The sequence below is a fragment of the Streptomyces sp. YIM S03343 genome (genome assembly GCF_054729195.1).
The window spans coordinates 963494-1019564 of the sequence record NZ_JBPUKX010000002.1 but is presented as its reverse complement, the minus strand read 5'-3'; the positions used below and the strand labels follow the sequence as shown (position 1 = coordinate 1019564).

Sequence of the window (56071 nt, the reverse complement as noted above, 5' to 3'; positions counted from 1 at the left end):
CGGCCATCCTGCGAACCCGTCCGGATTTGGTTACGCTGCGTTGCACAGGTCACAGTTCAAAGCGCTTGCTTAGCGGGCAGGAACTGGGTGTACTGGTGAGTAATATTTCGTTCGGAGCGTGGGGTGCCCCGACCGGGCCGAGCCGCTCGTGGCGCCCAGGCTGTCTGCCGCAAGGCAGCCCGGAAATGACGATGCAGTAGGAGAGCCGGCGTGAGCTTGAGGATCGTTGTCACTGTGAAGTACGTGCCCGACGCCACTGGCGACCGGCACTTCGCCGATGACCTGACCGTCGACCGCGACGATGTGGACGGTCTGCTCTCCGAATTGGACGAGTACGCGGTCGAACAGGCCCTGCAGATCGCCGAAAACGCCGAAGACGGGGTCGACGCCGAGGTCACCGTCCTCACCGTCGGCCCCGAGGACGCCAAGGACGCGCTGCGCAAGGCACTGTCCATGGGCGCCGACAAGGCGATCCACGTCGAGGACGACGACCTGCACGGCACCGACGTCATCGGCACCTCCCTGGTGCTGGCCAAGGCCATCGAGAAGGCCGGCTTCGACCTGGTCGTCTCCGGTATGGCCTCCACCGACGGCACCGCCGGTGTGGTCCCCGCCCTGCTCGCCGAGCGGCTGGGCGTACCGCAGGTGACGCTGCTGTCCGAGGTGTCCGTCGAGGACGGCACGGTCACCGGCCGCCGCGACGGCGACACCGCGTCCGAGCAGCTCCAGGCGGCGCTTCCGGCGGTCGTGTCCGTCACCGACCAGTCGGGTGAGGCCCGTTACCCCTCCTTCAAGGGGATCATGGCCGCCAAGAAGAAGCCGGTCACCTCGTGGGACCTGTCCGACCTGGACATCGAGGCCGAGGAGGTCGGCCTGGAGGGCGCGTGGACCGCGGTCGAGTCGGCGGCGGAGCGCCCGGCGCGCACCGCGGGCACGATCGTCAAGGACGAGGGCGAGGGCGGCAAGCAGCTCGCCGAGTTCCTTGCGAGCCAGAAGTTCATCTGACCGCTCGCATCCGCCGACCGCCCCTCAACTTCGTCTCGCAGGAGAACAACCCATGGCTGAAGTCCTCGTCTACGTCGACCACGTGGACGGTGCCGTCCGCAAGCCCACCCTCGAACTGCTGACCCTGGCCCGCCGTATCGGCGAGCCCGTCGCCGTCGCGCTCGGCGCCGGCGCCGCCGACACCGCCGCCACGCTCGCCGAGCACGGCGCGGTGAAGGTCCTCACCCACGACGTCGCCGAGTACGCCGACTACCTCGTCGTGCCCAAGGTCGACGCCCTCCAGGCCGCCGTCGCCGCCGTCTCCCCGGCCGCCGTCCTGGTGCCGTCCTCCGCCGAGGGCAAGGAGATCGCCGCCCGCCTCGCGCTGCGCATCGGCTCCGGCATCATCACCGACGCGGTCGACCTGGAGGCCGGTGACGACGGCCCGGTGGCCACCCAGTCGGCGTTCGCCGCGTCCTTCACCACCAGGTCCCGTGTAGGCAAGGGCACTCCGGTCATCACGGTCAAGCCCAACAGCGCCGCCGTGGAGGCCGCCCCGGCCGCCGGTGCCGTCGAGGCGCTGGAGGTGTCCTTCTCGGACGGGGCGACCGGCACCAAGGTCACCGGCCGCACCGCCCGCGAGGCGACCGGGCGTCCGGAGCTGACCGAGGCCGCGATCGTGGTCTCCGGCGGCCGCGGAGTCAACGGCGCCGAGAACTTCGCGGTCATCGAGGCCCTCGCCGACTCCCTCGGCGCGGCCGTCGGCGCCTCGCGCGCTGCGGTGGACGCCGGCTGGTACCCGCACTCCAACCAGGTCGGCCAGACCGGCAAGTCCGTCTCCCCGCAGCTCTACATCGCCAACGGCATCTCCGGCGCCATCCAGCACCGGGCCGGCATGCAGACCTCGAAGACGATCGTCGCCGTCAACAAGGACCCCGAGGCCCCGATCTTCGACCTCGTCGACTACGGCGTCGTCGGCGACCTCTTCGACGTCGTCCCGCAGCTCACCGAGGAGATCAAGGCCCGCAAGGGCTGAGTCCGCTGGGGCTGAGACCGTAAGGGCTGAGTCCCTAAGGGCTGAACCCTCCCTGCACGCACGAGGCCCCCGCGACACGCACGAGGCCCCTGCGACCGCTCCGGTCACGGGGGCCTTCGTGCATGCGGAGGATGCGGGCGGGCGGCGTGGCGGGCGCGGTGTTGACCGCCGGGAGGGGCACGGTTAGCTTCGCCGTACGGATCACGGATTCCGTGATGCGGAAGTCGGTGGGGCGCTGCCGAGAGCCGCGGAGAACGAGGGGACGGGACACGGATGGGGAAGCGGGAAGAGGTGGCGACCAGCATCGCCGATGCTGTCAGGGCCGAGATCGATGCCTCCCTCGCGCCCGTCGACGCCGAACTCGCCCGCCGCTACCCCGGAGACCCCGGCACCCGCCAGCCCGTCCACACCGTCTACGTGCCCGGCGACGCCTTCACCGCCGAAACCGTCCGCTCCTGGGGCGACCAGGCCCTCGCCGCACTCGACGAACACGCCCCGGACGCCGCCTCCTTCGCCGCCGTCCTCGGCCTGCCCGACGACCTCGCCGAGGAGATCCACACCCGCGTCCGCGCCAAACTCCGCCGCGAACCGGTGGAGGACCTGCGCGTCGACTTCGAGGACGGCTACGGCACGCGCCCCGACGCCGAGGAGGACGAGACGGCCGCCCGCGCCGCCCGGCTGATCGCGCGGGCGTACGCCGACGGCACCGCTCCGCCGTACATGGGCATCCGTATGAAAAGCATGGAGGCCGCCGTCCGCGACCGGGGCATCCGTACCCTCGACATCTTCCTCACGGGCCTCATGGCCACCGGCGGACTGCCCGGCGGGCTGGTCCTGACCCTGCCCAAGGTGACCTCTCCGCAGCAGATCACCGCCATGGTCCGGCTGCTCACCGCCTTCGAGCGGACGCACCGGCTCCCGCCCGGCCGGATCGGCTTCGAGATCCAGATCGAGACCAGCCAGGCCGTCCTCGCCGCCGACGGCACCGCCACCGTCGCCCGCCTCATCCGGGCCGCCGAGGGCCGCGCCACCGGCCTGCACTACGGCACCTACGACTACAGCGCCGCCCTCGGAGTCTCCGCCGCCCACCAGGCGAGCGACCACCCCGTCGCCGACCACGCCAAGGCGGTCATGCAGGTCGCGGCGGCCGGCACCGGTGTCCGTGTCTCGGACGGTTCCACCAATGTGCTGCCCGTCGGCCAGACCGCACAGGTCCACGCCGCCTGGCGGCTGCACCACCGCCTCGCCCGCCGCGCCCTGGCCCGCGCGTATTACCAGGGCTGGGACATGCACCCCGGCCACCTCCCCACCCGCTACGCCGCCGTGTTCGCCTTCCACCGCGAGGGCTACCGCCAGTCCGCCGCCCGCCTCTCCCACTACGCCCACCGCACCACCGGCGCCATCCTCGACGAGCCGGCCACGGCCAGGGCCCTCGCCGGCCAGCTTCTGCGCGGGCTGGACTGCGGCGCCCTCGACGACGCGGAGGTCACCGGGGCGAGCGGCCTGACCAGGGCCGAGCTGGAGAGCTTCGCCGCGCGGGGCGGGGGCGACCGGGGCGCGCCGGGCGCTTGACGTCAGGGGCGGGGGGCTTCCGGGAGCGTGAGCGAATGAGCGCGGGCGGGTGCGGGCGGGTCCGAACGAACAGTCCACCGGGACGGGTCCGAACGAAAAGTCCGTCGGGACGGGTCCGAACGGTCAGTCCGCCGGGACGGGTCCGAACGGTCAGTCCGCCGGGGGGAGTTCACCCGAGCCGCGGGTGATCAGACGGGTCGGCAGTTCGATGCGCTCCGGGGCGAGGAGGGTGCCGTCCAGCTGACGGAAGAGGCGCTCTGCCGCGGTGCGGCCGAGGGCGGCGGAGTCCTGGGCGACGACCGTGATGCCCGGATCGAGCAGATCGGCGAGCTCGAAGTCGTCGAAGCCGACCAGGGCCACCGGGCGGGGGTGCTCGGCGAGGACACGGATGACGGTGACCGCCACCCGGTTGTTGCCCGCGAAGATCGCGGTGACGGGAGAGGGGCCGGAGAGCATCTCCGCGGCCGCCCGTCGCACCCGCCCGGGGTCGGTGATACCCGGGGACATCCACGCGGGCTCGACGGATATGCCCGCGTCCTCCATGGCGGCCCGGTAGCCCCTGAGCCGCTCGGCGGCCGTGTGGATCCGGGGCATGTCGCCGATGAAGCCGATCCTGCGGTGGCCGTGCGCGATCAGATGGGCCACCCCGTCCCGGGCACCGCCGAAGCTGTCCGACAGGACCACATCGGCGTCGATCCGCCCGGCCGGACGGTCCACGAACACCGTCGCCACGCCCGCCTTGATCTCGGGCTCCAGATACCGGTGGTCATCGCCCGCCGGGATCACCACAAGCCCGTCCACGCGCCGGGCGCACAACGCCAGCGCCAGTTCCTGCTCGCGCTCCGGGTCCTCTGCGCTCGACCCGTTGAACAGCAGGGTGCCGTGGGCCCGCGCCACCTCCTCGACCGCGCGGCTCAGCGGGCCGTAGAACGGGTCGGCGAGATCCTCCAGGACCAGGCCGATGCTGGCGGTGCGGCCCTTGCGCAGCACCCGGGCGCTGTCGTTGCGCCGGAAGCCGAGCGCCTCGATGGCCTCCTGGACACGCCGCTCGGTGTCGGGAGTGACCCCGGGCTCGCCATTGACGACGCGGGAGACGGTCTTCAGGCCCACGCCGGCCCGGGCGGCGACGTCCTTCATCGTCGGGCGATTGCCGTAACGCGATCCGTTGCGGTGGGCTGCGGGTCGGGCGGTGCGTCGGATGGCCTCGGGCACGATGCGCTGTCCTGTCCTTTGTGGTCCACGGGGTGGTGCGGCGGCCCATGGGTTTGTATGAGGATGTGGCGTCGAGCATACGGCCTGGACAACGTTGTCAGAGGCGAGAGAGACTGTCCATCGCAAACTCCGGACCGCGTCCCCCAGCACGGGCCGGGCCACCCCCATATCCCATGGTTGAACGGGGAGACCTGACTTTCTATGACTACCAACCTCGTGGCCGCGCTCGACATCGGCGGCACCAAGATCGCCGGTGCGCTGGTCGACGGCGACGGCCGCATCCTGGTGCGTGCCCAGCGGGCGACCCCCGCGCAGGAGAACGGTGAGACCATCATGGGCGCCGTCGCCGATGTGATCGGTGAGCTCACCGTGTCGCCGCTGTGGGGGCGCGCGACCTCGATAGGCATCGGCAGTGCGGGCCCCGTGAACCGCTCCGTGGGCACGGTCAGCCCGGTGAACGTGCCGGGCTGGCGCGGCTTCCCGCTGGTCGAGCGGGTCCGGGCCGTTGCCGGGGGACTGCCGGTCGAGCTGATCGGCGACGGCGTCGCGATCACCGCCGCCGAGCACTGGCAGGGTGCCGCCCGGGGCCACGAGAACGCGCTGTGCATGGTCGTCTCCACCGGCGTGGGCGGCGGCCTCGTCCTCAACGGACAGCTCCATCCCGGCCCCACGGGCAACGCCGGTCACATCGGCCACATCAGTGTCGATCTCGACGGCGACCCGTGCCCGTGCGGTGCGCGCGGCTGCGTGGAGCGGATCGCCAGCGGTCCCAACATCGCGCGCCGCGCCGTGGAGAACGGCTGGCTGCCCGGCCCCGACGGCGACACCTCGGCGGCAGCCGTGGCCGCCGCGGCGCGTGACGGCGACCCGATCGCCGTGGCCTCCTTCGAGCGCGCCGCGCAGGCCCTCGCCGCCGGTATCGCGGCCACCGCGACCCTGGTCGAGATCGACATCGCCGTCATCGGCGGCGGCGTCGGCAAGGCGGGCGAGGTGCTGTTCGCCCCGCTGCGGCGTGCACTCGGCGATTACGCCACGTTGTCCTTTGCGGAGCATGTGAAGGTCGTACCGGCGCAGATGGGGACAGACGCGGGGCTGGTCGGGGCGGCGGCCGCGGCGTTGGCGCGCCGCTCGGTTGCGGGTGTTGCGGGGGTCTGACCTCGGCGCCCTTGGCGCGGTCGGTGGTGGGTGTTCGGTCGCCGTTGGTGGGTGCGGGTGGGTTGTTGGCTGGTCGCGCAGTTCCCCGCGCCCCTGGTGGGGGTAGCGGTCGTGGGTTGGCTGCGGGGCGTCGTGCCCGCGCCCGGTGGTGGGTGCTTGGTCGCCGTTGGTGGGTGCGGGTGGGTTGTTGGCTGGTCGCACAGTTCCCCGCGCCCCTGGTGGGGGTGGCCGTCGTGGGCTGGCTGGGGGTCGTCGCGCCCCTGGTGGGGGTGGCGGTCGTGGGTTGGCTGCGGGGTGTCGCGCTCATGTGGGGGTGGGGGTCTGGGAGGGGCGTGACCCCTGGACGCTTCCGGCAGTTGAGGCGGGTATGAAGAAGCGCAGCATGCTTGCCATCGCCTCCCTCGCCACCGGGTTCGTCGTCGCGGCGATCAGCCCATCGCACTCCGACCACCACGCCGTGCTCGGTGATGTCGACGTCAAGGACACCGTCGGGGCCCCGGACCAGCCCTTCGTCCAGGAGGCCCCCGCCGTGGTCGATGACGGCTCGGCCGGACGGACCGCCTGACGGGGGGAGCCCCCGGCAGGACGTCCGGCGGCGCCGAGCCGCGGAAGAACGCCTGACGGTGATGGACGTACGGCGCCGGTGCCCCTGGGACGACACGGGGACACCGGCGCCTTGGCCACCCCTCAACTGGGCCTGGTTTTCGTGGCAGGGTGGAGCGGGCAAGCCACAGGGGTCCAATACACGAGGGGGAACCGTGATCGTCTGGATCAACGGTGCGTTCGGCGCGGGGAAGTCCACCACCGCACGGGAACTGATCGACCTGATCCCGAACAGCGCGCTCTTCGACCCCGAGGTGATCGGTGGAGCACTGACACACCTGCTGCCGGCCAAACGCCTCGCGGAGGCCGGCGACTACCGGGACCTCCCGATCTGGCGGCGGCTCGTCATCGACACCGCGGCCGCGATGCTCACCGAACTCGGCGGGACCCTCGTGGTTCCCATGACCCTGCTCCGCCAGGACTACCGCGACGAAATCTTCGGCGGTCTCGCAGCCCGCAGGATTCCGGTCCGGCACATCCTGCTGGCCCCGGCCGAAACGATCCTGCGTGAGCGAATATCCAACCGCGCGATACCCCCGGACCTCCCCGACGGCGAGATACGCGTGCGTCAGTGGTCCTACGACCAGATCGAGCCGTACCGCCACGCTCTCGCCGCCTGGCTCACCGCCGACTCCCATCCCGTCGACACCGGTGCCCTCACCCCGTACGAGACCGCCGTACGCATCGCCGAGGCCGTCCGCGACGGCGAGGTCCCCCCGTGCGACATCGTGCAGACCCCGGAACCCAGCGCCGAGACCCTCGCCGCCGGGGTGCTGCTCTTCGACGAGCAGGACCGTGTGCTGCTCGTCGACCCCACCTACAAGGCGGGCTGGGAGTTCCCCGGCGGCGTCGTCGAGCCCGGCGAGGCGCCCGCGCGCGCGGGCATGCGCGAGGTCGCCGAGGAGACCGGGATACGGCTCGACGAGGTGCCCAGGCTGCTGGTCGTGGACTGGGAACGGCCCGCGCCCCCCGGCTACGGCGGCCTGCGCCTGCTGTTCGACGGCGGCCGCCTCGGCACCGCCGACGCCGGACGGCTGACGCTGCCGGGTCCGGAACTGCGTGCCTGGCGCTTCGTCAGCGAGGCCGAGGCCGCCGAACTGCTGCCCCCGGTCCGCTACGAGCGGCTGCGCTGGGCGCTGCGCGCCCGGGAGCGCGGGAAGGCGCTGTACCTGGAGGCCGGGGTTCCGGTCGGCTGACGGCGGGAGCGCGGTGGCGGGGTCTCCGGGCCGCCCCGGGTGAGGGCGGGCGGAGGCCCCGGTTGCCGGTGCCGGGAAGTCGAGGGTGTGGTCACCCGGCACCGGGCCGTTGTCCTGCCGTAGCCGTAGCCGTAGCCGTAGCCGTAGCCGTAGCCGTAGCCGTAGCCGTAGCCGTAGCCGTAGCCGTAGCCGTAGCTGCGGCCGCAACGGCAGCCGCAGCCGTGATCAGCCGGCCGCGTAGTTGCTCAGGAACAGCGCCTCCGCCACCGACAGACGCTCCAGCTCGTCCGGGGACACGCTCTCGTTGACGGCGTGGATCTTCGCCTCCGGCTCGCTCAGGCCGATGAGCAGGATCTCCGCCTCCGGGTAGAGGGTGGCCAGCGTGTTGCAGAGCGGGATGGAACCGCCCTCACCGGCGTACTGCATCTCCTGGCCGGGGTACGCGACCGCCATCGCGTCGGCCATCGCCTGGTACGCCGGGCTGGTGGTGTCCGCGCGGAACGCCTGGCCCTGCCCGATCTGCTCGGTGGTGACCTGAGCGCCCCACGGGGTGTGCGCCACCAGATGGGCCTCCAGCAGCTTGCTGGCCTCGCCCGCGTCGACGCCCGGCGGCACCCGCAGGCTGACCAGGGCGCGGGCGCTCGCCTGCACCGACGGCGTGGCACCGACGACCGGCGGGCAGTCGATGCCGAGGACCGTCACCGCGGGCCGCGCCCAGACACGGTCGGCGACTGTGCCGGAGCCGATCAGCTCCACGCCGTCGAGCACCTTGGCGTCCGCACGGAACTGCTCGTCGGCGTAGGCCAGTCCGTCCCACGCGGTGTCGCCGGGCAGCCCGTCGACGGCCGTGGAGCCGTCCTCGGTGCGCAGCGAGTCCAGCACGCGGATCAGCGCGGCCAGCGCGTCGGGCGCGGCACCGCCGAACTGGCCCGAGTGCAGATTGCCCTCGAGGGTGTCGATCCGCACCCGCACCAGGGTCATGCCGCGCAGCGTCGAGGTGACCGTCGGCAGGCCGCAACTGAAGTTGCCGGTGTCGCCGATGACGATCGTGTCGGCGGTGAGCAGTTCGGGGTGTGCCTCGGCGTACTGCTCGAGACCGCCGGTGCCCTGCTCCTCCGAGCCCTCCGCGATCACCTTGACGTTCACCGGGACGCCGCCGTTGGCCTTCAGGGCACGCAGTGCGAGCAGGTGCATGATCACACCGCCTTTGCAGTCGGCGGTGCCGCGGCCGTACCAGCGTCCGTCCCGCTCGGTCAGCTCGAAGGGCGGGGTCGTCCAGCCGGCCTCGTCCAGCGGAGGCTGCACGTCGTAGTGGGCGTAGAGCAGGACGGTCCTGGCGCCCTCGGGGCCGGGCAGAAAGCCGTAGACCGACTGTGTGCCGTCGGGGGTGTCGAGCAGGGCCACGTCCTGGAAACCCTCGGCGCGCAGCGCGTCGGCGACCCAGTTCGCGGCGCCCTCGCTCTCGCTCCGGGGGAACTGGTCGAAGTCTGCCACCGACTTGAAGGCCACCAGTTCGGTGAGCTCCGCCTTCGCCCGGGGCATCAGTGAGGCGACGGTCTGTGCGACCGGATGCGGCGACATGGGCACGCTCCTTGTGGGTGCGACGTTGTACCGGTGTACCGGAGGAGCACGCCGGGCCCCCTCGGGCGGAGAGCGCCGTCGTACGTACGGCGACGTGTCGCGCGGTGCGGTGTCGCACTGCGTTGTACGTCCCCGTACGTCGTCCTGCGTCCTCGTGCGTCCTCGTGCGTCCTCGTACGGCGAGGGCTTCGCGTGCTTCCGGATACTTCCGTACTACGTGTGGTGTTCGTGGTGTCCGTGTGAGTCTGCGAGCACATGTGCGTAGCTGTCGTACGTGTGCGCGGGGCTCATACGGTGCCGATCCTGCCACAGCGGCTTGATCGCCAGCCGCCGTAGGATGCGGGAGACAGGAGCGGCAGGCACCTTGATCGGGAGCAGCGGACCTTGGTGAGCAGCGAGAACTCTTCGGCGGACGACGTGCGGCGGGTGTGGGACGTCGTCGTGGTGGGCGCGGGACCGGCGGGGGCATCGGCCGCCTACGCGGCGGCGGTCGCGGGGCGCAGCGTGCTCCTGCTGGAGAAGGCGGAACTGCCCCGCTACAAGACATGCGGCGGCGGCATCATCGGACCGTCGAGGGACTCCCTGCCACCCGGCTTCGAACTGCCGCTGCGGGACCGGGTGCACGCGGTCACCTTCTCCCACAACGGCCGTTTCACCCGTACGCGCCGCTCCAAGCAGATGCTGTTCGGCCTGATCAACCGGCCCGAGTTCGACCAGCAACTGGTGGAGCACGCGCAGAAGGCGGGCGCGGAGCTGCGGACCGGTGCGGCCGTGCAGCGGGTCGAGCAGCACGGCTCGGCGGTGCCCGACCGGCGCACGGTGGCCGTGGTGCTCCAGGGCGGGGAGACGATTCTTGCCCACGCGGTCGTGGGCGCCGACGGCAGTGCCAGCCGCATAGGGGCGCATGTCGGGGTGAAGCTCGACCAGGTCGACCTCGGCCTGGAGGTGGAGATCCCGGTTCCGGAGCCCGTCGCTGAGGACTGGAAGGGACGTGTGCTCATCGACTGGGGGCCGATGCCGGGCAGCTACGGCTGGGTGTTCCCCAAGGGCGGCACCCTGACGGTCGGTGTCATCTCGGCCCGTGGCGAGGGCGCGGCGACCAAGCATTATCTGGAGGATTTCGTCGCCCGGCTGGGCCTCGCCGGGTTCGAGCCGAGCATCTCCTCCGGTCATCTGACGCGCTGTCGCGCCGACGACTCGCCGCTGTCGAGGGGGCGGGTGCTGGTGTGCGGGGACGCGGCCGGGCTGCTCGAACCGTGGACCCGGGAGGGCATCTCGTTCGCGCTGCGGTCGGGGCGGCTCGCGGGGGAGTGGGCCGTGCGGATCTCCGAGGCCCACGACGCGGTGGACACCCGGCGGCAGGCGCTGAACTACGCCTTCGCCGTCAAGGCGGGCCTGGGTGTCGAGATGAGCGTCGGCAAGCGGATGCTGGCGGTGTTCGAACGCCGCCCGGGGCTCTTCCACGCCGCCCTGACCGGTTTCCGTCCGGCCTGGCGGGCGTTCAAGGAGATCACCCAGGGCGTGACGACCCTGGGTGAACTCGTCCGCACCCATCCGCTGGCCCAGCGTGCCCTGACCCGGCTGGACCGCCGTGCGGAGCCGGGCGTGACGTCCGACGCGCGTGCCGGGGGTGCGGCGGGCGCCGGTGACGGGGGAGAGACGGCGGAGGGCGCGGTGGCCGGCGCGGGCGACTCGTGAGAGTGGGCTCGTCGCTCGTGACGGGCCGTGCGTGACGGTGGGTCTGTGAGGTCGGTCCGTGAGCGTCCGTTCTTGATCGTCAGTCCGTGAAACTCAGTTCGTGCCCGTGATGCGGAAGACCGGGTGGTCGGGGGCGATACGGCGCAGCTCGGCGTCGGACGAGTCCGGGCCGACGCCGTCGAAGAACGCGCCGACCTCGGCCTTCCAGCGCTTGAGGTAGGCGCGCAGGATCGGTGTCTTGTCGTCGTCAGCGACCTCGGTGGCCGTGAACGCGTCCACCCGCTTGCCGAGGCGCAGTTCCCCGCCGCCCGCCGCGCGCATGTTGCGGGTCCACTGGACGTGGCCGCGCGGCGCGACGAGGTATTGGCGGCCGCCCACGTTCAGGAGGTTGACAGGTGTCGTCCGCCATTCGCCGCTCTTGCGCCCGCGGACCGCCAGGACACGGGAGCCCCACACGCTGACGCCGCGGCGGGTGAGCCAGGCGACGGCGCGATTGACGACGTTGACGGTGAACCAGCCGGGCTTCTGGATGTGCTGGGGGCGGGGGCCGGGAGTGGGGATCGGGGCGGATGCGGGTGTGGGCATGGCTGGGCCTCCGGAGGTGGTCCAGGGGTGGAATGTGCCTGGGGTCACTCTTGGGTGAGCAGTGCTCTCGTTCAAGAGCAGTTTGCACCGGGATGTGTCGGTATCGCGCGCGACGCGAGGCGGTCCTGGTCCACCCGGAGCGGGGCTGGTCGGCGCGGGGCGGGGAGAGACCGTACGGCGGGGACCTGCCCAGGGCCGTCAGGCGGCCGTACTTCTCGGGGAGTACGGATGATCACCCCGCTCGGCGGACGCCACCCGTGGCGGCCCGCGTCTAGCGTGGCCGTCATGGAGGAGCAGCACATGGCCGGGGACGGCGGCCCGCCATGGCGGAGGCGGCACGGCGGCCCGCCCTGGCGGTGGCGGTACGGCGGCCCGCCGTGGCGGGACCGCGCCGAGTACACGGGCGCGGAAACGGGCGTGGAGACGGGTGCGGAGACGGACACAGCCGCCGCGCGGTGGCCGTGGCGTTCCACCGTGCTGATCACCGCGTTCGTGCTGATCGGTTCGAACTTCGCGGCGCACGCCCAGCAGGGCCAGCGGGCCCCGCTCGACGTCTCCGCACGGCTGCTGATCCTCGCGGCCTCGGGGCTGCTGCTGTGGCGGCACCGCCACCCGGTGGCCGTGGTGTTCGGGTCGGCGGGGGTGGCTGCGGTCTATGTGGGCGCCGGGTACCCGTACGGGCCGGTGTTCCTCGCGGTCGCCGTGGCCTGTTTCGCCGCCGTGGCCGCCGGGCACCGCCGGGCCGCCTGGGCGGCGGTCGGCATGCTGTGGGCGGTGTATCTGCTGGTCTCGCAGTGGCTGTACCGCTGGCTGCCGCCGAGCGGGGACGGACGGGTGCCGCTCGCTCAGGAGATCGTCGTCGCCACCTGGGTGGTGGCGGCCGTGACGTTCGCCGAGCTGATCAGGTTCCGGCGCGAGCAGTGGGCGCGGGAGCGTGCCGAACGGGCCCGGGCCGCACGTCGCCGGGCCGACGAGGAGCGGCTGCGGATCGCCCGCGAGCTGCATGACGTCCTGGCGCACAGCATTTCGGTGATCAATGTGCAGGCGGGTGTCGGACTCGCCCTCCTCGACTCCGACCCGGAGCAGGCGCGTACGGCGCTCACCACCATCAAGGCCGCCAGCAAGGAGGCGCTAGGAGAGGTGCGGCAGGTGCTGAACACCCTGCGTACGCCGGGGGACGTGCCGCGCACTCCGGCGCCCGGGCTGGACCGGCTGCCCGAGCTGGTCGAGCAGGCGGCTAGCGCCGGACTCACGGTCGAGGTGGAGGGCGAGCCACCGCCTCTGCCACCGGGCACGGACCTCGCGGCCTTCCGGATCGTCCAGGAGGCGCTCACCAACGTCGTACGGCACTCGGGCTCGCGGCACGCTCGGGTGCGGATCGGCCACGACGACGGGGCGGTGCTGCTGCGCCTGAGAATCGACGACGACGGCCCCGCGACCGGCGCCGACGCGGGTGGCAGCGGCAACGGCCTGGCCGGGATGCGCGAGCGGGCGGCCGCCCTCGGTGGCACGATCGAGGCGGGACCGCGTGCGGACGGCGGCTGGCGGGTGCTGGCCGTGCTGCCGGTGCGGCCCCGGAACGGCACTCGGCACTCCGCGCGCGCCGACGGCGCGCGAGAGGGCGGGGACGAGGGCGAGGTCAGGGGTAAGGAGGGCGGCCGGTGATCCGTGTACTGCTCGCCGACGACCAGTCGCTGGTCCGGGCAGGCTTCCGGGCGCTGCTGGACGCGCAGCTGGACATCGAGGTCGTGGGAGAGGCCGCCGACGGTGAGGAGGCTTTGCGCAGGGTTCGCGAACTGGGCCCCGACGTCGTCCTGATGGACATCCGGATGCCTGTGGTGGACGGTCTGGCCGCGACCCGGCACATAGACGAGGACGCCGAGCTCCAGGACGTGAAGGTGATCATCCTCACCACGTTCGAGCTCGACGAGTACGTCTTCGAGGCGATCCGCTCCGGTGCCTCCGGATTTCTGGTGAAGGACACCGAGCCTGACGAACTCCTGCGCGCGGTGCGGGCGGTGGTCGAGGGCGATGCGCTGCTGTCGCCGGGGGTGACCCGGCGGCTGATCGCCGAGTTCGCGGCCCGTTCCAAGGAACCGGCGGCCGTGGGCGCCCTCGCCAGGCTGACCGAGCGGGAACGGGAGGTGATGGCGCTCGTCGGCATCGGTCTGTCCAACGAGGAGATCGCCCGCCGTCTGGTGGTCAGCCCGCTCACCGCGAAGACCCATGTGAGCCGCACGATGGTCAAGCTCGGCGCCCGCGACCGCGCCCAACTCGTCGTGCTGGCCTATGAGTCGGGGCTGGTACGACCAGGCTGGCTGGGCTGAGCGGGCCAGCTGGACCGAGCTGGCGGCGGGGCCATCGGCACTGACAGAACGTCAGCTCGGCCGCCCCGCGCCCGACTTGGTCTCGGCTGCTCGGAAGGCTGGCGCCCGTCAGCCGATCGCCGACTTCTCCCGCCACAGTTCGGCCAGGGAGGGGTCACCGGACACCTTGGGCAGCGGCAGCCGGTTCCACAGCGCCAGATACAACTCGTCGGCGGGGCCGCTGATCTCCGTGTAGGCCTCCTCCACCTCGCCCCGCTCGGTGACCGGCGGCTCCGTGGACAGCCGTACGGTCCACACCGCGGCGCCTCCCGCCTCGTCGTCCGCATCGGTGGCCCGTATCCGCAGTACCCGGGGGCGGTCGCTGCGGACCCGGCTCCTGGTGCGGGTGTGGAAGCCGCACAGGAGCTCGTCGATGCCGTCGAGGGCGAACCCGACCGGGATGACGCTCCGTTCACCTCCGCGTGCGGCCTCCGCGTCGACACGGTGCACGGCCGTCTCGTGCGCCTGCCGCCGTGCCCAGAACGCCAGCGGCGAGGGTGCGGGCATGAACTGCCAGCAGGCCACGTCCGGGGCGGCGGAGGAGAGGGTGTCGACGAGACGCCGGTGGCCTTCCTGGAACCAGGACGCCAGTGCGGCCCTGTCGAGGCCGGGGGGCGCCTCCTCTTCCGGCCGGTACGAGGTGAGGCCCTCGGCGACGAACGCCGCGGCCCAGCGGTGCACCGACCCGATGTGCCGCAGCAGATCGCGCACCTGCCAGCCGGGGCAGGGCGGCACCCGGGCGTCCATGCCCGCTTCCTCGGCGGCAGCGGCCAGGGACCGGCCCTCCTGGTCCAGGATCCGTACGAACTCGGCAGTCTTCATGCGAGGAGTCTGCCGGACGGAGCGCGTCGCAGGGCCGGCAAGCGCGGATCACGCGCCCCTCACCGGGACGCCGGAACGGCTATCGTCGGGCGCATGCGGATCTCTGTCTCCTCGGACATGGACGAGCCTGTTGCCCGCGCGCTCGTCGCCCGGCTGCGCGAACGCGGTCACGAGGTGGTGACGCACGGGGCGCTGCGCCCCGGGGACGACCCCCAGTGGGCGGTGTGCTCCGAGGCGGCGGCCCGTGATGTCGCCGAGGGACGGTCGGACCAGGCCGTGGTGTGCTGCTGGACCGGCACCGGCGCCTCGATCGCCGCCAACAAGGTACCCGGTGTCCGGGCGGCCCTGTGCACGGACGCCTACACCGCCGCCGGCGCCCGCCGCTGGAACGACGCCAATGTCCTCGCCCTCGGTCTGCGGCTGACGTCCGTGCCGCTGCTGACGGAGATCCTCGACGCCTGGTTCACCGCCGAGGCCGGTCAGGACGCCGAGGACCGCGAAAATGTGGCACACGTGAACCGGCTGGACCGGCTGGACACGGGCCGGACGGTCTCACAGGGCACGTGATGGCTGACGGAACCGGTCGCGTTGCGGTGGTCACCGGCGCCAACCGCGGCATCGGCCTGGAGGTCGTGCGCCAGCTGGCCGAGCGCGGGTTCACGGTCGTGCTCACCGCACGGAACGTCCGGGGCGGCCGTGCGGCGGCGGAGCGTCTGGTGGCGAGCGGGCTCGACGTCGTCCCGGCGGAACTGGACGTGGACGACGACGAGTCGGTGGCCGCCTTCGCCCGCCGCCTGGCGACGGCGACGGCGACGGCGACGGAGTCTCAGCCGGGCAGGTGCGACGTCCTCGTCAACAACGCCGCGATCCACTACGACACCTGGCAGCGCCCGGCGAGCGCGGACCTGGCCGTCGTGCACGAGGCCCTTGAGACGAATCTCTTCGGCGCCTGGCGCACCACGCAAGCGCTGCTGCCCCTGCTGAGACGCGCCGCGCACCCGCGCGTCGTCAACGTCTCCAGCGGCGCCGGGGCGCTCACCGGCATGGGCGCCGGCACACCGGCGTACGCCGTGTCGAAGGCCGCCCTCAACGCGCTGACGCTGATGCTGGCGGCCGATCTGCGCGGTCACGGGATCCTCGTCAACTCCGTGTGCCCCGGCTGGGTCGCCACCGACATGGGCGGCCCGGGCGGCCGCCCGGTGGCGGACGGCGCGCGAGGCGTCGTATGGGCGGCGACGCTGCCCGACGACGGCCCCAGCGGCGGCTTCTTCCGGGACGGCGCCCCCATCCCCTGGTAGCGCCGGTCCCGCCGCGGTGCCACGGCGCGACGGGACGCGCCAGACTCTGCCGGACCGTGCCGACCGTCACCCGGCGGCGGCGTTCCGGGCCCGGAAGCCGATCACCGCGGCCACGGCGGCGAGCACGGCGACGCTGGTCAGCGCGGTCGGCAGGGAAAACCACTCGGCCATGAAGCCGATCGCGGGCGGCCCGAGGAGCATGCCGCCGTACCCGAGGGTGGACGCGACGGCGACGCCGCTCGGCCCGGCCAGGGCACCGGCACGTTCAACGGCGACGGGGAAGATGTTGGCGAGCCCGAGCCCGGTGACCGCGAAGCCGATCAGCACGGCCCACCCGGACGGGGCGAGCGCGCCGAGCAGCATGCCGGCGGCAGCCGTGGCGCCGCCAGCCACCACGGTGCGGGACCGGCCGAGCCGTTCGAGGAGCGTGGTGCCGCTGAGCCGTCCGACGGTCATGGCGAGCGCGAAACAGGAGTAGCCCGCCGCCGCAAGCCCGGGGGAGGTGTGCAGGTCCTGGGTGAGGTGCAGGGCGCCCCAGTCGGCCAGGGCGCCCTCGCCGTAGGCGGTGCAGAGCGCGATCAGACCGAACACGATCACGAGCCCGCGGTTGTCGGCGTTGAGTGTGCGCGAAGCCGTGGTGGTGTCCGGCGCCGCCGCCGTCGCCGGGGCCGGGGCGGGGGAGTCGTACCGCAGGAGGAAGCGCCCGGCGACGGCGGTGACGACCAGCCCGATGACGGTCAGCCCGGTCAGATGCCAGGTGGGTGACAGCGACCCCGCCACCAGCCCGCCGGCCCCGGCGCCCACCATGCCGCCGAGGCTGAACGCCGCGTGGAAACTGGGCATGACCGGCCGCCCCATCGCGGCCACGAGATCGACGGCGGCACTGTTGAAGGCGACGTTCAGCGAGCCGTAGGCGGCGCCGAAGAGCACCAGCACGGCGCCGAGGGTGAGTGCCGAATGGGTGAGTGGGGGCAGGGCGACGGTGACGGAGAGCAGCGCCGCGCACCAGACGGTCACGACGTGGCTGCCGAAGCGGCGGCAGAGCCGCCCGGTGAGCGTCATGGTGACGACGGCCCCCGCGGAGACACCGAGCAGCGCGAGCCCGAGCGACCCGGGGGAGGCATGGGTCTGGTGCTTGATCGCGGGGATGCGCACGACCCATCCGGCGAACACGAAACCGTCGAGGGCGAAGAAGACGGTGAGGGCGATACGGAGCGGGGTGAGGCGGCGGTCCTTGCCCGGCGAGGCGCTGCGCGATCGGGCTTTGTTTATTTGCGGCACAAAGTCAGGCTAAGCGGGCGCCGGAGCAGCGGCAAGCGAGGTCGCGGAGGTCTTGTCTCCGGTGTCCGGCGGGACTCGTCCCGGAATGACGGACTCGGCACCCCGCCCCGGCGAACTGCTCGCGGAATCCGTGTCGTTGGCATGGACCTGACTCGGAGGTGACCGCTAGGCTCTGGCCCGCTTCTGAAAGCGCTCTCAGACGGCCTGAAAGCGCTCTTGGACGCCGACTGTTCCACCCCCACCTTTGCTGGAACGACGAAGGGTAACTCCCTTGAGACGCAAGCGACTCATACATGCCGGCCTGGCCGCACTGCTCATGCTCGGCGGCTGGACCGCGGGCACCCTCCCCGCCGCGGCGAGCGGCAGCGCCGCCGGTGCCGGCACCGCGGAGCCCACCGCCTCCGCCGGTCTCGTGTCCGCCATGCAGCATGACTTCGGACTGACCAAGACCGCCGCCGAGGCCCGTCTGAAGGCCGAGCACAAGGCCACCGCGCTCGCGCCCAAGGCGCAGAAGGCGGCCGGAGCGGCGTACGGCGGCTCCTGGTTCGATGCGAAGACCGGACACCTGACCGTGGCAGTCACCCCGGACGCCTCCGCCGCCGTCCGTACGGCGGTCCGCGCCACTGGCGCCACACTGAGCACCGTCCCGCACAGCGCGCGGCAGCTCGACGCGGCCAAGGCGCGCATCGACCGGCTGTCCGCACCCAAGAGCGTACGCAGCTGGTACGTCGACCCGAAGGCGGGCACCGTCGTCGTCGACGTCGTCCGCGCTCAGCGATCCGACAACGATGTCCAGCAGTTCCTGAAGCAGGCCCGTGCGACAGGTCCCGTCACCGTGAAGTATGTGGCCGAGGCGTCGGGCACCCTCGCCGCGGGTACGGTCGGCGGCGACCCGTACTACACGGGCAACGTCCGCTGCTCCATCGGGTTCTCGGTGTACGGCGGCTTCGTCACCGCCGGGCACTGCGGCTCGCCCTACGCCGCCGTCTACGGCTGGGACGGCTCCTACGTCGGCAACTTCCAGGGCTCCTCGTTCCCCGACAACGACTACGCCTGGGTGAACGTCGGCAGCGGCTGGTGGACGGTACCCGTGGTGCTCGGCTGGGGCACGGTCTCCGACCAGTTGGTGCGCGGCTCGGCCGTGGCGCCGGTCGGCTCGTCCATCTGCCGCTCCGGTTCCACCACCCACTGGCACTGCGGCACGGTCCTCGCCCTCAACGAGACCGTCAACTACAGCCAGGGCGCGGTGCACGAGCTGACCAAGACCAACGTCTGCGCCGAACCCGGCGACTCCGGCGGCTCGTTCATCAGCGGCGATCAGGCCCAGGGCGTCACCTCCGGCGGCTGGGGCAACTGCACCAGCGGCGGCGAGACCTGGTTCCAGCCGATCAACGAGATCCTCAACCGCTACGGCCTGACCCTGCACACGTACTGACCGGGCAGCACGGGCCATGGGGCCCCGCCGTCACCGCCCCTGAGGCGGCGACTGCGGGGCCCTCGGCCGTCCCCGTTCTCCGTCGGCCATTCCGGTTCTGCCCCGGCCGGTCCGGTTCTGCCTCGGCCATTCCGGTTCTGCCCCGGCCGGTCCGGTTCTGCCCGGCCGTCCCGTCCTGCCCCGGTCGGCGGCCCAGTCGTTGCGGCCCCGCCGTCCCCGTCGCAGGCTGGAGGGAGGGCTGCCGAGCGGTGCGGAGGAGACGGGTGTGACGGTGATCCATGAAATCAACACGCTCGTCTGGGTTGGTGAGTTGAGCGCGCGACTCGGGCGGCGGGTCGGGCTCGCGGAGGTGCCCGAGGAGGCATGGGACGAGGTCGTCCTGCCCGGTGTCGACGCCGTCTGGCTCATGGGGGTCTGGCGGCGCAGCCCCGCCGGACTCGGCATCGCCCTGCGCGATGCGTCGCTGCGGGAGTCCTTCCGTGCCGCGCTGCCCGATGTGACCGACGGTGATGTCGTCGGATCGCCGTACTGTGTGCGCGAGTACGTCGTCGACGACCGCCTCGGCGGGCCCGCCGGGCTGGCTGCCGCGCGGGCCCGGCTCACCGCACGGGGAGCGAAGCTCGTGGTCGACCATGTCCCGAACCATGTGGCCCCCGATCACCCCTGGACCGGCGCGCATCCCGACCGCTTCCTCCGGGGCACCCCTGGTGAACTCGTCGGCGCGCCCGGCGACTTCCTCGCCGTGGGGGAGCGGGTGTTCGCGCGGGGACGGGACCCGTACTTCCCGCCCTGGCCCGATGTGGTCCAGCTCGACGCCTTCAGCCCGGAACTGCGTGACGCGACCGTCGACACGCTCGCCTCGATCGGCGACCAGGCCGACGGCGTGCGCTGCGACATGGCGATGCTGCTGATGAACGACGTGTTCGCGAAGACCTGGGGCGAGCGTGCCGGGCGGGCGCCCGCGGAGGACTTCTGGGCGTACGTCGTCCCGCGCGTCAGGGCCCGGCATCCCGGGATGCTGTTCGTCGCCGAGGCCTACTGGGACCTCGAACACGCCCTCCAGCAGCAGGGATTCGACCACTGCTACGACAAACGCCTCTACGACCGGCTCCGCGACGAAGACGCCGCCTCCGTCCGCGCCCACCTCCAGGCCGGGCCCGGCCACCAGCGCGGCCTCGTCCGGTTCCTGGAGAACCATGACGAACTCCGGGCCGCCGCAGCTTTTCCCGGCGACAAGGGGCGTGCCGCCGCCGTCGCCGTGGCCACCCTGCCCGGCGCCACCCTCTGGCACGAGGGGCAGTTCGACGGCCGCCGGGTGCGGCTGCCGGTGTTCCTCTCCCGGCGTCCGCCGGAGCCGGTCGACACCGGGCTGCGCGACTTCTACGGACGACTGCTCGCCGTGGCGGCCGGTGTGCGGACGGGCGAGTGGCACCTGCGGTCCGCCGAGCCGGTGTCCGGTGACGACAGCCATCGTGAGCTGCTCGCCTGGAGTTGGGAGCAGCGGCCCGGCCACCCGCGTCATCTCGTCGTCGTCAACTACTCGGAGCGGCCCGCCCAGGGGTTCGTTCCGCTTCCCTGGGGCGACCTGCGCGGCCGTACCCACCGGCTCACCGACCTTCTGACAGGGCGGACGTACGACCGTGACGGCGATCAACTTGCCGGGCCGGGGCTGCATGTGGTGCTCGCGCCCTGGGGGTGTCATGTCCTCGCACTGCCCGGGTGAGGGGGAGTGCCGTAGACAGGGGCAGGGGCAATCGGTGGATCGGTGGACCGTGTCTCCGCCGTCAACGCTGGTGCCGTCGTCGCCCCCTCGTTTTCGGACAACACGCCCTGCCCGCCCGTCTCATGGGCCTCGCGGTCAACTTCCTTGCGGTCAGGGCGAGATCAGGTGTGAGGGGCGTGTCTGCCATGGGCGTCCGACACTGGTGCGATTCATATGAAAGCGGACGGATCGGTGGCTACGAAGTGGTTAATGCTCGCTCACGTTCTGGTTGCCGGGCGGTGAGCGGTCCATGATGGTGGCATGACGTTGGCCCTGCACGCCTATGCGCGACTGTCGACCTGGCCCGACCTCAGACAGATCGAGCCGAGCTGCGGTCTGGGCCAGGCACTCGGTTCGGCACAGGGCGAGATCGCCCACTTCCACTCGGACCGCGACGTCGATCTCAACCTCACGGAGCGCGCGATCCGGCGCCTGGCGCGCGACCTGCGCGCCTCCGACGCAGTGCGGATCGTGCCGGGTTCGCAGTGGGTGACCATACGGCTGGATGCCGGCTCGGACGTCGACTTGGTGCTGACCCTGGTGAGCGTCGCGCTCCAGGCCCACCAGGACATGGTCCCCCGGCCTTCCGGCACCGCCCCCGTCGGCTGCAACGACCAGCGTGGAGCGGGCTTCGTGAAGGTCGACCTCGGCAGCGGCTGACGCGTCGTACGCCCTGAGCAGTGACCGTCGGCGGCGCTGCCTCCCTCACACCGTGAGCACCCGCAGCCCCGCCTCCTCGAACTCCCGTACCGCGTCCGGTGTCGCGGCCGTGTCTGTCACCAGGACGTCGACCGCGCCGGGCGCGCAGATCCTGGCGAACGCCCGCCGTCCGAGCTTGCTGGAGTCTGCGGCGACCACCACGCGCTGAGCCCGCTCGCACAGCATCCGGTTCACCGCGGCCTCCGCCTCGTCCTGCGCCGCCGCGCCGTGTTCGGCGTCGAAGGCCACCACACCGAGCACCGCCACATCGAGCGTGATCTGGCCGAGCACCCCGTCCGCGAGCGGGCCGATCAGCTCGTACGACTGCGGGCGCGCCACTCCTCCCGTCACCACGATCTTGAACTGCGGCCGCACGGCCAGCTCGCCTGCGATGTTGAGCGCGTTGGTGACGATCGTGAGCGCCGGTGACCCGGAGGCCAGATCGCCCCGCACGGCCAGAGCGCGGGCCACCTCGGTGGTGGTCGTGCCGCCGGTCAGGCCTACCGTCTCCCCGGGCGTGACCAGCGAGGCGACCGCCTGGGCGATGCGCTGCTTCTCGGGGGCGCGGCGGGCCGTCTTGTAGCGCAGCGGCAGCTCGTAGGAGACCCCGTGCACCACCGCGCCGCCCCGGGTGCGCACCAGCATCTGCTGCGCGGTGAGCTGGTCGAAGTCGCGGCGGATCGTCGCCGCCGAAACCTCCAGTTCGGCTGCCGCCTCCTCCACGTCCAGCCGGCCGCGGGCCACGAGCAGTTCCAGCAGCGTCTTCCAGCGGGCGTCCCGTGACATCCCGGCCTCCGTCCCTTTCGCGGTCGAGTCCTGTGATGGTGCTTGATTATGCTCGAAAGACGGCTCTATCTTGCAAGAAACGTCATCCTTCGGAGGGGTGGGGCATGACCCACGTCGAGGACGAACTGCGCGGCCAGCCCGAGTGCTGGAGCCGCGCGGCCGAGGAGGCACCGGGACACGCCGGGGTGCTGCCCGCGCGGGGGGAGCGGGTCGCGATCACCGGCTGCGGCACCTCGTACTTCATGGCGCAGTCCGCCGCAGCGCTGCGGGAGAGCGCGGGACAGGGCGAGACCGACGCCTTCCCCGCCTCCGAATTCCCTTACGGCCGCGGCTACGACCGTGTCGTCGCCCTCACCCGTTCGGGCACCACCACCGAAGTGGTCGACCTTCTCCGGCAGTTGCGCGGACGGACCCCTACGACGGCGATCACCGCGGACCCGTCGACCCCTGTGACCAAGGCCGCCGACGACGTCGTCGTGCTGGACTACGCGGACGAACGCTCCGTCGTACAGACCCGGTTCGCCACCACTGCGCTCACCCTGCTGCGCGCCCATCTCGGCCTGCACACCGAGGCCGTCGTCGCCGACGCCCGCACCGCGCTCGCCATGCCGCTGCCCGAAGAACTCGTCTCCAGCGGCCAGTTCACCTTCCTCGGCCACGGCTGGTCCGCCGGCCTCGCGAACGAGGCCGGGCTGAAGCTGCGCGAGGCGGCACTCGCCTGGGCCGAGGCGTACCCGGCGATGGAGTACCGCCACGGTCCGATCGCCGTCACCACCACCGGAACCGCCACCTGGATGCTGGGCGAGGCCCCCGACGGACTCGCCGAACAGGTGCGCGCCACCGGCGGGTTGTGGGTCGCGTCCGCACTCGACCCGCTGGCCGAACTGGTCCGTGCGCAGCGCCTCGCGGTGGCCGTCGCCGCCGCCCGCGGCCTCGACCCCGACCGGCCCCGCCACCTCACCCGCTCGGTGATCCTCACGCCCTGAACCGATAACCGACACCGCTTCTGCGGCGCCCCCCCGCGCCACCGCTCCCGCAAGGCCACCGCCCTCCGGAAGGAGCGCCCGTGCCCCTCGTACCGACCGGTGATCTGGTCGCCCGCGCCGACGCCGTGCGCTCGGCGGTCGCCGCGTTCAACATCGTCACCCTGGAACACATCGAGGCCGTCGTCGAGGGTGCCGAGTCGTGCGGCAGCCCCGTGGTCCTCCAAGTCAGCGAGAACACCGTCAGGTTCCGTCTCGGCCGTGTCCTGCCGCTGGCCCGCGCGGCCGTGGCCGCGGCCGAACACGCCTCCGTCCCTGTGGCGTTGCATCTCGACCACGTGAGCGATGACAACCTCGTGCGGCAGGCGCCCGATGCCGGTTTCAGCTCGGTCATGTACGACGCCTCCCGCCTGCCCTATGCGCGGAACCTGGCCGCGACCCGCACCGCCGCCGACTGGGCACATGCCCAAGGGCTGTGGATCGAGGCCGAGTTGGGTGAGATCGGCGGCAAGGACGGCCGTCCCGAGCTGGACGCGCACGCCCCTGGCGCCCGTACCGACCCCGCCGAGGCGCACGCCTTCGTCACGGCCTCCGGGGTGGACGCCCTTGCCGTGGCCGTCGGCAGCGCCCACGCCATGACCACCCGCACCGCCGTCCTCGACCACGACCGCCTCGCCCGCCTCACCGCCGCGGTGGACGTCCCGCTCGTCCTGCACGGCTCCTCCGGCGTGCCCGACCACGAACTCACCGCGGCCATCGCCGGCGGTATCGCCAAGGTCAACGTCGGGACCGCCCTGAGCATCGCCATGACCGGTGCCGTAAGGGAGCAACTCGCCGCCCGCCCCGAGGCGGTGAACGCACGCGCGTATCTCGCCGCGGGCCGCGAGGCGATGGCCCGGGAGGTGGCCCGGATCATCGGCGTGCTGCGCGGACCGCGCGCCGAAGGCACCGGCGGTCCTACGCCCCGTCCCGTTTCACGGACTTGAGCAGCACGAACTTCGGATCGGCGGCCACCGTACGGCAGTTGCCGAACAGCCGCTTCAACTTCACGTGATAGCCCAGATGCCGGTTGCCGATCACCCACAGCTCGCCGCCCGGCCGCAGCACCCGCCGCGCACCGGTGAACATCCGCCAGGCGGTCGCGTCGGTGGTCGCCTGGTGCGAGTGGAACGGCGGGTTGTTCAGCACGAGATCGGCGCTGCCGTCCGGCACCCCCGACAGCCCGTCGCCGACCCGGAACTCGGCGTGCCCCGGCACCCCGTTGGCCTTGTACGTCGCCTCCGCAGAGGCCACCGCCTGGAACGACTCGTCCACGAACAGCACCTCCGCCCCCGGCTCGGCCAGCGACATTGCCGTACCGACCACCCCGTTGCCGCACCCCAGGTCCACCACCCGCTGCCCGGCCCGCGCCGCCGGCAGATGCCCGAGGAGAAACCGGGTGCCGATGTCGAGCCGGTCGGCGCAGAACACGCCCGCGTGATTGACCACCGGCCGCCCGGAGACGGTACCGATCCCGTCCGGCAGCGTGTAGGTGTACGGCCAGGGGTTCGCGTCCCGCGCCGGTGACGGATCCGGGGTGCAGTGGATCAGGCGTGCCTTCCGCACCGCGAGGGAGGTGCGGGTCGGGCCGAGGAGCCGCTCGAACAGCCGCAGCGTCGAGGTGTGGATCTCCTTCACCATGCCGGTGCCCACGACGACCGTGCCCTCGTGCACCGCGGGCGCCAGCCGCTGCAACTGGTCCTCCAGCAGCGCGAGGCTCTTCGGCACCCGTACCAGCAGGACGTCCACCCTGGCGGGCGGCGGGTCCTGCGTGGTCAGAAGAGTCACCGTGCCGGTCTCGGCACCGGCCCGCGCCAGGTTCGCGCGCGTCGCCTGCTGCGCGAGGCAGGAGTCGGTGATCTGCGTCGGCCGGTGCGCCGCGAGCGCCGTGACCAGCGCGCCCCAGCGGTCCCCGAGCACCACCACCTCGCCGGACAGCGGGACCTCCCGCTCCGCGAGATGCGCCAGCAGATACTCGTCGGAGGCGTCCCAGGCGCGCAGCCTCTCGTGCGGGTCCTCGGGGAAGCGGGTCAGGTCCAGCTCGCCCCACGGGGTCGTCATACGGTCGTTCATCGCCGTTCAGGCTAGCCGAGTCGCGCTTCTTCCCCCGCCCACCGGTCGCGGCCGGGCCGAGCCTGGTGCGACAGCACGGGGGACCATGGACTCGGAGCTGTGCCCCTGGCCCCGTACCGAGACCGCCCCGGGAGCCGTCTCCGCGTGCCGGACCGCTCGGCGGGCGCCCGCGATACCCGGTATCCCGGCAGCGCCTCTCGACCGCCAGGCTCAGGGACACCACAGGCGCGCCGGACTTCTCGTCGCCGTCGCGGTGCATGTCCGCACCTCGCCGCCCCGCCGGGGCCGGGCGGGTGCGTCATCACCCCGCGCGCGAGCGGACTCCGGGCACATGACGACCGGATGGCCGGGCATACCCCGGATGCGGTGCTGGGCGTCACGGCCGTCACCGTGGTATGGATCATGGGAGACTCGGCGTCATGAGCGGCATGGCGGACCCCCGGTCGGCGGGGGAGAGAAGCACCCCCAGAACACGGCTGGACCGGGGCCGAGGTGCGCTCGGCCCCGCGCTGGAGCTCGTGCACACCGGGCGCGCGCCCACCCGGGCCGTGCTCACCGCGGAACTCGGGGTCACCCGGGCCACGGCGGGCGTGGTCGCCGCCGAACTCGAGGCGCTCGGGCTGATCAGGGTGGACGCCAGGCCCGGCGCGGCGGCCGGAGCCCAGGGCCGCCCCTCGCACCGCCTGGCGGTCGCCGAGGACGGCCCTGTGGTGCTCGCCGCGCAGATTCACGCCGACGGGTTCCGCGCCGCGCTGGTCGGCCTCGGCGGCCGGATCGTCGCCACCGCGCCCGGCTGCGAGACCGTCGACGCCGACCCGGCGAAGGTGCTCGGCTCCGTCGTCGAGACCGGCGCCGACCTGCTGCACCACACCGGACGGCGCTGTGTGGGCGCCGGGCTCGCTGTGCCGTCGGCGGTCGCCGAGCCTGACGGCCTCGCCCTGAACCCGCTGCATCTGGCCTGGCCCGCGGGCGCGCCGGTACGGCGGATCTTCGCCGAGCGGGTGCATGACGCCGGGATCCCGGGACCCGCCTTCACAGGCAACGACGTCAACCTCGCCGCACTCGCCGAGCACCGGCACGGCGCGGGGCGCGGTGCGCGCGATCTGCTGTGCGTGGCCACCGGACATCGCGGTGTGGGCGGGGCGCTGGTGCTGGACGGGCGGCTGCACACGGGCAGTGCGGGCCTGGCCCTGGAGGTCGGCCACCTCACCGTCAATCCCGAGGGGCGACCCTGCCACTGCGGCAGCCGGGGCTGCCTGGACGTGGAGGCCGACCCGCTGGCCCTGCTCACCGCGGCGGGGCGGCAGCCCGGGCCGGAGCTGTCGCTGCTGCAGCAGGCCCACGACCTGGTGCGCCACCACTACGACGACCCGGTCGTCCGCAGTGCCGCCGAGACCCTCATCGACCGCCTCGGCCTGGGCCTGGCAGGGCTCGTCAACATCCTCAACCCCGACCGCATCATCCTCGGCGGGCTGCACCGCACCCTCTTCGACGCCGACCCCGACCGGCTGCGCGCGGTCGTCGCCGCCCGCAGCCTGTGGGGCCAGAGCGGCGGGGTCCCCATCCTCGCCTGCGCCCTGGACCACAACAGCCTCGTCGGCGCGGCCGAACTGGCCTGGCAGCCGGTCCTGGACGACCCGCTGACCGCCCTCGCCTGACCGGCGCCCCGCCCATCCCCTGTACTCCCCAGGAGGTAGACACAAAGCCGCTGGCCGTACGACGACCAGGACCCCCTCCCGGCGCGACGCTCTGGACAGCACCGGAAGAGCCGCCGAAGAACCGCCGAAAAGACGCCGAAGAGGCGCCGAAGAGGCGGCACTCCGGAGGTGCTCCGAAGGCATTCGCGACATTCACCGAGGAGTTGAACCGAGATGGAGACCCTGGCGTCCTGGAACGGCGGTCCCGGCCCGTGGATCCTGTTCCTTCCCCTGATCTGGGCGGCCGTCGTGATCGGCATCGTGACCGTCCTGCGCCGTACGGCCGGCTTCGGCCGGGGCGGACCCTGGCGCGCCGCCGCCTGGCGTGATGCGCACACCCCGCGGGTGACGGGCGACTCGCCGCTCGCCGTCCTCGGCCGCCGCTTCGCCTCCGGCGAGATCGACGAGGACGAGTACTGGCGCCGGCTGTCCGTGCTCGACGAGGAGTTCGGACGCGCGGGCCGCGCCGGCACGCTCTGAGCACGGGAGTTGCCCCGCCGCGCGCAGGCGCCGCACCCGCACCGGCAGGTTGCCCGCCCGCACCGCCCGCCCGCTCACCGACCGGTCAGCCGGGAACGGCCGACCCGGCGGGAGCATGGGCGGGCCTGCGGTTTTCGGCCGACGGCTCGACCGCGTTCCCGGCCTCGGCCAGGTGCCGTACCGGCAGCTCCCGTTCCGCCGCTCGCCGCGGCGGACGTGCCGCGACCGGGCGGGGCTGAGCGGCCGTCGGGAGGGTGAACCAGACGACCTTGCCCTGGTCACCGTCGGGCTGCGCGCCCCAGCTCTCGCTCATCGCCGCGACCATGGCGAGCCCGCGGCCCGTGGTGGCGTCATGCCCGACCTCCGCGACCACCGGGAGCCGCGGATCGCGGTCGCGCACCGACACGGTGAGCCGGTCGGGCCGCAGCTCGATCTCGACGGTGCACGTCTTGTCCGGGCTGGCGTGCCGGTGGACGTTGGACAGCAACTCGGTGACACCGAGTGCGGCCCGGTCTATCAACGGGTCCAGATGCCAGTAGCGCAACTGCGCCGATACGATTCTGCGGACCTGGCCGATCCGCGACGGCAGGGCTTGGAGCTCCACCGTGCAGTGCCTGCTTGGGTGACTGATCACGGCTGCGACTCCCCGACGTGAGGTCCGGAAGAACACGGAGTTCGGATCGATCCAGCAGGCCGCCGACGGAGTTCCGCCGCCTGCTGTCGTGACCGGCGGGCTGGTTCGCAGCGTAATCGCCGGTAAACCCAGAGTGACGTGAGACAAGCGTGGACCAGCCCGCCAGGTCCCGCAACTCGCAGGGTCCCGCACGTCGCAGGTCCCGCAACTCGTCACGGCCCGGGCGCTGCCGCGCCCCCGCTCAGCCCCGTCGGCCCGCGGCGGCCCTGCGCACGGCCTCGATGAACCGGCGTGCCGTGGGCGGCCCCGCTTCGCCCGGCGCCGGGTCGTGGTCGCCCAGAGTCAGCTGATACCGCGTGCCGTTGACATCGGCCAGCGCCCGGTCCTCCGGCGCGAACCAGGGCCGTGACGCGCGCACCGCCTGCACCGGCGCGGAGTCGATCTCGCTGCCGTAGCTGTTGAGCAACTCCAGCCTGCCGTCGTTGATACGGATCTGTCCGGCCCGGGTGAGCGACCGCAGCCGCTTTCCGATCCGCACGCCCGTCGCCGTGAACTCCGGGTCCGCCATGGTGCTCCGCCCCCTTGGTGCGTGTCGGTCTGCCAGGCCTGTCCCGCTCTGTCGCACGGGCCGCGGCCCGGCGTCCTGAGACTCCGTGGTCCAGTGTCTCAAGACCCAGTGTGCGCCCCCGTTAGGGACGTTGGTCCCGCCCGGTGCAGTCTGCCCGCGACCGGCGTCGAGCACCAGTACGCACGGCAGGCTCTCCCCGAGCGACCGGAGCATTCGCTGCGACTGCGCCCCCCGGCTCGGGCAACGGCTGGCCCCAAGGGCTGCCTTGGGGCCCGTCAAAGCGGTGTTTATGCAGGTGGGAAGCGTAGGCGAAGGTGCCTATCATCGGGACGTCGGCCGCGTCACGAGCCGTCGCCCGTGAAGCGTAAGGAGCCCAGCCGTGAGCACCACCCCACAGACCCGGACCCCCGACACCACCGTCGACGTCGACCACAGCGACCCCGTCCATCGTGACTGGCTGAAGGATGCCGTCCGCAAGGTGCAGGCCGACGCCAACCGCTCGGCCGACACCCATCTGCTGCGCTTCCCGCTGCCCGAGGAGTGGGGCATCGACCTGTACCTCAAGGACGAGTCCACCCATCCGACCGGCAGCCTCAAACACCGTCTCGCCCGCTCGCTGTTCCTCTACTCCCTGTGCAACGGCTGGATCCGGCCGGACCGCCCGGTGATCGAGGCGTCCAGCGGCTCGACGGCCGTCTCCGAGGCGTACTTCGCCAAGCTGATCGGTGTGCCCTTCGTCGCGGTGATGCCGCGCACGACCAGTGCCGAGAAGTGCCGCCTCATCGAATACCACGGCGGCCGCTGCCACTTCGTCGACGACCCGCGCCGCATGTACGAGGAGTCGGCACGCCTCGCGGCGGAGACCGGCGGCCACTACCTGGACCAGTTCACCTACGCGGAACGGGCCACGGACTGGCGCGGCAACAACAACATCGCCGAGTCCGTCTTCCGCCAGCTGCGCCTGGAGCGGTTCCCCGAACCCGCCTGGATCGTGGCCACGGCAGGCACCGGCGGCACCTCGGCGACCCTCGGGCGCTATGTGCACTACATGCAGTACGACACCCGGATCTGTGTGGCCGACCCCGAGAACTCCTGTTTCTTCGACGGCTGGACCAGCGGCGACCCGGACGTCACCTGCGACTGCGGCTCCCGTATCGAGGGCATCGGCAGGCCCCGGATGGAGCCGAGCTTCATCCCGGGTGCCATCGACCGCATGATGAAGGTCCCCGACGCCGCGAGCGTCGCCGCCGTACGGGCCCTGGAGAGCGCCATCGGCCGCAAGGCGGGCGGTTCGACCGGCACCGGACTGTGGAGCGCCCTGAAGATCGTCGCCGAGATGGTGGCCGAGGGACAGGAGGGCAGTGTGGTCACGCTGCTGTGCGACCCCGGCGACCGCTACCTCGACAAGTACTACTCCGACGCCTGGCTGGCGGAGCAGGGTCTGGACATCGCCCCCTACACCGGGGTGATCGACACGCTGCTCGCGACGGGGGTGTGGTCCGGGTAGGGCCGGTCCGGCGATCACCCGGAGCGGCCCCAGGGCGTGTCTGACAATTCCCGCCGGCGCGCGACGCCTGGCACGGCACCTCGCCGCGTTGTCGGATCACCCGAGTACGTCCAGTACGCGGGCGATCCTCCGCCTTGCGATGCACCGCACCAGACGCCGCGCGCTGATCCGACGCGAATTGTCAGACACGCCCTGGCTCATACGCCGACGAGCCTGCGGTCCAGGGAGGTCACGGCGCCCCGGAAGGCGCGCCCGAGACCGGGACGCGCCAGGGCCAGCACCGACCGGAAGACGGCGGTCCCGTCGGCGGCGAACGTCCACCGCACCCGCGTACCGGTACCGGCCGGCACGAGGCGCCACTCCTCGGCCATCGCGCGGGCGCCCGGCGCGTTGGTCGAGTCGATCCGGTAGGCGTACACCTCCGACGGCTTCGCCGCCAGGATCGTCTCGTCGAACCGGGTGCCGCCCCTGAGCCGGATCTCACGGCCGGCGCCGTCGTCCACCGGCCGGGCGGAGGTCACCGCCGAGAACCACTCGGCCCAGCCCGGCACATCCTCGGCGAGCGCCCGGAAGACCGCCTCCGGGGCCGCCGTGATCTCCCGGGCGAAGACCAGCCGTACGGGTGCGGTCTCGACGAAGTCGATGCCCACCTGGCGCAGACGGTGGACCATGCGCACAACCCCCTGACGGAAGCCGGAACCCGAAAGCCCGAACCCGATGCCGGACACCCGAACCGGACGCCGGACACCCGGACCGCGGAGCCGACGGTGCCGCACGGCGAACGAGCGACGTCGTACGGGCGACGATCACGTTAGGTGACGCCCCGTCAAATGTCTGCCCCCTCGGGCGCCCTCTCAACCCGGGACGCCCGCCCCTCAGACGTCCTCGTCCTCGGCCTCGGGTTCGACCTCGGGTTCGACGTTGGGTTCTCCCGCCACCACCAGCCGCCGCAGATGCTCCGCGATCTCCGAGCGTGCCTCGCCCGGCAGCCCCGCGTCCGTCACCAGGGTGTCGACCTGTTCGAGCGCCGCGAACGAACTCAGCCCCACCACACCCCACTTGGTGTGGTCGGCGACCACCACCACCCGGCGCGCCGACTGCACCAGCCGCCGGTTGGTCTCCGCCTCCGCCAGATTCGGCGTGGACAGCCCCGCCTCGATCGATATCCCGTGCACACCGAGGAACAGCAGGTCGAAGTGGAGCGCCGCGATCGCCTGGTCGGCGACCGGACCCACCAGCGAGTCGGACGGGGTACGCACCCCGCCGGTCAGCACGACGGTCGGTGCACCCTGCCGCGGGCCCGAGGAGCGCTGCGCCGAGTGGAAGACGTCCGCGACCCGCACCGAGTTGGTGACCACCGTCAGATCCGCGACGTCCAGCAACTGGTGCGCCAGCGCGAACGTCGTCGTACCACCCGACAGAGCGATCGCCGAGCCCGGCTTGACAAACTCGGCCGCCGCGCGCGCGATGTCCTCCTTGGCGGTCAGCTCCAGCCCGGACTTCGCCTCGAACCCGGGCTCGTGCGTGCTCGCCTCCACCACCGGCACCGCGCCGCCGTGCACCTTCTCCACGACCCCCTGGCGGGCCAGCGCGTCCAGATCGCGGCGCACCGTCATGTCCGAGACGCCGAGCTTGCGGGTCAGTTCATTGACCCGGACGCCACCGCGGCGCCGGACCTCGTCCAGGATCAGGGAGCGCCGCTGCTCCGCGAGGAGGTTCTGATTCTCGCTCACGTACGCTCCGGTCCTTTCGCCTCGACCCGCCCGACGCGCCTGCGCACCGTCTCCCGCGAGCGCGTTCACCCGGGTCGATACGCGGACGTCCCATCCTTGCACGTCGCGGGGGCCCCTGCGCACCCCCCTGCCAGCTAGCCGTCACTCTCCGTATCCAATCTTCACACATTTCGGGGAGATTTCATGACCCAATGTGTACGGCACCGTCGGAGCGGAGAACCTGAAGCCCGCACGGGCAAAGCCGACGGCATGTCATGGGGGAAGTGCGAGAGCAGTGGACACGACACAGGAACGGGCCGCGAGACACGCGGCGGACGGCACGGCGGAGCGGGACACGCGGACCGAACGGGCCGGCGCCACCCTGGAACTCCTGGTGCACGGCGTGGGCGGCACCACACCGGAGAAGATGCTCGACGACCCGCGCACCGTCCGGATCACCGGCGACGACACCGCGGCCGTCTTCCGGCGCGCCGACGACGTGAACGCGGAATCCGCACCCGCCGGACACCGTGACGGACCGGTGCCGGAGGCGTACGTCTGGTGCAATCTCACCTCCGGCAACGGAGCACGCGCCCTGTGGCTCCTGCTGCTGCCGTTCATGGTCGTCAACCTCGCCCACTGGATGCGCCCGGCCGCCCGGGGCCGGGCCCGCACGGTCCGGCTGTACGGCCTGCTGGTCCGGCTCGCCGGACTGACCCTGACGGTGCTGCTGATCGCCGCGGCCTGCGAGGTCGCCCTCGACCTCGTGGCCTGGCAGTGCGCGGGCACCCGCACCTGCGCCGAACGCCACTCCTGGCTCGGCTTCCTGTCCCCGGACCTCTCGGCGGGCGGCTGGTGGAGCACCCCCGGCCGCAGGCTCGCCACGGCCGCCCTGGCGCCCGCCGGACTCACTGCCCTGCTCTGGTACCTCTCCCACCGCACCTGGAGCGCCTACGAGTCCGAGCAGCCGCTCGCCCGCACCCCCGAACCCGACGAGGAGACCGACCGCACCGCGCTCGGACGGCCCGGCTTCTGGTACGGGCGCCGGCTGGTGGCCCGGCTGCGCGCCGCCCACACCGCCGCCGGACTCCTCACCGTCGCCGCCACGGTCGCGGTGCCCACCGCCCGCTTCGACCGCGGACCGCACGGCGACGCCTCCCTCGCCGCACTCGGCGCCCTGCTGGAGGCGGCGCTCGCCGGGTGGGCCGCCGCCGTGCTGTGGGTGGTGTGCCGCCGGGGCCGCACCGAGAACCGCCTCGACCGCGAGATCGACGTCCATCTCGTACGGCGCCTGCCGCTCGGCGCGCTCGCCCTGCTGCTCCTCGTGCTGCTCCACGCGGGCTGGTCACGCCCCGGGTGGCACTCCGCGGGACGCCTGCCCGGTGATCCGGCCTTCGCCGGACTCACCCTGGCCCAGGTTCTGCTCGTCGTCGCGCTCGCCGTGGCCGCCCACCGGCTGCACCGCACCTCTCCCGACCCGCGGGCCGCCATGCGCGGCCTCGGCGGACCGGCCGTCGCCCTGCTGGCGTGCGCGCTGGGCGGTCTGTTCACCGGCGGTGTGGCGCAGCGCGTGTCCGACTGGCTGGACGGCACCGGCGGCCATCTCGCCGGACCACCGGTGCTGCTGACCTGGCAGGCGTCCGTCATCCCGGTGCTGCTGCTCGTCCTGCTCGTGTGCGGCGCCCGCCTGGCACGGTGCACCTGGCGGCTCGCACGCGCCGAACGCGCCGTCGTGGACGCCGATCATCAGGGTGAACCCCGTGACCCGGCCCGCACCCGCCACATCGCCACCACGCGCGCAATGGCCACGCTCACCGACCGCGCGCCCGCGCTCGTCGGCGTCACCTCCGTCACCCTGCTGCTGCTCGGCGCCGGGTCGCTCCTCGGCGCACGGACCACCGACGAGACGCCCGCCGAGGCCGCACGGCGGACCTACGCCGCCGTCCACGGCGCCGCCCAGGCCGCGCAGGGCGTCGGCTCCTGGCTGATAAGTCTCGGCTTCCTGCTGTTCGTCACCTGGGGCAGACGCGCCTACAAGGACGCCTCCGCACGGCGCACCATCGGCATCCTGTGGGACGTCGGCACCTTCTGGCCGCGCGCTGCCCACCCCTTCGCGCCGCCCTGCTACGCCGAGCGCGCCGTACCCGACCTGACCTGGCGGATGGCCACCTGGACCCGTGCCACGGGCGGCCGACTGGTGCTGTCCGGGCACTCCCAGGGCAGCGTCCTCGCCGCCGCGGCGGCCTGGCAGCTCACCCCGGCCGTCCGCAAGCGGGTCGCCCTGCTGACGTACGGCTCGCCGCTCGAACGGCTCTACGGCCGCTGGTTCCCCGCCCAGTTCGGACCGGCCGCGCTCGCCGCCCTGCACCACGACGTCGCCTGCTGGCGCAATCTCTACCGGCTCACCGACCCGATCGGCGGCCCGGTCCGGCTGCCCGGCGACTGCGGCCCGGAGGTGGACCACCCGCCGCTCAAGGACCCCCTCGACTACGGCCGCACCGCACTGCACCCGCTGCCCGAGCCGGTCCTCGGGCACTCCGACTACCAGGCGGACCCGGTGTTCGCCGAGGAACGCGCACTGCTGCTGGCCCGGTTGAGCACGGGCCTGCCCGGCCCGCGCCTCGGCAGGACGGCGCCCGAGGAGCCGCCGCCCGGGGGCGGACGGGCTCAGGACAGCTCGGGCAGGTCCTCCGAGTAGAGCAGTGTCAGATCGTCGGTGCTCGGCTCCGCGAACTGGGCGACCCGGCCCGCATGCCGCTCCACCATCGCCTCGAAGGTCTGCCGCGCCGTACGCCCGTTGCCGAACGCGGCACCCTTGGGGATCGCCGTGAAGTAGGTCAGCAGCGCCTCGGACGCCCCCGGCGCCAGCCGGTACTCGTGCTCGTCGGCCTGCTGCTCCACGATCCGCAGCAGTTCCTCGGGCCGGTAGTCGCTGAAGGTGATGGTGCGGGAGAAACGGGACGCCACACCCGGGTTGATGGACAGGAACCGCTCCATCTCGGCGGTGTAGCCCGCGACGATCACCACGACCGCGTCACGGTGGTCCTCCATCAGCTTCACCAGGGTGTCGATGGCCTCCTTGCCGAAGTCCCGCCCGGCGTCCTCCGGGGAGAGCGCGTACGCCTCGTCGATGAACAGCACTCCGCCGCGCGCCCGGTCGAACGCCTCCTGGGTGCGGATCGCCGTGGAGCCGATGTGCTCGCCGACCAGGTCGACCCGGGACACCTCGACGAGATGGCCCTTCTCCAGCACCCCGAGCGAGGCGAGGATCTCGCCGTACAGCCGTGCCACGGTCGTCTTGCCGGTGCCGGGGGAGCCCGTGAACACCAGGTGCCGCTTGACCGAGGCCGCCTTCAGACCCGCCTGCTGACGGCGGCGGCCCACCTCGATCATGTCGGTGAGGGCGCGCACCTCGCGCTTGACGCTGTCCAGGCCCACCAGCGCGTCCAGTTCGCCCAGCACGGCCTTCGAGGTCCGTGAGGGCTCAGGAGCCGGGGCGACGGCCGGCGGCTGCGCCTCGGTGCTGCGCTGGCCGGGGATCGCGCCCAGCAGGCCGGGGGAGGGGGTGCTCGTCTGCACGGCCGTCTCCCGCGGCCCCGGCGGGCGCACTCCGCCGCTCTCGTCGCTGGTGCAGTCCTCCACCACCGGACCCGAGCCGGACCCGTCGTCGGGGCCGCCCTCCGCGAACTCGAAGCCACCGCGCGCACAGCGCTCCGTACGGCACTTCTTCAGCGTCGTGCGGCAGCCGTCGATCACATGGAAGCCGTAGCCGCCGCTGCCGGTCACCCGGCAGCCCAGGAAGCTGCCCCGGCCGCCCGCCGACACATAGAACCCCGCCTCCGCGGGTGACTCGACGGTGCACCGCTCGATGGTCGGGTCGGCGCCCTTGGTGACGATCACACCGGTCTGATTGCCGTCCAGGACACAGTTGTTGAGGGTGCCGCCGCTGCCGTGGTCACGGAACCAGGCGCCCGTGGCCGCGTCCTTGATGCGGCAGTCGTCGAGCTGCGCGGTGGCGCCGTCGCTCACCGAGACCGCCGTGTTGCGCACCTGGGACAGATCGCTGTCCACGACGTCCGCGCGCGAGCCGCGGTCCAGCACGAACAGTGCGTCCGGCACGTCGTGCACCCGGCAGGAGTCCAGGACGGCGGTGGCGCCGTCGCTGACCCACACCGCCGGGTAGTCGCCGGTGCTGTCGGAGATCTCGCACTGGTTGGCGTCGACCCGGGTGCCCGGGTCCCACACCGACAGGCCGTTGCGCCCGAACTGACGCACCGTCGTGCGCGTCAGCGTCAGCACCGAGCGGGAACGCAGGTCGACCGCGTTCTCCGGGATGTCGTGGATACGGCAGTCGGCGAGCGTCAGCACCGCGTCCGTGTCGAGGGTGACACCGTCTCCGGTGGTGCGGTGCACCTCGCAGTCGGTGAGGTGCGCGGTGGCCCGCGAGGTCACCTGCACCCCGCTGCTGCGGACCTCGTACACCTCGCAACCGACGGCTTCCAGCGCGGAGTTCTCGCCCGTCACGGTCAGCCCGGCGCCCGAGGCGTGCCGTACCTTGCACCGCTCCAGCCGCGGATGGGCCCCGCCCCGCACCGCCACGCCGGACTGCCCGGCCGCGACGACCTCGCACTCCTCGAAGACCCCGCCCCCGCCGTCCAGCACGGCGATGCCGATGCCTGCCGGGTTGTCCACGGTGCACCGCCGCACCGTCGGCCGCGCGCCGCCGCGCACCTCGATACCGCTCGCGGAGCGGGTGACGACGCGGACGCCGAGCAGCTCCGGGGTGCCCTCCTCGACGAGCAGCGCGGGTGCCGCCGTGTCCTGGCCCTCCACATGCAGGTCCTGCACCACCGCCGAGGCCCGCACGGTCAGCGGCACCCCGTCCACCGGTGCGATGCGCACGGAGCCCGGCGAACCCTCGGGACCGCGCAGCGTCACCGCCCGCTGGACCACGAGGTTCTCCCGATAGGTACCCGGGGCGACGGTGAGGACGTCGCCCTCCGCGGCGGCCTCCAGGGCCGCGGCGAGCGAAGCGTACTCACCTGTGCGGCGCCGCCACCGCGATGCGCCGGTGTGCGTCACCTGGACCGTGCCCTGTGCCATGGCGTTGCTGTGCCCCCACCTCGTCGTACTGATGGCCGGCGCAGACCTCTTCGGCCGCAGCGCCGGCCCGTGGGCCGATACCGGATGCCCCGGCCGGTCAACCGTAGCGTGCGCGCAGGCCGTGGGTTGACCAGAGCGGGAAGGCCGTCAGCAGCCGGTGCCGGTCCTGCCCCAGTCGGGACCGGCCTTGTCCCACGCCCGGTCCCAACGGGCGTATCTGCGCCGGACCATACGCCAGACGATCACCCGTCTGGATGCCTCCACCAGCACCGCCCACAGCATCGCCGTGCCGAACCCGGCCAGTGAGGCGTGTGCCGTCGCCGTCGCCGGGTCGAGCGGGCGGGGCACCGGGCGGCCGTGCCGGTCGGCCCAGAAGGTGAACCGGTCGCCCGGTGCCGGGGACTTGAGGGCCGTCGTCACCGTGCCGTGGTGCCTGGTGCCGTCCGGTGCGGTCCAGTCGGCCGGCACCCGGTGGGCCGTGCCCTGGGCGAAGCCGACGTCGGGTTCGGCCTCCACCGTCGCCTTGCCGAGTGTGCGCCGGACGGTCGCGGTCACCAGGTGCCGGGCCTCGCGCTGGTCGCGCACGGACGGCTGGAAGGAGTCCTGCGCCACGGCGCCGACCACCGCGCCGACGACGGGCGCGCCCACCAGGACCAGCAGCAGGGCGGTGAACGCCAGCCATGCCTCGACGAGATCGGTCGTCCTGCGCAGCGGATTGCGCCGCCAGCGCCAGAGTCCGAGGATGGCTCGCACCGTCCCCCACCCCCCTTCCCCCGTTCCGTGGCAACCCCACGATCGGACGACGGAGCCCTGTGTGCCCGCCCGCCCACGGATCCAACGCCCGGCACCCGGCCCCCGGTTCCCGCACCGTCCCGACCGGACGTCAGCCCAGGATGTCGACCGGGTCCCCGACCCGAATCGTGCCGCGGCCCTCCGGCACCAGGTTCTGGCCGAAGACGAGCCGGTTGCCGAAGCGGCGGTGGCGCGCCAGGGTGCGCAAGGGCTCCTTGCCGCGTCTGCCGGTGTCCTGGTCGGTGGTGGTCACGACGCACCGTCCGCAGGACTTCGGCGCCCGGAAGGCGACCTCGCCTATCGCGATGCGCGTCCAGTCGTCCTCCGCCCAGGCGTCGGTCCCGGAGACGACGACGCTGGGCCGGAAGCGGTTCATGGGCAGCGGGCCCTCGTCGGCGTGGTCGCCGCGGGCGATCAGGGAGTTGAGGGCGTCGAGGGACGCCTGCGTGGTGACCAGCAGCGGATAGCCGTCGGCGAAGCTCACCGTCTCGCCCGGCAGCGCGTGGTCCGGCTCGATCGGGCGGCGGGTGGCCGGGTCGTCCATATGGACCAGACGGACGTCCGCCCCCAGATAGCCGCCGCACCAGGCATGCGCCTCGGCGGCGGCCGGCACCACCTCCACTTTGGTGCCGAAGATGTCCGCCGTCACCGTGCCCACCGGGTCCGGCACCGGCACGGTCAGCGGTTCACGCCCCGGCGCGGACAGCCGGACGCCGCCGCCGGGCAGCAGCTCGGCGGCGGCCAGTGCGAGACGCGGCTTCTCCCGCTGTGTGACGACCCTTCCCCCGTCGTCGATGACCATCCAGCGCCGGTCCCCGGCCAGCCCCCAGGGCTCCACAGCGGCTTCCCGGAGCGCCAGGCCCCGGAACGCCTTCACCGGATGGACATGGATCGACTGCAGCCGCGATTTCTCCATGAGGCCATCGTGCCAGTCGGCACCGACAGCCGGGCGGGATCAGTATCCGCGGTACTGCTGGGGGCTGTTGTACGGGTCCTGGTAAGGAGCCGGAGCGGGCCGCGGGGCCGCGGGGCGCATCGCCTCGTAGCCCGTGCCGGCCGCCATCGGGCGCGGCGGCAGCGGCTGCTGCTGCTGCGGCCCGGGGTAGCCGCGCGGTGCCGACGCCTGCTGCGGGATGTACGCCGCGGGCGCCTGCTGCAGCGGGGACGGCTGCGGCATCTGCATCTGCGGGTACCCGTAGGACGGCGTCTGGTGGTGCGAGGGGCCCGCGGGGAGAGCGGGCAGTGCCGACGGGAGCGCGGGCAGATGGCTGCTCGACTCGTACGCGGCGGGCACCCGGATCGGGGCGATCTGCGGGGTACCGCGCTCGGCCACGAGCGAGTCGTAGATCGGGGTGTCCGGGAAGGAGGCGGAGTAGTAGCCGCCACCATAAGTGGAGCGGGGGGAGGTCATGACACATAAGGTAAGCCCACGATGTGCTGGTTGGGGAGACCGATAAGAGGGTTGTTTTCCGTGTCGGCGGTGACGTGGGATCCCTAATCCGAGCGAACTTCCCGAAAAGGGGCGCCGAGCGCGGTTCTGATCAGGTAAAGGCCGAGTTCCCGCTGGGTTACCGGGGGTTGGCGATCGATCATTTCTGGCGTTCCGGGAACCTTCCCCGAACGGCCCTGGGCGTTCGTTGTCCACCGGGAATAGGTTGAGTGAGCAGAAATGTCAATGGACCGCCCGGCACCGACCGGTGCGGCGACCTGTGATGGGGGCGGACATGTCAATGTCGAAAGGGTCGAACACACCCGTGCCGACGACGGCACTCCGTGTGGAATTGGGCTGGCGGTCCGGCCCGGGCGTCCCGGACGCCGATGCGTCCGCGCTCTTGCTCGCGGGCGGAAAAGTGCGCTCCGACGGCGACTTCGTCTTCTACAACCAGCCCCTGCACCCCTCCGGAGCGGTCCGCCACGACGGCAAACGGAATGCCGGCGGACAGGTGACCGACACGCTTTTGGTCGATCTCGCGCGCGTGGAGGGCGCGATCGAGACCGTCGTCCTGGCCGCCTCCTCCGACGGCGGATCCTTCGGCCAGGTGCCGGACCTCTACATCGAGGTGCGGGACGACGCGGGCGGCGCTGTGCTCGCGCGCTTCGACAGCACGGGCGCGAGCGTCGAGACCGCCTTCGTGCTCGGCGAGTTCTACCGCCGCCAGGGCAGCTGGAAGTTCCGCGCCGTCGGACAGGGCTACAGCAGCGGACTGGCGGGCCTCGCAACGGACTTCGGCATCACGGTGGACGAGCCGCAGCAGACGGCGCCCGCGCCCGCCGCGCCTCCCGCGCCCGCCGCGCCGCCGGTGCCGCTGCCGGTGACCGTCCCGCCGCCGGTCACCTTGCAGCCGCCGCCCGCCCCGCCCGCCCCGCCGGTGCCGCCCGCCGCGCCCCCGCAGCCCGTCCGGCTGTCCAAGGTGACCCTCACCAAGGCGGCCCCCTCCGTGTCGCTCACCAAACAGGGCGGCACATCCGGCTCCCTGCGCGTCAACCTCAACTGGGAGGTGCGCAAGCAGTTCTCCGGCTGGGGCAGCAAGCGCGGCCGGGCGACGGCCATGCACCGAGATCTCGACCTCGACCTGTGCGCCCTGTTCGAACTCGCCGACGGCCGCAAGGGCGTCGTCCAGGCGCTCGGCAACGCCTTCGGCTCGCTGCAGCACCCGCCGTACATCCACCTCGACGGCGACGACCGCACCGGTGCCGTGACGAGCGGCGAGAACCTCACCGTCAACCTCGACCACACGCAGGACTTCCGGCGCATCCTGGTCTTCGTCACCATCTACGAGGGCGCCCGCTCCTTCGCCGACCTGCACGCCACGGTCACCCTCCAGCCGCAGCACGGCGCGCCGATCGACTTCTCCCTCGACGAGTGCACGGTCCCGTCCACCGTGTGCGCGCTCGCCCTCATCACCAACACCGGCAGCGACCTCGTCGTCCAGCGCGAGGCCCGCTATCTGGTGCCCGACCGCGGGGTGAGCCCGCAGCGCACCGTCGACCGGGCCTACGGCTGGAACATGAACTGGACGCCGGGACGTAAGTAGCCCCGCCGTTCAGCCCTCCCGTCGTTCAGCCCTCCGGTCGTTCAGCCCTCGTCGCCGACGGTGTCCGGGCGCGCGTAGGTGCGGCCCTTCCAGGCCGCGCCGCGCCCCCGGTAGTGCTGCATCGCCGAGTCGATCGTCATCAGCAGATACAGCAGCGCCGTGAACGGCAGCAGCGGGGCGAGCCACATCGGCTGCCGGTAGTGGCGCAGCATCGGGACGTACGTCGCCGTCATCACGGCCCACGCCAGACCGCCGAGCACCGTGGTCGCCGGGCTCCCCGCGACCGCGCCGGCGACCACCGCCACGGGCGGCACGAGATACACCAGCGCCAGCCCGGCGACCGTACCGGCGAGCAGCAGCGGGTTGTGCCGCAGCTGCGCGTAGGCGCTGCGGGACACCATCCGCCACAGGTCGCCCAGCCGCGGATACGGCCGTACGCTCTCCACCCGCTCGGCCAGCCCCAGCCAGATGCGGCCCCCGCCGCCCTTCACCGCCCGGGCCAGCGCCACGTCGTCGATGACGGCCTGCCGGATCGCGTCCGGAATCTTCGCCCGCACGGCGGTCTCGGTGCGCAGCAGCACACAGCCGCCCGCCGCGGCGGCCGTCCGCGCCCGCCGCCTGCCGACCCGGCGGAACGGGTACAGCTGGGCGAAGAAGTACACGAACGCGGGTACCACGAGCCGTTCCCAGCCGCTCGCCACCCGCAGTCGCGCCATCTGGGACACCATGTCGTACCCGCCGGTGCGCGCCGCCGCGACGAGCAGCCGCAGACTGTCCGGGGCGTGGACGATGTCCGCGTCCGTCAGGAGCAGATATTCGGGTTCACGCGCGCGTGCCAGCGCGATGCCGTGCCGCACCGCCCAGAGCTTGCCCGTCCAGCCCGCGGGCGGCTCGCCGGGGCAGGCCACGGTCAGCGGCAGCCCGCCCGCGCGCCGCGCCAGCTCGCGCGCGAGGTCCCCGGTGCCGTCCGAACTGCCGTCGTCGACCAGGAAGACCTCCGCCCGCCCCGGATAGTCCTGCGCCAGCAGCGACGGCAGACTCGCGGGCAGTACGGCGGCCTCGTCGCGCGCGGGGACGACGACGCAGACATCCGGCCAGTCCTCCGGGTCCCGGTGCGGCGGCAGCCGCACGTCCGTGCGCCAGAAGAAGCCCTGGCACAGCAGCAGCCACAGCCATGCGGCGAGGGATACGGCGGCGGTCCACTCCATGGCGCTCACCCGCCGCAGTCTGCCGCACGCCGCCGGGCCGCGCGGGCCCATCGTCTATCGTGGCCGCGTGAAGATCGCGCTCATGGACTCCGGAATCGGCCTGCTGGCGGCGACCGCCGCGGTACGGCACCTGCGACCCGACGCGGATCTCGTGCTCTCCCTCGACCCCGACGGGATGCCCTGGGGGCCGCGTACGCCCGAGGACCTCACCGGGCGCGCCGTGGCCGTCGCCCGGGCCGCCGCGGCGTATCAGCCGGACGCGTTGATCGTGGGGTGCAACACGGCGACGGTGCATGCCCTGCCCACCCTGCGGTCTCTTCTCGAGCCCGGGCTGCCGGTCATCGGGACCGTTCCCGCGATCAAGCCGGCCGCGGCGGGGGGCGGGCCTGTGGCCATCTGGGCCACCCCTGCCACCACGGGCAGTCCCTATCAGCGTGGGCTCATCGATGCCTTTGCCGACGGTGTGCGGGTGAGCGAGGTGCCGTGCTGGGAGCTTGCCGAGGCGGTGGAGCATGCGGATGACGCCGCGATCGATGCGGCTGTTGCTGCGGCGGCGCTGCTGACGCCGGACGATGTGACGACCGTTGTGCTCGGGTGCACGCACTATGAGCTGGTTGCCGAGCGGATTCGTTCGGCGCTTCAGCGTCCCGGGCGGGGGGCGGTTGTGCTGCATGGGTCTGCGGGGGCGGTGGCTGCGCAGGCGTTGCGGCGGCTGGGGGTGGCTGCGGTGCCCGACGGGGCGGGGGCCGGTGGGGTGACGGTGCTGCTGAGTGGGCGGGAGGGGGAGCTTCCGGCTGCCGCCCTGGCGTACGCGGAGGGGCGGGCTCTGACGGCGGTCAGTCCGGTGCGGTGAGTTCTCGGCGGGAGCTTTTTTCGCCCCCGCGGCCCCTTCCCGTCCCGTCACGGGGCTCCGCCCCCGTACCCCCGCTCCTCAAACGCCGGAGGGGCTGATCTTCAGCCCGGCCGGCGTTTGATGACGAGGCCCGAGGGCCGACAAGGGCCCCAGGGGGCGGGTCCGGCTTGTTCACTGTGTGCTACTCGGTGCCCGCGGAGGGGAATCTGAGTAGGCTCGTAGGCATGAGCGAGCATCCCGACGTCTGGCGGGCCACCAACCGGTTCCAGTGGGTGTCCGCGCTGGCCGGGATGGCCTGTACCGCGCTCGGGATCGAGCTCGCCGTCGACTCCACGTGGGCGTCCGGGACCGCCGCGCTCGTCATGTCCGTCGTGGGCTGCATCGCCGCCGGGCTGCTGATCACGTTCGGCACGCTCGCCTTCGTGCATGTCGCGCTGAAGGTCGACAGGGAGTCCCTCGAGGTGCGCTGCGGCCACATCGGTGTGCCGCGCCGTCGTATCCCGCTCCACGACGTGATAGGCGCCGAGTTCGCCCCGCACGTCACCCCCCGCCACTGGGGCGGCTGGGGCTACCGCTGGCGGCCCGAGAAGGGCACGGCCGTCGTCGTACGGCGGGGCGAGGGCGTCGTGCTCCAGCTCTGGGACGGGCATACGTTCACCGTCACGGTGGACAACGCGGAGACGGCCGTACGGGTGATCCGCGACCGGCTGCGGCCACCGGCCGCACCCGGTGCGGTGCACTGATCTCCGTTCCGGTCACGGTGCGGTCGTGGGGTGGGTTCCGTCGGTGATCGGTCTCGCTGTCGCCAGACCTGCAAGCACGCCTACGCCCACCGACACCGTCGTGAAGCTCAATGCGTCGCCCACCGCCGCGATCGCGCCCACCGCCGTCAGCGCGGCGCCCGCGGTCAGCACGAACGGGGTGGGGCGCGGGCTGCGCCACAGGACGTGCAGCAGCCAGCAGAACGCCGCCGCCAGCAGCACCACCCCGACGACGCCCTGCTCGGCCGCCAGCTGCAGGGGTGCGGAGTGCGGTTTGCCGTCGGGCAGCAGCGACTGCCCGGCCGTCGGGCTCAGCTCGCCGAACCGCGCCGGGCCCACACCCAGCGCAGGGTGCCCGCCCGCCAGATGCAGCGCGTCGTGCCACAGCCGGATGCGGCGCTCGGACAGCCGGCCCTCGAGGATCGCCGTGAGTCCGTCGGGGAGGGCGGTGGCGGCGAGCGCCCAGGCTGCCGCCGCCACCGTGCCCGCCGTGAGCAGCAGGCCCGCGATGCCCAGGCCCCGGCGGCGGACCCGGCCGGCCGCGAGGGAGCACAGCAGCACACCGCAGCCCAGCAGCGCCCCCGTGACCGATCCCAGGGCGGCGGAGGTCAGCACCGTCCCGGCGGCCAGCAGCCGCAGAGCGAGCCGCAGCGCGGGCGCCCGCGTGGCCCAGGCGGCACAGCACGCGGCGCCGGTGGCCAGTGTCAGCAGGGCCGCGGTCGCCCCGGCGTGCCCGAGCGGGGTGGCGAACTGCGGTCCCGGTGCGAGATGCGGCATCCCCGCCGCGAGCCCCAACCCGGCGACCGCCGCCGTGGCGGGCGCCGCGACCGGGGACAGCGCCCCGAAGATGCGTCCCGAGGCGTAGCCCGCCCCGGCGGCCAGCAGCGCCAGCAGCACACCCTCCGGACGGCCGCCGTGCGCTGCCGCGGTGACCAGCGACCAGACGGCACCGGCGCCGAGCAGCATGATGCCCACCACGTCCGAAACGTTTCGCCCGTCCCGGACGTCCGTTCTGTCGCCGCCGCAGTCGGCATCGCCGCTGCCGCTGATACCGCCGCCGCTGTCGCCTCTGTCGCCGTCCCTTGCCGGACCGGCCGTGGCCGTCATGTGCGTGGTCCCCACCCCGTCGCTCCCCGAACCCCGGCCGCCCCCGACCCGTGATGTTGACGGACCCCGCCGCCCGGCCGGTCACAGCCGTTCGGCAGAGGCTCAGCACACCGTAACGGCTGATCACCGTTTTGTGGACGGCTTGCGCACGAACATCACACTTCGCTGCCCGCCCCGTGGCCCCTCGGGGACCGCCCCGACTGTCCTGCGGACCGCTGCGAAAGCACCCGTAGACTCCCTGGGGTGACCGTCACCGCAACCTCCGTGGACCAGCCGGACCGGCTGGAGCCGCAGACAGCGCCCGCGAGGCGCCGTTTCCGGCCCGCCTCCCTGAAGCCGGCCGCCGCCGCGGCATCCGCCGGAGTGCTTCTCTACGTCAGCTTCCCGCCGCGCGATCTGTGGTGGCTGGCCCTGCCCGCCTTCGCGGTGTTCGGCTGGGTGCTGCGCGGCCGGAGCCTGAAGGCGGCCCTCGGCCTCGGCTATCTCTTCGGCCTCGGCTTCCTGCTGCCGCTGCTGGTGTGGACCAGCGTGGAGGTCGGCGCGCTCCCCTGGCTGGCCCTGGTCGCCGTCGAGGCCGTCTTCGTCGCCCTGGTCGGCATGGGCGTCGCCGCGGTGTCGAAACTGCCCCTGTGGCCGCTGTGGGCGGCGGCCGTGTGGATCGCGGGCGAGGCGGTCCGCGCACGCGTGCCGTTCCGCGGCTTCCCCTGGGGCAAGATCGCCTTCGGTCAGGCCGACGGCGTGTTCCTGCCGCTGGCCGCGGTCGGCGGCACCCCGGTGCTCGGCTTCGCGGTCGCTCTGTGCGGCTTCGGTCTCTACGAGGCCGTCCGCGTCGCGGTGGAGGGCAGGCGGGCCCGTGCGGTACCGAAGGCCGCGGCGACGGCGGCGCTGCTCAGCGTGGCCGTACCGGTGGCGGGCGCCCTGGCGGCACGGCCTCTCGTGAGCGACGCCGCCGAGGACGGCACCGCGACCGTCGCCCTGATCCAGGGCAACGTGCCGCGCTCCGGGCTGGAGTTCAACGCCCAGCGGCGCGCCGTGCTGGACTACCACGCGCGTGAGACGAGGAAACTGGCCGCCGAGGTCAAGGCCGGCAAGACCGCCAAGCCGGACTTCGTGCTCTGGCCGGAGAACTCCTCCGACATCAGCCCCTTCGCCTACCCCGACGCCGCCGCCGTCATCTCCGGCGCGGCCAAGGCGATCGGCGCGCCCATATCGGTCGGCGCGGTCGTCGAGAAGGACGGCAAGCTCTACAACGAGCAGATCCTGTGGGACCCGCAGAAGGGACCCGTCCAGACCTACGACAAGCGGCAGGTACAGCCGTTCGGCGAGTACCTCCCGCTGCGCTCGCTGGTCGGCGCCATCAACAAGAACTGGACCGAGATGGCTCGCCAGGACTTCAGCCGGGGCATCAAGCCGGGCGTGTTCGACATCGGCGGCACCAAGGTCGGCCTCGCGACCTGCTACGAGGCCGCGTTCGACTGGGCGGTGCGCGACACTGTCACCCACGGCGCCGAGATGATCTCCGTGCCGAGCAACAACGCGACCTTCGACCGCAGCGAGATGACCTACCAGCAGCTCGCCATGTCCCGCATCCGCGCCGTCGAGCACAGCCGCACCGTCACCGTCCCGGTGACCAGCGGGGTCAGCGCGATCATCATGCCGGACGGGCGGATCACCCAGAAGACCGGCATGTTCGTCGCCGGTCACCTGGTCCAGAAGGTGCCTCTGCGCACCTCCCGGACACCGGCCACCCAGCTCGGCATCCTGCCGGAGATCGCCCTGGTACTGGTCGCCGCGGGCGGCCTGGGCTGGGCCATCGGCTCCGGGCTGCGCACCCGCCGGACGGTCGGCTGAAGCACCTGCCGGACGCCCGCCGGACGTGTGCCGGACGGCGGGCGGGCACCGGCGCCCGGTCAGGGCCTGTCCGGCGGATCAAGTCGGAGGAAATCGACGGCACCCGTCGACCCGGGTGAGCGGGGGCTGGTGCGTGCAGCTGCAAGGCGGAGGAGGGAGTCGACGCGATGGGGGTCCCCCCTGTTCGAGCGCAGCCGAGAACTCGGGGGAGTCGGCGAGTGACGACAACGCGGCAGATGCGCGTGCCGGCCCCCGCGTCTCCGGCATGATCCGCCGGACAGGCCCTAGGGTCGGAGCATGCCTACTCCCGACTTCATCCGTGAGATCAGGGCCTCGGCGGGCCACCAACTGCTGTGGATGCCCGGCGTCAGCGCCGTCGTTCTTGACGACGCCGGCCGGGTGCTGCTCGGCCAGCGCGCCGACAACCACAAGTGGACCGTGATCTCCGGCATCCCCGACCCCGGCGAGCAGCCCGCGGACTGCGCGGTACGGGAGGTGTACGAGGAGGCCGGTGTGCACTGCGTGCCGGAACGCGTCGTCCTGGTCAGATCAGGGCGGGAGGTGGCCTACCCCAACGGCGACCGCTGCCAGTTCATGGACATCACCTTCCGCTGCCGTGCCGTGGGCGGCGAGGCGCACGTCAACGACGACGAGTCCCTGGAGGTCGGCTGGTTCCGGCTGGACGCGCTGCCCGCCCTGGACGAGCGCCAGCAGTTCCGTATCAAGCAGGCACTCTCCGACGAACCGACCTGGTTCATCACTTCCGACACTTCCGACACCTCCGACGCCTCCGACACCTCCGACGCCTCCGACGCCTCTGACACCTGCGACTGAAGCGGGCCACGGCCACCAGTTCCCGTCTCCGCCCCGGCGTCTCTCACAAAAGGGCAGCTCAGTCCTGCTGCGGTCGGTCTCAAGTGGCCAAAGGTCCCATAGCGGGAACCGTTCGTCCCTCTCGCCGGGGGCGGTGTCGGCCGATCCTTGAACCAGCGCGAGCTCCGGCTTCGGCCATCGTGGTTCCCCCGTCCCACCGGATCGGCGCCCGCGCTGCCTCGACCCCCGGGGCGAACACAACGGCCGCGTCGTGTGACGGATGGAGGTGTGCTCCATGAATGCCGAACCGCCCCGGGGAGATGTGTCTCACACCTAGCCGCACGAACGGACACGACCCCGCTGGGGTCCCGCACACACCGTACGAGCCGGCTCCCCGGCCGGGCCACATCCACCCACGACACCCGAATCGGCCATCCGGTCGCCGACGGCCGGGCCACGGCGACCCCGTCATCTGCCACGACACGACACGACACACCGTCATCAGTCATATCGACCGGCACATCATGTGCCACGGATCTGTCAGCACCTGTCAGCACCTGTCAGCAACTGTCATCACGACACGACTCAGGCCGCATATTTCCCCGCCCCCGACTCCTACGGCATCCGGGACCCGTAGGTGTGGGGGCGGGGTCGTATCCGTGAGTGTCAACACTGTCGTCAGCATGCTCACGCGCCGCACCCGAGTCCGGGGCGGCCGGATGTGCATGGTCCGCGGACGGCCGGGTACGCGAACGTGGCCCCGCCCGGGACCGCCGTGGGTACCGGGTGAGCCCTACGACCGCTGCGATCAGGGGATCTGCCATGGACACACCCGCGAACAACTCCGCCCCCACTCCGGCCCAGCGGGCGCTGGACGTGCTGGCCGAGAACACCGAGGACACGGCGGCGCTGGACGCCCTCGCCGGCAGCGAGGTCCTCGTGCCCGTGCCGGACGACGTCGCCGAGGAGGACGCGCACAACCCGGCCGCGGTCGCGCTGCCCGTGCTGGAGCAGCCGGGCGGTGAGCAGGTGGTGCCGGTGTTCACCACCGAGGCCGAGATGGTCGAGCTGCTGCCGTTCGTCTCCCGCTACCGGCTGGTGCCGCTCGGCGCGCTCGCGTCCCAGTGGCCCGCCGGAGACCTGGCGCTCACCATCGACGGCAGCTCACAGCACGGCCTCACCCTCACCGCGGACGGCGTCCGCACCCTGCTCGCCCGGCCGTGACACGGCGCGTGTCCCGAGCCCACCGCTTCCCGCCGCCTCACCCCGCAGCCCGGCGGAGATCGGCCGGAACTGTGCCCTGCCACGGGTCGGTCCGGACGGCTCCAGAGGGGTAGACCCCTGCCGGGGGCGGGGACCTGGACCGGAAAGAGGCGGGGGCACACGTGAGGGTCGTCCTTCTGGGCACGGCCGCCGAGGGCGGATTCCCGCGCTGGAACTGCGTCTGCGCGCTGTGCGCCGCCGCCCGGGACGGCAAACTGCCCTCCCGGACCCAGGAGTCCGTCGCCCTCACCGGCAACGGCCGTGACTGGTGGCTGCTCAACGCCTCGCCCGACATCCGCTCCCAGCTCACCGCCACCTCGGCCCTGTGGCCGGTCCCCGGGCCCCGGACCCCGCTGCGCGGCGTGCTGCTCACCGACGCCGGGCCGGGCCACATCGGAGGGCTCGGCGAGCTGCGCGGCGGAGCGGGCCTGAAGATCTACGCCGCCCCACCGGTTCTCGCCACCCTCGCCCCGGCCCGCGCGCCGCTCGACCGCTACGCCCCCTGGGACTGGTACGACGCCTTCGCCGAGGGCGGCTTCGTGCTGGCCGGGGGACTGGTCGCCACCGCGCACCCGGTCGGCTCCGCCGCGCCCCGCTACGTACCGGCGCGCATCGCGGACGACCGCTGGCTGACGGCGTACCGCGTCGAGGACCTGGTCACCGGCGGGGTGCTCGTCTACGCGCCCTGTGTGGCCGTCTGGAACGAGGAACTCGACGACCTGTGCGCCGACGCCGACTGCATCCTGCTCGACGGCACCCGCTTCACGGCCGGCGAGACGGACGAGATGATGGGCGGGATGGGCGAGACGGGTGGGACGGGCGGTCCCGCACGCGGCCCCTCCGGACGGCGGCGGGAGCCGGGCCCGCTGCCCGTCACCGGACCTGACGGCACCCTCGCCGCACTCGCCCGCCATCCCGCACCCCGGCGGATCTACACCCACCTCGGCGGCGCGAACCCGCTGCTCGACCCCGCCTCCGCGGCCCGCGAACAGGTGGCCGCGGCCGGGGTCGAAGTCCTCCTGGACGGCGACGAGTTCATGATCTAAGGCGTGTCTGACACGTACCGCGCGTACCCGGGTGATCCGACAACGCGGGGGAAGCGGGGGTGGGGCCGGTCAGGACACCTCGGACGGCGCCAGCGTCCGCACCAGCGCCGCCCGTTGCACCGGGAGGACCTCGGCGTGCAGGGCGCGGCCCTTGCCGGTCAGGGCGACCCACACCCCGCGGCGGTCCTCGGCGCAGACGGAGCGCGCCACCAGACCGTCCTTCTCCAGCCGCCCTATCAGCCGGGACAGCGCGCTCTGGCTGAGGTGGATCCGTCCGGCCAGGTTCTGCACCCGGCACTGGTCGCCCTCGTGGGGCGACTGGGCGGCCAGGATGTCGAGGACCTCGAAGTCGCTGGCGCCCAGGCCGTGGGGATGAAGGGCCCGGTCGATCTCGCACATGGTGCGGGCATGCACGGACAGGATGTCCCGCCACCGTTCCTCTAGCCGGGTGCCGCTGCCGGCGGTGTCCACGTCCATACCCGCACGGTAACACCGCCCCGGTCGGCCGTTGAGTGTGCAACGAACAGCTGTGCGGGCAGCGGGACCCGGACCTGCGGCACGGTTCAGGCGGGCGGGTCCTGGAGGAGACCGATCAGATTGCCGTCGGGGTCCTTCACCGAGGCGATCAGCCTGCCGTTGCCGACGTCCCGGGCGTCCTCCAGCAGTTCGGCACCCGCGTCGAGCAGGGCCGCGAGCCGCTCCCGCAGATCGGTGACGTGCCAGAAAGGGACCGGTCCGGTCATGCCCCTGGCGTGCCCGTTCGGGTCGAGGCCGACGTCCTGCCCGGCGGCCTTGTAGCCGACGTAGTACGGCTCGTCCGCATAGGGCTCGACACCGAGCAGGGCACCGAACAGGGCCTTAGCCCGGGTGATGTCCTTGACGGGGTAGATGATCGTCTGGAGACCGGTGGTCATGGCGTGCTCCTCGCAGAGGCTTTGAGGCTGGGACCGGCAACACTCGCTGCCGGTCCTCTCACGCTAGGCCGGGACGACGCCGCACGGCTTCTCGAATCCTGACCGTCCTGACTGCCTTGCTGACCCCGGTCCCCACCACCACCGACGGCTCCGGCCGCGCCCTGAAGGGGCGCGGGGCTGTGCCGATCTGCGGCTCCGCCGCGATGGGGGTACCTCCCTGCTCGAACGAAGTTGAGAGCTTGGGGGAGCGACCAGCCACGACGGCGCCGCAGACGGCAGACGGCAGCCGCCAGCCGACACATCGCGGCACCCCCAGCAGAGCGCCTACGTAGACTCCCGCCGCACCAGCTCCGTCGGCAGGATGACCGCCGCAGGGTCCTCACCGCCGATCTGCGCGAGCAGCACCCGCACCATCTCCGTGCTGATCCGGTCCCACGGCTGGCGGATGGTCGTGAGGGTCGGGCTGGCCGAGACGGCCGCGGGGGAGTCGTCGAAGCCGCCGACGGCGACGTCCTGGGGCACCCGGCGCCCGGCCCGCCGGAGCGCGGTCAGCACACCCTGTGCCATCAGGTCGGACGCGACGAACACGGCATCGATGTCAGGCGCCCGCTGCAGCAGCAGCTCGGCACCCGCCTCACCGCTGGCCCGGCTGTAGTCCCCGGAGACGACCAGCTTCTCGTCGACCCCGATACCGGCCTCGGTGAGCACCTCCTTGTACCCGGCGAGCCGCTCCACACCGCCCGGGGTGTCCAGCGGACCGGTGACCACACCGATCCGGCTGCGCCCCCGCGCCACCAGATGGCGCACCATCTCGCGCGCGCCGTCCCGGTCGTCCGCGGCCACATAGCTGACCTTGGACCCCAGCCCGATCGGCTTGCCGCACGCCACCAGCGGCACCCCGGCCTCGCGCAGCTCCTGCGCCACCGGGTCGCCGGAGTGGCTGGAGACCAGCAGCACCCCGTCGACGTGCCCGGCGGTGATGTACCGCATGATGCGCCGCCGTTCGTCCTCGGTGCCGGCCAGCATCATCAGCAGCGGCACGTCGTGCGCGGCCAGCGCCTGGGTGCAGCCGCGCAGCAGGACATTGAAGTTGGGATCCTCGAAGAACCGCTCCTGCGGCTCGGTCAGCAGGAAGCCCACGGAGTCGGAGCGGCCGGTGATCAGCGAGCGGGCGTGCCGGTTGACGACGTAACCCGTCCTGCGGATGGCCGCGTTGACGGCCTCCTGGGCGGCCGGACTGACGTAGTGCCCACCGTTGAGAACGCGGGAGACGGTGCCCCGGGAGACACCCGCCTCACGCGCCACGTCATGGATCGTCGGCGGCTTCCGCCGGCCCCCCGGTTGGTTCATGCTCACGACTTTACGGCCCCGGACAGCAGGTCCAGGCTCCAGAACCGCTGGATGAACAGGAACAGGGCGACCAGCGGGAGCACCGCGAGGAACGCGCCGGTGATGACCAGCGTGTAGAGCGCGGGGGTGTTGGACCCCTGTTCCAGCAGGGTGTAGAGACCGAGCGTGAGCGGGAACTTCTCGTCGTCGCTGAGCATGATGAACGGCAGCAGGAAGTTGTTCCACACCGCCACGAACTGGAACAGGAACACCGTCACCAGCCCGGGGATCATCATGGGCAGCGCGATCCTGGAGAAGATCCGCCACTCTCCGGCGCCGTCCATCCGCCCGGCCTCCACCACGTCGGCGGGGACCGCGGCGCTCGCGTAGATCCGCGCGAGATAGACGCCGTAGGGGGAGAGGATCTGAGGCAGCAGCACCGACAGATAGGAGTCGGTCATGTTCGCCTTGGCCAGCAGCAGATACTGCGGGATCGCCAGGATCACCGGCGGCATCAGCACCCCGGTGAGCAGGACGTTGAACATCGTCTCGCGGCCCCGGAAGCGGTAGGTGGCGAGCGCGTAGCCGCTGAACGCCGACACGCACGTCGACAGCAGGGCGCCGAGGCCGGCGTAGAGGGCGGAGTTGCCCATCCACTTCCAGTAGACGCCGCCGCGGTAGCCGTTGAGATCCTTGATGTTGCCGACGAAGCCCGAGCCGGGCAGGAAGGTGAACGTGGAGAACAGTTCGCGGCCGGACTTGGTGGACGCGATCACGACCCACGCCACCGGCAGCAGACAGTAGATGGCACCGAGCAGCAGCGTGACGGTGGGCACGATGGCGATCCGGGCGCGCAGCGGCGGGCGGCTCGCGGTGCCGGGTGCGGTGTCCGCGGCGGACCCGGCGTTCGTGACGGCGAGGGAGCTCATCGCGCCTCCTGCTTGTTGCGGTGGTTGGCGGCCCGCAGGAAGCCGAAGGACAGCACCAGCGTGGCGATCGCGATCAGAGTGGCCTCCGCGGCGGCCGAGTAGATGTCCCCCTTGTGGAAGGCGTCCTGGTACACCTTCATCAGCGGACTCCAGGTCGTCTGGACGGAGTTGGTGAGCGGCCTCAGGGTGGTCGGCTCGTTGAAGACCTGGAGCGTGGCGATGATCGAGAAGAAGAAGGTCAGCACCAGTGAGGGCGCCACCATCGGGATCTTGATCCGCAGCGCGATCTGCAGCGGTGTGGCGCCGTCCAGCTTGGCCGCCTCGTACACCTCGGCCGGGATGGACTGGAGCGAGGTGTAGATGACGATCATGTTGAAGCCGGTGCCGCCCCACACCGCGATGTTGGACAGCGCGACATAGAGGGGCCCGCCGTCCAGCAGGTTGGGCTGGGGCATGTTCAGCTTCGCCAGCACGTAGTAGAACGGGCTGACGTCGGGCAGATAGAGGAAGCCCCACAGCAGCGCCGCCACCACACCGGGGATGGCGTACGGCAGGAAGATCGCCAGCCGGGAGAACGGCGCCAGCCGCACTCGCTCGGTGTCGAGCATCAGGGCGAACACCAGGGCGAGGCCCAGCATCACCGGGACGACGATGCAGCCGTAACCGAGAACGCGCAGCGCGCCGTTGTAGAACTCGTTGTCGCCGAGGGCGTCGGAGTAGTTCTCCAGGCCGGCCCAGATCTCGTGCCGGGCGCCCGAGCCCAGGCCGAGGCCGGAGACATGCACCTTGCGGAAGCTGAGATAGACCGCGTAGCCGATGGGCAGCGCGAAGAACAGGGCGAAGAGGATGGTGGCGGGAACGAGGAAGAAGTAGGGCGCGCGAAGCGCTCCTTTGAGGGTGGTGGTGGGAGACGGGTGGGCGTACGGGGCCCCCTTGACCCCGTACGGCTTCCGGCGGGTGGTGCGCGTCACTGGGAGACCCCGAAGCCCTGCTTCTTCATGTCGGCGACGGTGGCGTCCTGCATGCTGTGCAGGGCGGTGACGAAGTCCGACTTGTTCTTGGCGGCGGCGCCGAAGGCGTCGTTGAAGGTGGCGTAGGCGACGTTCACGTTCGGGCCCCACGCGGAGGGCGCGGTGGTCTTCGCTATCTGGGCGGCCTTGGTGTAGAAGTCCGCCTGGTTCGAGAAGTACGCCGGCGGGTTGGAGAAGGCGCCGGACAACTGCGCGGAGGTGGACGCCGGGTAGATGCCGCTCTGCTTGGCCATGGCGTTCAGTGCGTCGCCGTCGGTGTTCAGCCACGCGGCGAACTTGGCGGCGGCATCCTTGTGCGCGGAGTCCGTCGTGACGGCGGTGGAGGAGCCGCCCCAGCTGCCGGTGACGTCCTCGGTCTGCGACCACTGGGGGAGCGGGGCCATGGCCCACTTGCCCTTGGTGTCCGGCGCGGCCGTGGTGAGGGTGCCGGGCGCCCACACGGCGCTGACCCAGGCGATCTGCTTGCCGGTGTTCAGGGCCTTGTTCCAGGACGGGGTGTACATCGGCTGGTTGTCGATGACGCCCTCCTTGACCAGGCCGCCCCAGAACTTGGCGACCTTCTGGGTGGCCGCGTCGTCGATGGCGACCTTCCACTTGTCGCCGGAGGTGGTCCACCACTTGGCGCCGGCCTGCTGGGCGAGGCCCGCGAACAGCCCGGAGTCATTGGCGGAGAAGGTGGTGAGGTCGGTGCCGGGCGAGGCCTTCTTCAGCTTCCGCGCGGTCTCGGCGAACTGCTCCCAGGTGGTGGGGACCGTGAGGTTGTACTTCTTGAACAGGTCCGCGCGGTAGTAGAACATCATCGGCCCGATGTCCTGCGGCACCGCGTAGACCGCGTCCGTGCCCAGCGTGGTCTGCTGCCAGACGCCGTCGGCGAACTTGCTCTTCACACCGGCGACCTCCTTGGAGATGTCGGCCAGCGCGTCGTTGCTGACCAGCGTCGGCAGCGCCTGGTACTCGGCCTGGACCAGGTCGGGGGCCTTCTTCGCCTTGTGCGCGGTGAGGATCTTGGTGACCAGGGTGTCGCCGGACGCCTGCTTCTTCACCGTGACGGTGATCTGCTGCTTCTTGCCCGGCCCCTTGTTCCACAGGTCGACGACCTTGTCCATACCGGGCGCCCAGGACCAGTACGTCAGCGACACCGGGCCCGACTCGGACTTGCTGTCGTCGCTCGACCCGCAGCCGGCGAGGGCGGTGGCGCCGAGTGTAACGGCGAGCACGGATGCCGCGCTCCTGAACAGGCGCGGGCGCTGGGTGTTCGGCATGGATCTCTCCCCTGACCTCGGCCCTCCGCCTTGTGCGGAGGACCTGCCATACAGCTCCGGGCCCGGTCACGGGCCCGCGCAGAACGGCAGCCTCGACTGTCGTGAGGCGCCGTCTTGCGTCTGTGAGCGTTCACAGTAGAGAAACATCCCGGACACTTGTCAATGGTTGTTGCTGTGCGGTTATGTTGGAACGACACCGCCGCCGCTGTGTGTGAACGTTCCCATATGATCGATCAACGGGAGAGATCCATGCCGAAGACCAGCCCCAAGGGCCTCACCAGGCTCGCCTTCGGTGGCGACTACAACCCCGAGCAGTGGCCGGAAAAAGTCTGGCAGGAGGACGTCCGGCTGATGCATGAGGCCGGCGTCACCATGGTGAGCGCCGGGATCTTCTCCTGGGCGCTGCTGGAGCCCGCTCCCGGGGAGTACGACTTCGGCTGGCTCGACCGGGTCCTCGGACTGCTGCACGAGAACGGCATCCGCGTCGACCTCGCCACCCCCACCGTGGCACCGCCCGCCTGGTTCTACCGGACGCACCCCGAGGCGCTGCCGGTGACCGCCGAGGGGGTGCGCCAGGAGTTCGGCTCGCGCGGCGCCATCTGCCACAGCAACGCCGACTACCGCGCCGCCGCCGCGGCCATCACCACCCGGCTCGCCGAACGCTACGGCGACCACCCGGCGCTGGCGATGTGGCACGTGCACAACGAGTACGGCGTCCCCGTCTCGGCCTGCTACTGCGACTCCTGCGCCGCCCACTTCCGCCGCTGGCTGGCCAGGACCTACGGCACCGTCGAGGCGGTCAACGAGGCCTGGGGCACCGCGTTCTGGGGCCAGCACTACACCGGCCTGGACCAGATCAACCCGCCGCGCGCCACCCCGACCGTCGGCAACCCCGGGCAGGCGCTGGACTACCGGCGGTTCGCCGATGCCACCATCCGGGAGAACTTCACCGCCGAGCGGGACATCCTGCACCGCCTCTCCCCGGGGGTGCCGGTCACCACGAACTTCAT

51 protein-coding genes (1 of these 51 only partly in view) are annotated in these 56071 nt (G+C 72.3%); 28 read left to right on the top strand and 23 right to left on the bottom strand.

What is annotated here, in order from left to right; all coding sequences use genetic code 11:
• The first annotated feature begins 210 nt into the window (after positions 1 to 210).
• The 3 genes from ACSYGN_RS40335 to ACSYGN_RS40325 all read left to right on the top strand — a co-directional run bounded on the left by ACSYGN_RS40335 (position 211) and on the right by ACSYGN_RS40325 (position 3592).
• Positions 211 to 1005, top strand: coding sequence for an electron transfer flavoprotein subunit beta/FixA family protein (locus tag ACSYGN_RS40335; protein WP_460405680.1), 795 nt, complete (start codon positions 211 to 213; stop codon positions 1003 to 1005).
• A 52-nt stretch (positions 1006 to 1057) separates the two neighbouring features.
• Positions 1058 to 2020, top strand: a complete 963-nt coding sequence (locus ACSYGN_RS40330) for an electron transfer flavoprotein subunit alpha/FixB family protein (RefSeq protein WP_460405678.1) — start codon at positions 1058 to 1060, stop codon at positions 2018 to 2020.
• 273 nt (positions 2021 to 2293) lie between these two features.
• Positions 2294 to 3592, top strand: a complete 1299-nt coding sequence (locus ACSYGN_RS40325; protein WP_460405676.1) for a DUF6986 family protein — start codon at positions 2294 to 2296, stop codon at positions 3590 to 3592.
• A gap of 150 nt (positions 3593 to 3742) precedes the next feature.
• On the opposite strand, the gene ACSYGN_RS40320 is transcribed toward ACSYGN_RS40325, so the two are convergent.
• Positions 3743 to 4804 (bottom strand): LacI family DNA-binding transcriptional regulator, encoded by a 1062-nt coding sequence (locus ACSYGN_RS40320; RefSeq protein WP_460405674.1) that lies wholly within the window; start codon positions 4802 to 4804, stop codon positions 3743 to 3745.
• 201 nt (positions 4805 to 5005) lie between these two features.
• Here ACSYGN_RS40320 and ACSYGN_RS40315 point away from each other — a divergent pair, with 201 nt between their 5' ends.
• The 3 genes from ACSYGN_RS40315 to ACSYGN_RS40305 all read left to right on the top strand — a co-directional run bounded on the left by ACSYGN_RS40315 (position 5006) and on the right by ACSYGN_RS40305 (position 7758).
• On the top strand, positions 5006 to 5959 hold the full coding sequence (locus tag ACSYGN_RS40315) for an ROK family protein (RefSeq protein ID WP_460405672.1): 954 nt from the start codon (positions 5006 to 5008) through the stop codon (positions 5957 to 5959).
• Positions 5960 to 6326: 367 nt separating this feature from the next.
• Entirely contained in the window at positions 6327 to 6524 is a 198-nt protein-coding gene (locus ACSYGN_RS40310) for a hypothetical protein (protein ID WP_460405670.1), read from the top strand.
• Positions 6525 to 6717: 193 nt separating this feature from the next.
• Positions 6718 to 7758 (top strand): NUDIX hydrolase, encoded by a 1041-nt coding sequence (locus ACSYGN_RS40305; protein ID WP_460405668.1) that lies wholly within the window; start codon positions 6718 to 6720, stop codon positions 7756 to 7758.
• 225 nt (positions 7759 to 7983) lie between these two features.
• Here ACSYGN_RS40305 and ACSYGN_RS40300 read toward each other — a convergent pair whose 3' ends face one another.
• Positions 7984 to 9339, bottom strand: coding sequence for a M20/M25/M40 family metallo-hydrolase (locus ACSYGN_RS40300; protein WP_460405666.1), 1356 nt, complete (start codon positions 9337 to 9339; stop codon positions 7984 to 7986).
• Positions 9340 to 9726: 387 nt separating this feature from the next.
• Here ACSYGN_RS40300 and ACSYGN_RS40295 point away from each other — a divergent pair, with 387 nt between their 5' ends.
• Complete coding sequence (locus ACSYGN_RS40295; protein ID WP_460405663.1) at positions 9727 to 11037, top strand: geranylgeranyl reductase family protein; 1311 nt, start codon at positions 9727 to 9729, stop codon at positions 11035 to 11037.
• 93 nt (positions 11038 to 11130) lie between these two features.
• Here ACSYGN_RS40295 and ACSYGN_RS40290 read toward each other — a convergent pair whose 3' ends face one another.
• Complete coding sequence (locus tag ACSYGN_RS40290) at positions 11131 to 11622, bottom strand: nitroreductase family deazaflavin-dependent oxidoreductase (protein WP_460405661.1); 492 nt, start codon at positions 11620 to 11622, stop codon at positions 11131 to 11133.
• Positions 11623 to 11907: 285 nt separating this feature from the next.
• Here ACSYGN_RS40290 and ACSYGN_RS40285 point away from each other — a divergent pair, with 285 nt between their 5' ends.
• Together ACSYGN_RS40285 and ACSYGN_RS40280 are read left to right on the top strand one after the other, a co-directional pair.
• Positions 11908 to 13287, top strand: a complete 1380-nt coding sequence (locus ACSYGN_RS40285; RefSeq protein WP_460405659.1) for a sensor histidine kinase — start codon at positions 11908 to 11910, stop codon at positions 13285 to 13287.
• Complete coding sequence (locus tag ACSYGN_RS40280) at positions 13284 to 13949, top strand: response regulator transcription factor (RefSeq protein WP_460405657.1); 666 nt, start codon at positions 13284 to 13286, stop codon at positions 13947 to 13949. Before ACSYGN_RS40285 ends, ACSYGN_RS40280 begins: the two co-directional genes overlap by 4 nt.
• Positions 13950 to 14057: 108 nt before the next feature.
• Here the strand turns inward: ACSYGN_RS40280 and ACSYGN_RS40275 are convergent, their stop codons facing one another.
• Positions 14058 to 14810: a maleylpyruvate isomerase family mycothiol-dependent enzyme gene (locus ACSYGN_RS40275; RefSeq protein ID WP_460405655.1), complete on the bottom strand. Its 753-nt coding sequence runs from the start codon at positions 14808 to 14810 to the stop codon at positions 14058 to 14060.
• Between the two features lie 93 nt (positions 14811 to 14903).
• On the opposite strand from ACSYGN_RS40275, the gene ACSYGN_RS40270 reads away from it, so the two are divergent.
• Entirely contained in the window at positions 14904 to 15377 is a 474-nt protein-coding gene (locus ACSYGN_RS40270; RefSeq protein WP_460405653.1) for an RpiB/LacA/LacB family sugar-phosphate isomerase, read from the top strand.
• Positions 15377 to 16108: an SDR family oxidoreductase gene (locus ACSYGN_RS40265; protein WP_460405651.1), complete on the top strand. Its 732-nt coding sequence runs from the start codon at positions 15377 to 15379 to the stop codon at positions 16106 to 16108. Before ACSYGN_RS40270 ends, ACSYGN_RS40265 begins: the two co-directional genes overlap by 1 nt.
• Positions 16109 to 16174: 66 nt before the next feature.
• Here ACSYGN_RS40265 and ACSYGN_RS40260 read toward each other — a convergent pair whose 3' ends face one another.
• Positions 16175 to 17389 (bottom strand): MFS transporter, encoded by a 1215-nt coding sequence (locus ACSYGN_RS40260; RefSeq protein ID WP_460405649.1) that lies wholly within the window; start codon positions 17387 to 17389, stop codon positions 16175 to 16177.
• A gap of 271 nt (positions 17390 to 17660) precedes the next feature.
• Here ACSYGN_RS40260 and ACSYGN_RS40255 point away from each other — a divergent pair, with 271 nt between their 5' ends.
• The 3 genes from ACSYGN_RS40255 to ACSYGN_RS40245 all read left to right on the top strand — a co-directional run bounded on the left by ACSYGN_RS40255 (position 17661) and on the right by ACSYGN_RS40245 (position 21246).
• Complete coding sequence (locus ACSYGN_RS40255) at positions 17661 to 18824, top strand: S1 family peptidase (RefSeq protein WP_460405647.1); 1164 nt, start codon at positions 17661 to 17663, stop codon at positions 18822 to 18824.
• A 265-nt stretch (positions 18825 to 19089) separates the two neighbouring features.
• Positions 19090 to 20547, top strand: a complete 1458-nt coding sequence (locus ACSYGN_RS40250; protein WP_460405645.1) for an alpha-amylase — start codon at positions 19090 to 19092, stop codon at positions 20545 to 20547.
• Positions 20548 to 20847: 300 nt separating this feature from the next.
• Positions 20848 to 21246, top strand: coding sequence for a luciferase domain-containing protein (locus ACSYGN_RS40245; RefSeq protein ID WP_460405643.1), 399 nt, complete (start codon positions 20848 to 20850; stop codon positions 21244 to 21246).
• 45 nt (positions 21247 to 21291) lie between these two features.
• Here the strand turns inward: ACSYGN_RS40245 and ACSYGN_RS40240 are convergent, their stop codons facing one another.
• A complete protein-coding gene (locus tag ACSYGN_RS40240; protein ID WP_460405641.1) occupies positions 21292 to 22071 on the bottom strand; it encodes a DeoR/GlpR family DNA-binding transcription regulator in 780 nt (259 codons plus the stop codon).
• 104 nt (positions 22072 to 22175) lie between these two features.
• Here ACSYGN_RS40240 and ACSYGN_RS40235 point away from each other — a divergent pair, with 104 nt between their 5' ends.
• Complete coding sequence (locus tag ACSYGN_RS40235) at positions 22176 to 23057, top strand: SIS domain-containing protein (RefSeq protein ID WP_460405639.1); 882 nt, start codon at positions 22176 to 22178, stop codon at positions 23055 to 23057.
• 80 nt (positions 23058 to 23137) lie between these two features.
• On the top strand, positions 23138 to 24040 hold the full coding sequence (locus ACSYGN_RS40230; protein ID WP_460405637.1) for a class II fructose-bisphosphate aldolase: 903 nt from the start codon (positions 23138 to 23140) through the stop codon (positions 24038 to 24040).
• On the opposite strand, the gene ACSYGN_RS40225 is transcribed toward ACSYGN_RS40230, so the two are convergent.
• Positions 24012 to 25166, bottom strand: a complete 1155-nt coding sequence (locus tag ACSYGN_RS40225) for a methyltransferase (RefSeq protein WP_460405635.1) — start codon at positions 25164 to 25166, stop codon at positions 24012 to 24014. The genes ACSYGN_RS40230 and ACSYGN_RS40225 overlap by 29 nt on opposite strands.
• A 419-nt stretch (positions 25167 to 25585) precedes the next feature.
• Here ACSYGN_RS40225 and ACSYGN_RS40220 point away from each other — a divergent pair, with 419 nt between their 5' ends.
• Both ACSYGN_RS40220 and ACSYGN_RS40215 read left to right on the top strand, forming a co-directional pair.
• Complete coding sequence (locus tag ACSYGN_RS40220; RefSeq protein WP_460405633.1) at positions 25586 to 26824, top strand: ROK family protein; 1239 nt, start codon at positions 25586 to 25588, stop codon at positions 26822 to 26824.
• A gap of 213 nt (positions 26825 to 27037) precedes the next feature.
• Complete coding sequence (locus ACSYGN_RS40215) at positions 27038 to 27343, top strand: SHOCT domain-containing protein (protein ID WP_460405631.1); 306 nt, start codon at positions 27038 to 27040, stop codon at positions 27341 to 27343.
• Positions 27344 to 27428: 85 nt separating this feature from the next.
• On the opposite strand, the gene ACSYGN_RS40210 is transcribed toward ACSYGN_RS40215, so the two are convergent.
• The gene (locus ACSYGN_RS40210; protein ID WP_460405629.1) at positions 27429 to 27977 is read right to left on the bottom strand and encodes an ATP-binding protein; all 549 of its coding nucleotides are present in this window, start codon (positions 27975 to 27977) and stop codon (positions 27429 to 27431) included.
• A gap of 241 nt (positions 27978 to 28218) precedes the next feature.
• A complete protein-coding gene (locus ACSYGN_RS40205; protein ID WP_460405627.1) occupies positions 28219 to 28545 on the bottom strand; it encodes a hypothetical protein in 327 nt (108 codons plus the stop codon).
• Positions 28546 to 28924: 379 nt separating this feature from the next.
• Between ACSYGN_RS40205 and cds1 the strand changes: the two genes are divergently transcribed.
• Positions 28925 to 30052 carry an L-cysteine desulfhydrase Cds1 gene (gene cds1, locus ACSYGN_RS40200; protein ID WP_460405625.1) on the top strand — a complete coding sequence of 376 codons (1128 nt, stop codon included), beginning with the start codon at positions 28925 to 28927 and terminating at the stop codon, positions 30050 to 30052.
• 197 nt (positions 30053 to 30249) lie between these two features.
• Here cds1 and ACSYGN_RS40195 read toward each other — a convergent pair whose 3' ends face one another.
• Together ACSYGN_RS40195 and ACSYGN_RS40190 are read right to left on the bottom strand one after the other, a co-directional pair.
• Entirely contained in the window at positions 30250 to 30723 is a 474-nt protein-coding gene (locus ACSYGN_RS40195; protein ID WP_460405623.1) for an SRPBCC family protein, read from the bottom strand.
• Positions 30724 to 30927: 204 nt separating this feature from the next.
• Positions 30928 to 31785 carry a DeoR/GlpR family DNA-binding transcription regulator gene (locus ACSYGN_RS40190; RefSeq protein WP_460405621.1) on the bottom strand — a complete coding sequence of 286 codons (858 nt, stop codon included), beginning with the start codon at positions 31783 to 31785 and terminating at the stop codon, positions 30928 to 30930.
• A gap of 274 nt (positions 31786 to 32059) precedes the next feature.
• On the opposite strand from ACSYGN_RS40190, the gene ACSYGN_RS40185 reads away from it, so the two are divergent.
• Positions 32060 to 34462: a hypothetical protein gene (locus ACSYGN_RS40185; RefSeq protein ID WP_460405619.1), complete on the top strand. Its 2403-nt coding sequence runs from the start codon at positions 32060 to 32062 to the stop codon at positions 34460 to 34462.
• Here the strand turns inward: ACSYGN_RS40185 and ACSYGN_RS40180 are convergent.
• From ACSYGN_RS40180 to ACSYGN_RS40165, 4 genes are all read right to left on the bottom strand, one after another.
• Positions 34432 to 36867 (bottom strand): right-handed parallel beta-helix repeat-containing protein, encoded by a 2436-nt coding sequence (locus tag ACSYGN_RS40180; protein WP_460405617.1) that lies wholly within the window; start codon positions 36865 to 36867, stop codon positions 34432 to 34434. The genes ACSYGN_RS40185 and ACSYGN_RS40180 overlap by 31 nt on opposite strands.
• 147 nt (positions 36868 to 37014) lie before the next feature.
• Positions 37015 to 37620: an Rv1733c family protein gene (locus ACSYGN_RS40175; protein ID WP_460405615.1), complete on the bottom strand. Its 606-nt coding sequence runs from the start codon at positions 37618 to 37620 to the stop codon at positions 37015 to 37017.
• Between the two features lie 130 nt (positions 37621 to 37750).
• The gene (locus ACSYGN_RS40170; RefSeq protein WP_460405613.1) at positions 37751 to 38575 is read right to left on the bottom strand and encodes an MOSC domain-containing protein; all 825 of its coding nucleotides are present in this window, start codon (positions 38573 to 38575) and stop codon (positions 37751 to 37753) included.
• 39 nt (positions 38576 to 38614) lie between these two features.
• Positions 38615 to 39070, bottom strand: coding sequence for a DUF6643 family protein (locus ACSYGN_RS40165; protein ID WP_460405611.1), 456 nt, complete (start codon positions 39068 to 39070; stop codon positions 38615 to 38617).
• A gap of 313 nt (positions 39071 to 39383) precedes the next feature.
• Between ACSYGN_RS40165 and ACSYGN_RS40160 the strand changes: the two genes are divergently transcribed.
• Positions 39384 to 40694, top strand: coding sequence for a TerD family protein (locus tag ACSYGN_RS40160; RefSeq protein ID WP_460405609.1), 1311 nt, complete (start codon positions 39384 to 39386; stop codon positions 40692 to 40694).
• 41 nt (positions 40695 to 40735) lie between these two features.
• On the opposite strand, the gene ACSYGN_RS40155 is transcribed toward ACSYGN_RS40160, so the two are convergent.
• Positions 40736 to 41902, bottom strand: a complete 1167-nt coding sequence (locus tag ACSYGN_RS40155) for a glycosyltransferase (protein ID WP_460405820.1) — start codon at positions 41900 to 41902, stop codon at positions 40736 to 40738.
• Between the two features lie 67 nt (positions 41903 to 41969).
• Between ACSYGN_RS40155 and ACSYGN_RS40150 the strand changes: the two genes are divergently transcribed.
• Positions 41970 to 42755, top strand: a complete 786-nt coding sequence (locus ACSYGN_RS40150) for a glutamate racemase (protein ID WP_460405607.1) — start codon at positions 41970 to 41972, stop codon at positions 42753 to 42755.
• A 224-nt stretch (positions 42756 to 42979) separates the two neighbouring features.
• On the top strand, positions 42980 to 43498 hold the full coding sequence (locus tag ACSYGN_RS40145; RefSeq protein WP_460405605.1) for a hypothetical protein: 519 nt from the start codon (positions 42980 to 42982) through the stop codon (positions 43496 to 43498).
• A gap of 12 nt (positions 43499 to 43510) precedes the next feature.
• On the opposite strand, the gene ACSYGN_RS40140 is transcribed toward ACSYGN_RS40145, so the two are convergent.
• The gene (locus ACSYGN_RS40140; protein ID WP_460405818.1) at positions 43511 to 44482 is read right to left on the bottom strand and encodes an O-antigen ligase family protein; all 972 of its coding nucleotides are present in this window, start codon (positions 44480 to 44482) and stop codon (positions 43511 to 43513) included.
• Positions 44483 to 44866: 384 nt separating this feature from the next.
• Between ACSYGN_RS40140 and lnt the strand changes: the two genes are divergently transcribed.
• The 4 genes from lnt to pqqB all read left to right on the top strand — a co-directional run bounded on the left by lnt (position 44867) and on the right by pqqB (position 49596).
• Positions 44867 to 46474: an apolipoprotein N-acyltransferase gene (gene lnt, locus ACSYGN_RS40135; RefSeq protein ID WP_460405603.1), complete on the top strand. Its 1608-nt coding sequence runs from the start codon at positions 44867 to 44869 to the stop codon at positions 46472 to 46474.
• A gap of 297 nt (positions 46475 to 46771) precedes the next feature.
• Positions 46772 to 47308 (top strand): NUDIX hydrolase, encoded by a 537-nt coding sequence (locus tag ACSYGN_RS40130; RefSeq protein ID WP_460405601.1) that lies wholly within the window; start codon positions 46772 to 46774, stop codon positions 47306 to 47308.
• Positions 47309 to 48109: 801 nt separating this feature from the next.
• On the top strand, positions 48110 to 48511 hold the full coding sequence (locus tag ACSYGN_RS40125) for an SseB family protein (RefSeq protein WP_460405599.1): 402 nt from the start codon (positions 48110 to 48112) through the stop codon (positions 48509 to 48511).
• Positions 48512 to 48672: 161 nt separating this feature from the next.
• Positions 48673 to 49596 carry a pyrroloquinoline quinone biosynthesis protein PqqB gene (gene pqqB / locus ACSYGN_RS40120; RefSeq protein WP_460405597.1) on the top strand — a complete coding sequence of 308 codons (924 nt, stop codon included), beginning with the start codon at positions 48673 to 48675 and terminating at the stop codon, positions 49594 to 49596.
• A 69-nt stretch (positions 49597 to 49665) separates the two neighbouring features.
• Here pqqB and ACSYGN_RS40115 read toward each other — a convergent pair whose 3' ends face one another.
• The 6 genes from ACSYGN_RS40115 to ACSYGN_RS40090 form a co-directional block, all read right to left on the bottom strand.
• Entirely contained in the window at positions 49666 to 50073 is a 408-nt protein-coding gene (locus ACSYGN_RS40115) for a MarR family winged helix-turn-helix transcriptional regulator (RefSeq protein WP_460405595.1), read from the bottom strand.
• Positions 50074 to 50159: 86 nt separating this feature from the next.
• The gene (locus ACSYGN_RS40110; protein ID WP_460405593.1) at positions 50160 to 50510 is read right to left on the bottom strand and encodes a VOC family protein; all 351 of its coding nucleotides are present in this window, start codon (positions 50508 to 50510) and stop codon (positions 50160 to 50162) included.
• 324 nt (positions 50511 to 50834) lie between these two features.
• Positions 50835 to 51860: a LacI family DNA-binding transcriptional regulator gene (locus tag ACSYGN_RS40105; protein WP_460405591.1), complete on the bottom strand. Its 1026-nt coding sequence runs from the start codon at positions 51858 to 51860 to the stop codon at positions 50835 to 50837.
• Between the two features lie 2 nt (positions 51861 to 51862).
• Positions 51863 to 52768 carry a carbohydrate ABC transporter permease gene (locus tag ACSYGN_RS40100; RefSeq protein ID WP_460405589.1) on the bottom strand — a complete coding sequence of 302 codons (906 nt, stop codon included), beginning with the start codon at positions 52766 to 52768 and terminating at the stop codon, positions 51863 to 51865.
• The gene (locus ACSYGN_RS40095) at positions 52765 to 53739 is read right to left on the bottom strand and encodes a carbohydrate ABC transporter permease (RefSeq protein ID WP_460405587.1); all 975 of its coding nucleotides are present in this window, start codon (positions 53737 to 53739) and stop codon (positions 52765 to 52767) included. The genes ACSYGN_RS40100 and ACSYGN_RS40095 overlap by 4 nt, the downstream gene beginning before the upstream one ends.
• Complete coding sequence (locus ACSYGN_RS40090) at positions 53736 to 55061, bottom strand: ABC transporter substrate-binding protein (RefSeq protein WP_460405585.1); 1326 nt, start codon at positions 55059 to 55061, stop codon at positions 53736 to 53738. The genes ACSYGN_RS40095 and ACSYGN_RS40090 overlap by 4 nt, the downstream gene beginning before the upstream one ends.
• 249 nt (positions 55062 to 55310) lie before the next feature.
• On the opposite strand from ACSYGN_RS40090, the gene ACSYGN_RS40085 reads away from it, so the two are divergent.
• Positions 55311 to 56071, top strand: the beginning of a protein-coding gene (locus ACSYGN_RS40085) for a beta-galactosidase (protein WP_460405583.1). The gene runs 1261 nt beyond the window's last position; 761 of the gene's 2022 nt are visible here — the first part of the coding sequence; it begins with the start codon at positions 55311 to 55313; its stop codon lies off the right edge, out of view.

Bases quoted from the DNA above. Each gene is read 5' to 3' on its own strand.
- ACSYGN_RS40330 (WP_460405678.1), top strand. From the start codon at position 1,058: ATGGCTGAAGTCCTCGTCTACGTCGACCACGTGGACGGTGCCGTCCGC.
- ACSYGN_RS40325 (WP_460405676.1), top strand. From the start codon at position 2,294: ATGGGGAAGCGGGAAGAGGTGGCGACCAGCATCGCCGATGCTGTCAGG.
- ACSYGN_RS40315 (WP_460405672.1), top strand. From the start codon at position 5,006: ATGACTACCAACCTCGTGGCCGCGCTCGACATCGGCGGCACCAAGATC.
- ACSYGN_RS40310 (WP_460405670.1), top strand. From the start codon at position 6,327: ATGAAGAAGCGCAGCATGCTTGCCATCGCCTCCCTCGCCACCGGGTTC.
- ACSYGN_RS40300 (WP_460405666.1), bottom strand. From the start codon at position 9,339: ATGTCGCCGCATCCGGTCGCACAGACCGTCGCCTCACTGATGCCCCGG.
- ACSYGN_RS40290 (WP_460405661.1), bottom strand. From the start codon at position 11,622: ATGCCCACACCCGCATCCGCCCCGATCCCCACTCCCGGCCCCCGCCCC.
- ACSYGN_RS40285 (WP_460405659.1), top strand. From the start codon at position 11,908: ATGGAGGAGCAGCACATGGCCGGGGACGGCGGCCCGCCATGGCGGAGG.
- ACSYGN_RS40275 (WP_460405655.1), bottom strand. From the start codon at position 14,810: ATGAAGACTGCCGAGTTCGTACGGATCCTGGACCAGGAGGGCCGGTCC.
- ACSYGN_RS40270 (WP_460405653.1), top strand. From the start codon at position 14,904: ATGCGGATCTCTGTCTCCTCGGACATGGACGAGCCTGTTGCCCGCGCG.
- ACSYGN_RS40265 (WP_460405651.1), top strand. From the start codon at position 15,377: ATGGCTGACGGAACCGGTCGCGTTGCGGTGGTCACCGGCGCCAACCGC.
- ACSYGN_RS40245 (WP_460405643.1), top strand. From the start codon at position 20,848: ATGACGTTGGCCCTGCACGCCTATGCGCGACTGTCGACCTGGCCCGAC.
- ACSYGN_RS40240 (WP_460405641.1), bottom strand. From the start codon at position 22,071: ATGTCACGGGACGCCCGCTGGAAGACGCTGCTGGAACTGCTCGTGGCC.
- ACSYGN_RS40235 (WP_460405639.1), top strand. From the start codon at position 22,176: ATGACCCACGTCGAGGACGAACTGCGCGGCCAGCCCGAGTGCTGGAGC.
- ACSYGN_RS40225 (WP_460405635.1), bottom strand. From the start codon at position 25,166: ATGAACGACCGTATGACGACCCCGTGGGGCGAGCTGGACCTGACCCGC.
- ACSYGN_RS40220 (WP_460405633.1), top strand. From the start codon at position 25,586: ATGAGCGGCATGGCGGACCCCCGGTCGGCGGGGGAGAGAAGCACCCCC.
- ACSYGN_RS40215 (WP_460405631.1), top strand. From the start codon at position 27,038: ATGGAGACCCTGGCGTCCTGGAACGGCGGTCCCGGCCCGTGGATCCTG.
- ACSYGN_RS40205 (WP_460405627.1), bottom strand. From the start codon at position 28,545: ATGGCGGACCCGGAGTTCACGGCGACGGGCGTGCGGATCGGAAAGCGG.
- ACSYGN_RS40195 (WP_460405623.1), bottom strand. From the start codon at position 30,723: ATGGTCCACCGTCTGCGCCAGGTGGGCATCGACTTCGTCGAGACCGCA.
- ACSYGN_RS40180 (WP_460405617.1), bottom strand. From the start codon at position 36,867: ATGGCACAGGGCACGGTCCAGGTGACGCACACCGGCGCATCGCGGTGG.
- ACSYGN_RS40170 (WP_460405613.1), bottom strand. From the start codon at position 38,575: ATGGAGAAATCGCGGCTGCAGTCGATCCATGTCCATCCGGTGAAGGCG.
- ACSYGN_RS40165 (WP_460405611.1), bottom strand. From the start codon at position 39,070: ATGACCTCCCCCCGCTCCACTTATGGTGGCGGCTACTACTCCGCCTCC.
- ACSYGN_RS40160 (WP_460405609.1), top strand. From the start codon at position 39,384: ATGTCAATGTCGAAAGGGTCGAACACACCCGTGCCGACGACGGCACTC.
- ACSYGN_RS40155 (WP_460405820.1), bottom strand. From the start codon at position 41,902: ATGGAGTGGACCGCCGCCGTATCCCTCGCCGCATGGCTGTGGCTGCTG.
- ACSYGN_RS40145 (WP_460405605.1), top strand. From the start codon at position 42,980: ATGAGCGAGCATCCCGACGTCTGGCGGGCCACCAACCGGTTCCAGTGG.
- ACSYGN_RS40140 (WP_460405818.1), bottom strand. From the start codon at position 44,482: ATGCTGCTCGGCGCCGGTGCCGTCTGGTCGCTGGTCACCGCGGCAGCG.
- ACSYGN_RS40130 (WP_460405601.1), top strand. From the start codon at position 46,772: ATGCCTACTCCCGACTTCATCCGTGAGATCAGGGCCTCGGCGGGCCAC.
- ACSYGN_RS40125 (WP_460405599.1), top strand. From the start codon at position 48,110: ATGGACACACCCGCGAACAACTCCGCCCCCACTCCGGCCCAGCGGGCG.
- ACSYGN_RS40115 (WP_460405595.1), bottom strand. From the start codon at position 50,073: ATGGACGTGGACACCGCCGGCAGCGGCACCCGGCTAGAGGAACGGTGG.
- ACSYGN_RS40110 (WP_460405593.1), bottom strand. From the start codon at position 50,510: ATGACCACCGGTCTCCAGACGATCATCTACCCCGTCAAGGACATCACC.
- ACSYGN_RS40105 (WP_460405591.1), bottom strand. From the start codon at position 51,860: ATGAACCAACCGGGGGGCCGGCGGAAGCCGCCGACGATCCATGACGTG.
- ACSYGN_RS40100 (WP_460405589.1), bottom strand. From the start codon at position 52,768: ATGAGCTCCCTCGCCGTCACGAACGCCGGGTCCGCCGCGGACACCGCA.
- ACSYGN_RS40090 (WP_460405585.1), bottom strand. From the start codon at position 55,061: ATGCCGAACACCCAGCGCCCGCGCCTGTTCAGGAGCGCGGCATCCGTG.